Consider the following 44,816-nt stretch of genomic DNA (forward strand, 5'->3'; position numbering starts at 1 on the left):
TATTCATACTCCGTTTAACCGTTTGGTATGTGTTGAAAATACTACCAATAAAGGAGGAGGAGCTTGTTGGGATTTTGAAGAGTTACAAAAGATTCAAAGAGTAGCAAAAGCAAATGATTTGGCGTATCATTTGGATGGAGCACGTTTATTTAATGCTTTGATAGCAAAAAATGAAACTCCGAAACAATATGGGGAGTTATTTGATACAATTTCAATCTGTTTATCAAAAGGTTTAGGAGCTCCAGTAGGTTCTGTGTTAGTAGGAAGCAAAGCACATATTGAAAAAGCCTTACGTGTACGTAAATTGTTTGGTGGAGGAATGCGACAAGCAGGCTTTTTGGCAGCTGCTGGAATTTATGCGTTAGATAATCAAGTAGAACGTTTAGCTGAAGATCATCAAAAAGCAAAGGAAATAGGAAAAATCCTAGAAAGCTGTTCGTATGTAAAGAAGGTTGAACCTATTGAAACGAATATTGTTATTTTTTATGTTGAAGATTCAATAAAGCCAGATGATTTTATGAAGCAAATGGGAGATAAAGGAATATTACTAATCTCTATGGGAGAAGGGAAAATTCGTATTGTAACACATTTAGATTATACTGATGAGATGCATGAGAAATTATTAGAAGAGTTGAAGTTATTTTAAATAAAAAGAGAGGTTGTAAAACAACCTCTCTTTTTTTAGTTTAACTCTTCAAGTTTAGCTAACTCTTTGTAGTTTTTATTCAGCTTACGTAACAAAATACCATATAGTAATTGGTAAAAGCACCATAAAATTATAACCATAATGATTAATAACACGATAGTAACAATTATAGAAACTAAAATTTGTTTAGAATTAAATTCAGGATGAGTTTTAAGTGTAGCAATAGAAACAATAACTCCAAAAATAAAAACATATAACAAATTAAATAAAACATAGTACTTTACAGTTTTTCTTGTTTTAATAATCTTGTCCATTAAAGTTTTTGTTGAGTCGACTACAGATATACTTTTATAATTTAAATAAAACTTAATCAAAAAATAGAATAGTATTGGGTAAAGAACAAATTGTGAATAAAACATGAAGTTGTATAATCCAAGTTGTCTGTATTCGTTGTAGGCTTCTTCCATATCAACAACAAAATATAAAGAGTTCAATAAAACAAATTCTAAAATTCCAATAATAAAAATCCATTTTACTATTGATGATGACTTGGAATGTGCCATCTTATAAATATCAACTTTAGAAACTTTACGTGTTTCTTCTGGTTGATTTTCCCAAGCTTTTTTATATTTATCTAAATCCATTAACTTATGGGTTTAATACTTTTTTTAATTTATCCTTTGCTCTGTTCATTTTTACTCGAGCGTTTACTTCACTAATACCTAAAGTGTCAGAAATTTCTCTGTAAGATTTATCTTCCAAATACAAAAAGATTAGCGCTTTATCAATATCATTTAATTTACGTATTGCACTGTATAGTGCTTTTAATTGTAACTCTTCTGTGTCGTCATAATCCTCTGCTTTAATTTTAAAAGAATATTCTGTGATATCTTGTGTTTGTATAGTTCTAGTTGATTTACGATATAAAGAAATTGCAGTGTTAAGTGCTACACGATACATCCATGTACTAAATTTTGCATCTCCTCTAAATTTGCTGTAATTTTTCCATAGTTGAATAGTGATTTCTTGAAACAAATCATTGTGAGCATCTTGGTCAGTCGTGTAAATTCTACATACCTTATGTACAATGTTTTGATTGGCTTCGAAATCGTCTAAAAATTTATTTTCTAGTTCTTTTTCCACAAAGTTTGATAAAGTTGATATGTTATAAGTAGCCTAAAAATACAAATTGTTACAACTCATCCTAAAAAAAATACAATTCAGTTTGTTTTTGTTTTTAAAAGCTGATTTCTAGAAGAGATTTGTACAAGAATTAACCATAAAAACAACATTATGAAATTTTTCACACACATTTTAATCGTAATAGTAGTGTTTACTGTCGAAACAATTTCTGCTCAAAAACAGAACATCACAGCTACAGTTGTTAACGCAACATCAGATGTTGGAAACATCAAATATGCGTTATATACTAAAGAGAATTTTAGAAAAGAACCAGTACAAGCAAAAGAAGCGAATATTAAGGAAGGAAAAAGTACTGTAGTATTTGAAAATATACCTGCAGGTGAATATGCAATTATTTGTTTTCACGATGCAAATAATAATAACAGAATGGACTTTGAACCTAACGGAATGCCTTTAGAAGATTATGGAGCATCAAATAATAATTTATCTCGTTTTGGTCCTCCACGATATGAAGAGGCTAAGTTTTTAGTTAGAGATAAAGATGTATCTTTCGAAATAAAATTTTAAGAATCATATGAAACCCTCATCAAAAATAATGTTTAAGAGTTTTAAAAGTGATGTTTGGATTTGCTTAAAACTTACGATTGTTTTCGGTATAGTTTTTACGCTAATAAATCAAGCATTTACTTTAAAAGAAGCAGGGTTAGTGTTTTTATTTTCAGGAATGTATTCATTTATCCTTGGATTAGGTAATGGTATTATTAATGATTATTTAAGTGCTAAGTGGGATTGGGTTACACAAACCAATCAGCGAGTTTGGTGGGGAATTATAGCAACGGTAATTTATACGATAGTAGCAGTTTTAGGAATACATTACATTCAGTATTTTGTAATATTTTCAAATAAGATAGAAAACTTTTTTACAGGGCAATTTCTATGGATGCACTTATTTGCCATTATTCTTTCCTTAGGAATTGCAGCTTTTTTTCATGCAAAAGGTTTCATAGTAAACTGGAAAAAATCTATAAAACAAGAAACTACTCAGCATGAAATAGTAGCAAAAACTGAAACGGCAAAGTTTGAAACTTTAAAAAGTCAGATAGACCCACATTTTTTATTCAATAGTTTAAATGTGTTGACTTCTTTAATAAGTGAAAATCCGAAACAAGCAGAGAAGTTTACAACAAAACTATCAAAAGTATATCGCTATGTACTGGAGCAACGAAATAAAGAACTAGTACCAATTCAAGAAGAATTACAATTTGCCAAAACCTATATGGAATTATTGCAAATGCGTTTTGAGGAAGCAGTAAAGTTTACAATACCTGAAGAAGTAAGTAATTTTGAGTTAAAGATAGTTCCGTTATCACTTCAATTGTTATTAGAAAATGCGGTGAAGCACAATGTAGTTTCGGCTTCAAAACCTTTAGAGATACGCATTTTTGAAGAAGACGGATTTCTAAAAATTCAAAACAATATCAATCCGAAAGAAGCTATTGGAAAAAGCACAAAAGTAGGGTTGAGAAATATAGCAGATCGTTACGGTTTAATAACCGATAGAAACGTTCAAATAATTAATAATAACAAAACATTTACAGTGTGTTTACCGCTGTTAATTGATATAAAAAATAGTATTATGGGTACAAAAAGCTTAGAAAATAGTAATTATGTAAAAGCAGTAGAAAGGGTAGAAAAATTAAAAGAGTTTTATCAAAATTTAGTTTCGTACTGTATAGTTGTTCCTTTTTTAATATTTATTAATCTAAAAACGTATTCAAGATTCCAATGGTTTTGGTTTCCGATGATAGGTTGGGGTATAGGATTGGTTTTTCACTACTTAGAAGTAAATAATTATAATTTATTTTTAGGAAAAAACTGGGAAGAGCGTAAGATTAAAGAATTAATGGAAGAAGAAGAAAAATACAAATAAGATGGAAAGAGATTATACATTAGAATATAAATACGCGAAAGCAAAGAAAAAGGTAGAAAAAATAAAGGGGTTATACATTCATCTTATAGTAACTGTGTTAATTATACCAGTATTGATTTTTATAAACTTAAAGTTTGTGCCTAGTTACCATTGGTTTTATTTTCCAACTATAGGAATGTTTTTAGGGTTGTTTTTTCATTGGTTTGGTGTTTTTGGAATGGAAAAAATAGGTTTAGGTAAAGACTGGGAAGAAAAAAAGATAAACGAATATTTAAACAAACAAGAATAGTATGGAAAGAGATTATTCAGAAGAACAAAAATATCTATTAGCTAAAAAGAGAGTAGATAAAATAAAAGGTTTTTATACACATTTGTTAGTTTATGTAGCTGTAAATATCTTTATATCTATAGTAATTATTGTAGGTTTGATGAAAGATGATAATCATACGTTTGTTCAAGCAATCAGTAACTTTGGAGTATATGCCACTTGGCTGTTTTGGGGAATAGGAATGGTTTTCCATTGGTTAGGAGTATTCGGAACAAAATCTTTCTTTAGTAAAAATTGGGAGGAACAAAAAATTAAAGAATATTTAGAAGAATTAAAAAGGAAAGAAAATGGAAGTTTTAAATAAAGAGGAAAAATACATAAAGGCTAAAGAAAGAGTAGAGGAAATTAAAAAATTCTACAAGCATTTAGCGGTTTATATACTAATAAACTTATTTTTTATAGGAAGAAGAATATATAAAGATATTGTATACCGAGATGAATCAATTTTAGATGCTTTTTTAGATATAAATAATTATAATTTGTTCTTTTGGTGGGGAGTCGTAGTATTTATACACGGATTTAGTGTTTTAGGAAAAGACAAGTTGTTTTCAAAAAACTGGGAAGAGCGAAAAATTAAAGAATATATGAAGCAATAATTACTGAGAATAAAACGATGAATGTTATAATTATTGAAGACGAAAAGCCAGCAGCAAGAAGATTAAATAGAATGTTAGCAGAATTGAATATAGAGGTTCAGCAAATGCTACACTCGGTAGAAGAGTCTATAAATTGGTTTCAGAATAATGAACACCCAGATTTAATTTTCTTAGATATTCAACTTTCTGACGGATTATCATTTGAAATTTTTGAAGAAGTAACTGTAAAATCAGCCATCATTTTTACAACGGCTTATGATGAATATGCATTAAAGGCATTTAAATTAAATTCTATTGATTATCTCCTAAAACCAATAGATGAAGACGAGTTAAGAGTAGCGGTAGATAAGTTTAAAGAATATCAGCCTTTACAAAGTAACATACACGTTAATATAAATGACATTCGTAAGTTGTTAATAAACCCAGTAGATAGAAAGTACAAAAAACGATTTACGATAAAAGTTGGGCAACATTTAAAAATTATAAATATTGAAGATATAGAATGCTTTTATTCAGAAAACAAAGCAACTTATATTCATACCAATTCTAATAGAAATTATTTAATTGACAATTCACTAGAATACTGGCAAGAGCAGTTAGACCCTGAACAGTTTTTTAGAGTAAATAGAACTTTTGTAGTACAAATAAATGCGATTAAAGATATTGTATCTTATACAAACTCTCGCTTACAATTAAAGTTGGAGTCTTATAATAATTCTGAAATAATTGTAAGCAGAGAGCGAGTAAAAGATTTTAAACATTTTATTGAGTAAGTATAGTTCTAAAAGTATCAATTTTATCGGCAGCTTCAGGATGAATGTTTTCTCCATCTTCAGTAAACCAAGAGTGAGTACTTCCAAGGTAATTCATTCCCAGGTAATTAGCACTTTCAATAAAAGGCATTTCAAATCCGTTTTTCAGATCGTTTTGACCTGAGTTACTAATCATCGCCATGTTTTTACCTCGTAATAGCCTTCCTAAGTCTTTTTTGTATTTTAACAAGTCAGACAGACGATCAAAAAATATTTTTAAAGTAGCACTCATTGTATACCAGTAAACAGGGGTTGCAAAAACAATCGTATCATAGTTATTAATAACTTCTTCCATAACAGGAATAAAATCGTCATTAGCATTGCTAAAGTCATATTCAAAAACACCAATATTTTTTGTTTTTAAGTCGATAACATCAAAAGAGTTGTTGCTGTTGAGGTAGTTAATAACTCTGTTTGTATTTCCGTTACTTTTAGAGCTTGCTTGTATTATTACAGTTTTTTTCATTTTGTAGATTTATTTTGATGTTAAAACTCTAAAAATAATTAAGACTAAAGCGACGTTCTTAATTGTAAAAATTGATAATAACCAAGAGAAAATCAATGCTAGAAGTCTATATTTTTGTACTTTTATGCTAAAATTAAGAGGAAAAATGGATGTAAACGCATACAAGTTTGAAAAGGGAACTGATTTAAAAGACTATGCTACAAAAGAGATAGACGAAGATGCTAAAAAGAAATTAAAAAAAGCGCGAAAAAAAATTAGTGAACTACAAGATACGATGTATGCAGAAGGTAAGTATAGCGTCTTACTTTGTTTACAAGGTATGGATACTGCTGGAAAGGATAGTTTAATACGTGAAGTTTTTAAAGATGTTAATGCGCGTGGGGTAGTAGTACATAGTTTCAAAGTACCAACGGAATTAGAATTAAAGCATGACTTTTTGTGGCGTCATTATATAGCCTTACCGCCTAAAGGAAAAATAGGGGTTTTTAATCGTACACATTATGAAAATGTGTTAGTAACGAGAGTGCATCCTGAATATGTATTTGCAGAAAATATTCCGACCGTAAAAAGTTTAGAAGATTTAGATGATGCGTTTTATCATAGAAGAATGGAACACATTAATCAGTTTGAAAAGCATATTTCAGAAAACGGAACTATTATCTTAAAGTTCTTTCTAAATGTTTCAAAAGAAGAACAAAAAAATAGATTATTACGACGTTTAGATATTCAAGAGAAAAACTGGAAATTTTCCGCAGGAGATTTAGAAGAAAGAAAATTGTGGAATAATTACCAAGAGTGTTATGAAGATTTGTTGCAGCGCACGTCAACGAATTATGCTCCTTGGTACGTTATACCAGCAGATGATAAACCAACAGCACGTTATATTGTAGCAAAAACTTTAGAAAAAGAGTTAGAGAAATATGGTTTTAAAGAACCAACGTTACCAAAAAAAGTCTTAGATCAAATAGACGAATTTAAAAAGCAATTAAACAACGAATAATATATAGAAAAGGCAATAAAAGAGTATTTAAAGTAAATAGAGTCATTGCCTTTTAACCCTTAATTTAAAAATGAATTTAAACTTAACCAAACCCATTGTATTTTTCGATTTAGAAACTACAGGAATCAACATAGCTAAAGATAGAGTTGTAGAAATATCAATTTTAAAAGTATTTCCAAACGGAAATAAAGAAAGTAAAACATGGTTAGTAAATCCTGAAATAGAAATTCCAGCAGAGGCAACAGCAGTACATGGAATTACAAATGAAAAAGTGGTAACTGAACCAACCTTTAAAGAGCTAGCGGATAAGATTAACGATATGATATCTGATGCAGATTTAGCAGGATTCAATTCCAACCGATTTGATATTCCTCTATTAGCAGAAGAATTATTACGCGCAGGTATTGATTTTGACATGAACAATCGTAAAGCAGTTGATGTGCAAACAATTTTCCATAAAAAAGAACAACGTACGCTAAGTGCAGGATATCAGTTTTACTGCGGAAAAGATTTAGAAGGAGCACACTCTGCTGAAGCAGACACAAATGCTACGTATGAGATTTTATTAGCTCAAGTTGATAGATATGACGATTTAGAAAACACTGTTGAAGCATTAAGTGAGTTTTCTACTCATGGTAAAAGAGCAGATTTTGCAGGATTTGTATTGTTTAACGATGATGACCAAGAAATTTTTTCTTTTGGGAAGTATAAAGGAAGAACAGTAGAAGAAGTGTTAAAAGAAAATCCAGGATATAACGCATGGATTCAAAATGCGGATTTTCCATTATACACTAAAAAGGTATTACGAGAAATTAAAGAACGAATGTCTGTACCAAAGAAAGAAACTATGACGGATGAGGAAAAATTACAGGCTTTACAACAAAAGTTTAATTTAAGGTAACCTTTAACATTTATTTTTAGTAATTATCTAAGTTGTTTTTTTAATTTAGATACAGTGAAATTAATACATAAAAAATGTATACAGAATATAAAGAATTACCTAAAAATTCAAGAGTTTGGGTATATCAGTCAGATAGAGAGTTTACAGCCGAAGAAATAGAGTACATTACAGCAAAAGCGTTAGTTTTTATTGAAAATTGGACGCGTCATGAAGATGATTTAAAAGGATCATTCACCATAAAATACAATCAATTTTTGGTATTAGCTGTTGATGAAAATTTCAACAATGTATCAGGTTGTTCAATAGATGCTTCAGTGCGTTTTATACAAGAGTTAGAAAACGAGTTGAAGTTAGATTTAATGGATAAAATGAATGTTTCTTTTAAAGATGGAGACAATATCAATATTGTTAAACTTCCAGAGTTTCAAAACTTTGCCAAAGCACAAAAAATTACAGCAGAAACTGTAGTGTTTAATAACATGGTAAATACCAAAGAAGATTTTGAAGCCAAATGGGAAGTGCCAGCAAACCAAAGTTGGCACGCACGATTTTTGGTATAACTATTGACGTTATTTAAGAAAGAAATATTTTTTAAACCCCCGAAATTTTAAAAGAAGGAAGGTATATGAAGAGAAAGGCGCTTACATTATTAGCATTCATTTTTGCACAAATAATTCAAGCACAGCAAGTAGATCCGTTGTTGGCAAAAGATTCAGATGCGCAAGGTGTTTGGGTAGATAGTATCATGAAAAACATGTCTGTAGATGAAAAAATAGGGCAGTTGTTTATGATACAAGCCTATTCAAATAAAGATAAAAAGCACGAAGATTTTATTTCGAATATGGTTACAAAATACCATGTAGGGAATATTATTTTTATGCAAGGTACGCCAGATAAGCAGGTCGTATTGAATAATAAATACCAAGAAATAGCAAAAGTGCCATTAATGGTAGGTTTCGATGGTGAATGGGGCTTAGATATGCGCTTGAAAAACACCTACCGCTTTCCTTGGAATATGACTTTAGGTGCAATACAAGATACGTTATTGCTACAAGAGGTAGGAAAAAGAATTGGAGAGCATTGTAAGCGAGTGGGAATTCATATGAATTTTGCACCTGTGGTTGATGTAAACACGAATCCAGATAATCCTATTATCGGAAACCGTTCTTTTGGAGAAAGTAAAGAGAATGTAGCACAAAAATCCATCGCATTTACCAAAGGAATGCAAGGAGCTGGGGTTTTGGCAAATGCAAAACACTTTCCTGGACATGGAGACACTGAAGCAGATTCTCATCATACATTACCAACAATTAATTTCAGCGAACAACGATTAGACTCAATAGAGCTGTATCCTTTTAAGGAAGTATTTACTAATGGAGTTGCTAGTGTTATGACAGCACATTTAAGTATTCCTGCTATTGAAACAAATCCAAAATTGCCGTCATCATTATCAAAGAATGTTGTAACTGGTTTATTGCAAGATAAATTAGGTTTTCAAGGATTGATTATCACTGATGGATTAAATATGAAAGGAGCTGCAAATTATTCTACACCAGCAGAAATTGATTTAGCAGCAATTCTAGCAGGAAATGATATGTTGTTAATTCCACAAGATGTTCCAGGATCAATAAGTTTGATTAAAAAAGCGTTAACGGAAGGTAAATTGACTGAAGAACGTTTAAATCATTCCGTAAAAAAGATTTTAAAAGCAAAATATTTAGTTGGTTTAAATAATTACAAACCGATTATTACCGAGAACATTTCAAAAGATTTAAACTCTCCATACGATGAGGTATTGCATCGAAAATTGATCAAAAACTCAATAACGGTTTTAAAAAATCAAGAGAGTGTTTTACCTATTAAAAATCTTCAAGACAAAAAGATAGCTTATGTATCATTAGGAAATGATAATGGTTCTGATTTTTATGAAATGCTAACGAATTATACTAAGGTTGATAAAGTTTCAGATGCTAACTTAAATGTTTTATTGCAAAAATTACAGAAGTATAATTTGGTAATTGTAGGATTTCATAAATCAGATAAAAACCCATGGAAAAGCTATAAGTTTTCTACTAAAGATTTAGCTTGGTTACAAGAAATAGCAAGAAATCATAAAGTAATTTTAGATGTTTTTGCAAGTCCTTATAGTTTACTTCAAGTACCTTCTTTTACCAATATTGAAGGTCTTGTAATGTCATATCAAAATAGTAAGTTATCTCAAGAGCTTTCAGCACAAGCACTTTTCGGAGCTTTTGAATTGAAAGGAAAATTACCAGTATCTATAAAAAATGAGTTCAAGGTTGGTTATGGACTTTTAATAGATGATTTAGATGTATTACAGTACACTATTCCTGAAGAAGCTGGAGTTTCTTCTGAAAAATTATCAATTATAGATAAAAGAATAGACACTATTTTACAGGAAAAAATGTCTCCAGGAGGTCAGATTTTAGTGGCTAAAAACGGTAAAGTGATTTACAATAAAAGTTTTGGATATCATACGTTATCAAAAGAAAGAGCGGTTAAAAATTCTGATTTATATGATTTAGCATCACTTACTAAAATTTTAGCTTCATTGCCAATGATTATGAAGGCTGAAGAGGAAAGAAAAATTAGTTTGTTTTCAAGTTTGGGAGATGTTTTACCAAGTTACAGTAAATCGAATAAAGATACGCTATTGTTAAAAGAAGTGTTGTCTCATTACGGACGTTTACGTTCTTGGATTCCGTTTTATTTACATACAAAAGATAGTGTAACAGGAGAAAACTCAACCAAGTATTATAGAAAGAAGCGTACTTCAAAATTTAGCGTAAAAGTTGCTAAAAACTTATATATAGCGAAAGAGTACACTGATTCTATTTATAAGCAAATAGTAGATTCTGAACAACGTAAAAGGCCAGGATATAAATACAGTGATTTAGGCTATTATATTTTCAAAGAAATTTTGGAAAGTAAGTATAAAAAACCTTTGGATAAATTGGTAGACGAACAGTTTTATCAATCGTTAGGAGCAAATAGAATGACGTATTTACCATTAAATAAATTTGATAAAGATGAGATTGTCCCAACTGAGAGAGATAACTATTTTAGACATCAATTAGTGCATGGTTATGTTCATGATATGGGAGCAGCTATGTTAGGTGGAGTAGGAGGACATGCAGGATTGTTCGCCAATGCAAATGATGTAGCAAAAGTTATGCAAATGTTTTTACAAGATGGTTCTTATGGAGGGAAAAAATACTTAGAGCCAGAGACTGTACATAAATTTAATAAGCGTTATTATGAAAATAAAAAGGTGCGTAGAGGGTTAGGTTTTGACAAACCACAGTTAAATCCTAATGTTAAAGCAACCTGTGGATGTGTTTCAGATGTTAGTTTTGGACATAGTGGTTTTACAGGAACGTATACTTGGGCAGATCCTGCAACGGGTGTGGTGTATGTTTTCTTGTCTAATAGAATATATCCTACAATGAGGAATTATGGTTTAGTTAAGAGTAATATTCGAACTAAAATTCAGCAAGATATTCAAGATGCTATTTTGATGGCGGGGGAGTAGGTGTTAGTTTAGTATAAAATAGTACAAGAAACAATGAAGAGAAAAAGTATACTAAACCAAATTTCCACCCAAAAAAAGAGCCTATTGTCCAACTTTGGATACAATAAAAGAAAGGAAAAAGGATAGCATTTAAACCAAAACGAAAAGTATCAATAAATTCAATTTCATCTATTTTTTTACTTAAAAATTTCCAGATAGTAAAAGGGATAATACTATTTAAAATAATTAGATAAAATAAAGGAAAAGTGTAGTTGTTACTGCGCTTTTTTTTAGTTGTAGTAAGTCTGTTTTTTATAGTATCATTTACAGTATTTACATCCGTAAAATCCGTTTGATTTTTGTTAAGAGAAGTTAATGTTTCTTCGTAGTCTTTATCAAAAGGAATGTGTACACTTAATTCTTTTAATTGTTCAGAAACGAGTTCTTTAATTGTTTTAACTGATTGGTTAATGTCTTGTTGATTATAAAAACTATTGGCTAAAATAGGTGAGCCAAAGTGTATAGCTACTTTAGAAGGATAACTAGAAACGTTTTGATAAGTAATTCCTATAGGAATAATATGAATATCTGTATCAGGATACTCATCTAAAGTTCTAAAAAGAATTCTTGTAAACCCTTTACTTAAAGGTCTAACAGTTCTTGTTTTATTATGAGTTCCTTCGGGAAATATAAGTAACGCTTTATTGTCTTTTAAAAGATTTTGGCATTTGTTAAAGATTTCTTCGTTTTTAGATAGTTGTTGGATCCCATCTCTAATACGGTAAACAGGCATCATTCCAAGTAAATTAAAAAACTTAGCGATAAGAGGATTATTAAAAACAGCTGCACGTACTAAAAAATGTGTTTTTCTTTTCATATGTGTGGCTATGAAAAGTGGATCAACTAATCCGTTAGGGTGATTAGCAGTAAACAGAATAGCACCTTTTTTAGGGATGTTTTCAGTTCCTAATACTGTTATTTTTTTTGTGTAAAAGAATAAGCCAGATTTAACAAATGCTTTAAAAAAGTAGTATACTAAAGTTTTCATTTTTATTTTTTTCTTCCCCAATAAGTAGCTAACATCATTCCTGAAAAAATATCCCAAACACCCCAAAAAGCGGCTAATAAAGCCATACCGCCTAGACCATCAAAAAAACTAAAAATAAGCAGCAACCCTAATCCACTATTTTGAATACCAGTTTCCATTGAAATTGTTTTACAATCTTTATTATTCAGCTTAAAAGATTTTGCAGTAACATAACCTATTGCAAAAGCATAAATATTATGAAATATGACTAAAAACAACACTAAATGAATGTAGTTTTTAAAAATGTCAGCATTGTCATATAGTGCAATAACGATTAGTAAAATAAAGAAGAAAATAGAAAAAGGGCGTAATAGTTTATTAATTTTTTTAGCCATTTCATGATGGTATTGGTTTACAAACATACCTAGAATTATTGGGACACCTAAAATTAATAAGACAAGTTTAAAAAGCTCAAAAGGGTTTAAAGAAACACTTTTTAAAATAATATTTGTGGGTTCATACAAGCTCCCCCATAGCTGTAAGTTTAGAGGAGTCATTATTAAGCATATTAAAGTTGCAAAAGCGGTTAAGCTAACGGATAATGCGGTATTCCCTTTTGCCATTTTACTAAAAAAATTAGATACATTCCCGCCAGGACAAGCAGCTACCATCATCATTCCTAAAGCAAAGCTAGGGTAGGGTTTTATGATGTAGATTAGTATGAAGGTTAAAAAGGGAAGTAAAATAAATTGAGATAATAATCCTACAAATAATATTTTAGGATTATTTATAAGTCTTTTAAAATCCTCAATTTTTATATCTAAGGCTATACCAAACATAATTATAGCAAGTGCTATATTAAGCATCCATAAAGCTTCTGTGTCAAAATTAATCTTTATGTCGTCTATTTGTAAGGGGTTAATGTTTAAAAGCATATTCAATTATATTAGCTCCCATTTTAAGAGCTTTTTCTCTTATTTCTTTTGGGTCATTATGTACTTCTTGGTCTTCCCATCCATCGTTTAAATCACTCTCATAATCGTAAAATACAATAAGCCTTCCTTCATAAAAAAGACCAAAACCTTGTGGAGGTTTTCTGTCATGTTCATGAATTTTAGGTAATCCGTTTGGAAAAGAGAATGTCTGATTGTAAATAGGATGATTTTTAGGAATTTCTTGAAGTGTAAGTTCAGGGAATACTTTTTTTAATTCTCTTCTGATGTATGAATTCATTCCATAATTATCGGAAATGTGTAAGAATCCTCCAGAGATTAAATAGTCTCTTAATGTTGTAATTTCATCATTTGTAAAATAGATATTACCATGGCCAGTAATAAAAACTATAGGATAATTAAAAATCTGTTCATCAACCAATGTAACGGTTTCAATATCTTTTTCGATTGAAGTTTTAGTATTAAGGTTGGTAAAGTTGATTAAATTAGGTAATGCAGTTGGATTAGCATACCAATCACCACCACCATTGTATTTTAAAACAGCAATTTGTTGGGAGAAAATAGTAGTAAAGAAAAGAAGAAAAAAAAATGTTATAATGTTTCTCATAAATTAAGCATTGCTTAGCAGAAGCAATATAATAAAACAGTAATAAAAAACACCAACAACTTAGTTGTTGGTGTTTTTATTTCCCCTTAAACATAAATCATACTTTTTAATTTGAAAAGTCCCCACTTTTTCAAAAAGCAACTAATTTACGTTGCGAAAATATAAAAGATTAAAAATAACAAGTACAATAACATCTGATTGGATGTTTTAAAACTTACTTTTTATAAAAAGCATAGTGTGAAAATGATAAATATTAAGGTTGTTTTTAAATAACTTAAGAAGATAAAAATAAAAAACACCAATATTAATATTGGTGTTTTTAAAGTTATAGCTCTCCCTTTTTCGTATTGAGAATGAGTATTCTCAATAATTTTTTAGAAATCTTAATTATAAATTGAAAACCCCTTCAACTATTTTCAATTACTAATTTTTTTAATTTCACTATGTAAATATAAAATATAGATTAAAGAAGTGAGTTCGAAAACATCCAGTTTGAGTATTTTAGACTGGCTTTTTATAAAAAGAGACTAGAAATTAATTGTTAAGAGTAGCCAATGATAAGTTTTTAAACTCTACAGGAGTATTTCCTGTATGTTTTTTAAAGACAGTATAAAAAGTAGATTTAGAGTTAAAACCAGACTCTAAACCAATAGAGGTAATTGTGTAATCTGAATATTCTGGATCGAGTAATAATGTCTTAGCCAAATCAATTCTCATTTCGTTTAAATAATCAGTAAAAGATTTTTCAGCTACATTATTAATAATTAAAGAAAGAGTACTTGAGCTTAACTCTGTGTCCTTAGCTAAATCTTGAAGTGTATATTTAGTAGATAAATATTTCTTTTTTGATTTAATAAAATCATCGATTTCTTGAAACTGTTCTTTTTGTCGTTCAACTTGACTTTTAGAAGGGTTTTTTTCAGTGTCTACTTTTATGGTATCTACACTAAAACTTCCGTTTAAATCAATCAAAAGAGATTTTCTAATATTTTCTCTTTCCTTTAAAATTCTAATCTGTTTAAAACCTTGGTAACCTAACCAGTAGATTAAAACAGTAGTAAATACTCTTAAAGGATAATAAGAAAATAAGAAGTTGCTAAAGTTTAAACTTATTTTTACAACAAGAGCAAGAATCCAAAGCAGATATCCTACTGAAGAAAGAACAAAGAAGGAGTAAAGCCATTTTAGATTATCAAAAGATAGTATTTTAGGGAATAAATTTTCTTTTTTATATAAAATATACATTGAATATATGAAAAAGCTCAAAGAGGTAAGCATGCTAAAAAACTCTTCAAGAGAAGAATATCTTTCATAAATGTAATCTAATCTTTCCTGTGAAGCAGTGTCACTGTAGTACACAACAAAACTTATTTGGGCAATTACCATAAGGATAAATGCAGGAATAGCGAATTTTAAAACATTAAAAGATTTTTGAGGTAAATCTAGATAATGAACTAAAAACATGTATAAAAAAGGCATAGCTAAAAAGTGCCAAGAAAACTGCATATAATCTAAAGCAAATTTATTTTGAAGCAAGCCTCTTTCTAAAGCCCAAGATTGGATATTGTTTATAGAAATTACTAAGATTAATAAGTTTAAGTATACCATACTTTTTTCTCTTCCATTTTTTGAAGAGAATAATACGATACTGAATGCAAAGCCATGTAGGGCACTTACTAATAAAAAGAGATTAAATAGATACTCTATTGTCACAACCTATATTTTTAACAAAAAGTTAAATATACAAAAAATGAATTATTGATGTAGGTACGCTATACTTTGAACTACGTTTAGACCTGCTGTTTCTGTTCTTAATCTATTTTCACCTAAAGAAATAGGAGTAAATTTTTTAGTTAAGGATTGTTGAATTTCTTTTGATGAAAAATCTCCTTCAGGACCAATAAGAATAGTATAAGAAGTGTTAGGCGTAGCGATGTTTTTTAAAATTCTCTTTTCGGTATTTTCTTCACAATGTGCAATAAACGTTTCACTGATAAAGTCTTGATCGATAAAATCAGAGAACTTTATAGGTTCGTTTAGTTTTGGTAAAGTGAATTGTAAAGACTGTTTCATAGCGGCTTGTACAATTCTTAAAAATCGTTCTGTTTTTACAACTTTTCTTTCTGAGTTTTCACAGATAATTGGTGTGATTTCATCAATACCAATTTCGGTAGCTTTTTCTAAAAACCATTCAAAACGGTCGTTGTTTTTTGTTGGAGCTATGGCTACGTGTAAATAATAATCTCTAGTACGAGGTTTTTCTTCTGATTTTATAATTGAGGCAATGCATTTTTTATCATTCCCCAATATAATTTCAGCAGAAAATAAAAAACCTTTTCCGTTAGTGATGTGTAATATGTCTCCTTCCTTTTTACGTAAAACCCTAATGATATGACGACTTTCGTCTTTATCAAAAATAATTTCTTTTGAAGTAGGTCCTAAATCAGGATTGTAAAATAGTTGCATTATAAATCGAGTTTATAGGTTCTTCTACGTTTATGAATTTTAGGATCAAAAGCTTTCCAAATTTGATGAATAGCATGGTTGTCTTCTAATTCAGGAGTTCTAATACAGTTTTCAATTCCTTTGGCTAAAAATGCAGAGTGAAACTGCTCAAAAATAACAGCAGTTACTCCTTTGTTTTGGTATTCTGGATCTACACCAATTAAATAAAATGTAACATCTTTTGAATTTTTTCTAGCATTTAATAAATGAAAAAGACCAAAAGGAAATAGTTTACCATTCGCTTTTTGTAAAGCTCTAGAAAAAGAAGGCATTACAATAGCAAAAGCAACAAGTTTGTGGTTTTCATCAACGACAAACTTTATGTATTCAGGGTTGATGAAACTGATGTATTTCTTTTTAAAATAATCTATTTGAGCTTCTGAGATAGGTACATAAGTTGATAGTTTTGAATATGTTTTACTAAACAATTCAAACATTTCATCAACATAAGGCATTATTTTATCGGTAGAAGTAAAGTTTAAAGGAGTTAAATTATACCTCTTTTTAATAATAGTACTAGCTTTTCCGTATTTATTGATGTCTACATTTTTAAAAGAAAAGTTACTTTCGATGTATTCTTTTTCTTTTTTAAATCCTAGTTGTTCTAGATGTTTAGAATAGTAAGGGTGATTGTACCAAGTAATCATAGTACCTATATGATCAAAACCTTCAACAAGAACACCAGTTTTGTCTAGGTTGTTAAAACCAACAGGTCCTTCGATGTATTCTAATCCATTTTCTTTACCTATTTCAGCAACTTTATCTAATAGAGCTTTAGTTACTTCTATATCATCAATTACATCAAACCAACCAAAACGCATTTTTTTTATGTTTTGCTGTGTAGTTTCATAAGTATTGATAATGGCTACAACTCTACCAACAATTTTATCGTTTTTGTAAGCTAAGAAAAAACGAGCGTCCGCATGCTCAAAAACTGGGTTTTTATCCTTATCAAAACTTTCAACTTCATCATTAATGATAGGCGGAACCCAATACTTATTGTCTTTATAAAGAGAAAAAGGAAACTTAACAAATTGTTTCATTTCCTTTTTGGTTGTTATTTCTTTAATTTGAATCATAAGTCAAATGTAAGATTTTTAATTGTCATCTTTCTCTTGATCTTCTTTCTCTTTTTGTTCTTCTTTTTTGATTTCTTCTTCTAGCTTTTTAATTTCTTTTTCAAGTTTCAAACGTTCTTTCTCTTTTTGTTTCGCTTCTTTTTCTTCCTCTTTTTTAATCTGCTTTTCAAGCTTTAAACGCTCTTTTTCTTTTCGTTTTACTTCTTTTTCAGCCTTTTTTTGTGCTTTTTTAGCGGCTTTCTTTTCTTCTTTAGCAGTTTTCTTCTTTAGTTTTTTATCTTCTTTAGCAATAACATCTACTAAAGATCCTTGACGCTCTCTTCTAGGTTTTTGATTTAAGGCATCACCATCAGTGTTTTTAGAAATATCTAAATCTACTTTTTGCTCTCGTTTCTTTGAAAATAATTTTCCTGTCTTACTGAATAGTCTACCAAAGAAGCTTCTGTCTTCATCGTACTTAACTTGTTTACCTTCTTCTATTTTATTTCCAAATTCATCTATTTCAACAAATTTATCTTGGTGTCTATTAAGTCTATAAGAAACACCTACTGAAGTGTAAAGACCAATTTCGTCTTGCTGCATATTAGCTCTTAGCGAAGCGTTAAATTGTAAGTTTTCGCTAAATAAATAGGCTGCACCAGCACCTATATTGGTTCTCTTTTCATATTCTTCAAATATTCCTTGTATTTCTGCGAAACCAGACCAATAATCATTAAAATTATATGTTCCTGTAACGATGTAAGAAAGTTGTGAAAAATCAGTTCCGATAAAATCGTAGTGAAGATTGGTGATTACGTTTAACTTGTCTGAAAACTCATTTTGTAATAAAAGTCCTACTTTCGGACTAAAACCATCTCTTTTGTGGTAGTCAGTTAAAAAGTTACCAATATTTAATCCCGCTGAAATACCAATATGAGGTATCCAACGTTTCCAGTCAAAAGAATGACGAGCTTTCCAGCTTCTTATTTCTTTACTTTTATCATCATACTTCGGAGCATAAATAAGGTATTTTGCGCCTAAACTAAACTGACTTAGACCTGTTTTGTTATATGATGATTCAAAGATGTTTTTAAAAGCTATTTTGTCTCTTTGTAAAGAAGTATTTAAATTCACTTCTAATTTTTCAGAAATAAAACTGGTTCTAAAAAATAAGTTCAATCCTAAGGCTTCTGGATTACTAAAGGTAGGAGTAGCATTAATTTTTCTATAAAAAATACTCGATTCAAACTGATACACACCTGAACCAACGCTGTAAGGACTCTCAGAAAAACCTGGTCTATTTGAATTTATAACAGGGGTGTATTGCGCGTTTGCAGTTAATACTGAGAAAAATACAAAAAACAAAAGGAGTTTCTTAATCATATAATAAGTCCAGATTTTCAGGTTTTACAAACATACGTAAAAATACAATTACCTATATAATATAAGTTTTGTAAAGTCTTAACGCTTCCTTTTGCTTCAAATTGTTATTTTTGATTGATTTTTTTATTTTTTAGAAAAAGATGACTTATATAAATGAAGCTGGACCTGTGAATTTTTTAAAGACCATATTAATTATTCTGTTAGTTTATTATGCTATAAAGTTTTTGGCGAGATTATTTGCACCTTACCTTATAAAAAAAGCGGTAGATAAAGTACAAAAGAAAGCAGAACAACAGTTTAGAAATCAACAACAAGCATCGGATGTTGAAGTAGGAAAAACTGTTATTGACAAAAAACCAAATACTACAAAACAAAGTAATAATTCTGTTGGCGAATACGTTGACTATGAAGAAATAGACTAACATGAACTTAAAGAAAATTTTACCGTTTGCAATTGCTATTATTGTCTTTGCAATAGCATCGGTGTTGTATTTTAATCCGGTTTTAAGCGGAAAACAAATCAAACAAAGTGACATTACTCAGTTTATAGGAATGTCGAAAAGTGTTAATGAATACAGAGCAGAAAAAGGAGAAGAACCATACTGGTTAGATAATGCTTTTAGTGGAATGCCAGCGTATCAGGTTAGTGCTTATTATCCGAATGATTTTGTGCGATATATTGATAAAGCTTTTCGTTTTTTACCGCGACCTGCCGATTACCTTTTTTTATATTTTTTAAGTTTTTTCATACTATTAACTGCTTTAAAAGTTGATTGGAAGCTTGCCGTTTTAGGAAGCTTGTCCTTTGGTTTTTCTACCTATTTGATTATTATTTTTGGAGCAGGACATAATGCAAAAGCACATGCCATAGGATATATGCCAATGGTTATTGCAGGGGTTATTTATGTTTTTAGAAAGCGATATTTACTCGGGTTTATACTCACAGCTTTAGCCATGGCTTTAGAAATATATTCTAATCACCCCCAAATGACGTATTATTTAGGATTTTGTTTACTAATATTAGCTATTGTTGAATTTATTGAAGCTTTTAAGTCGAGAACATTATCAGTGTTTTTCAAACAATCAGCAATTTTAGTAGCCGCTATGTTAATTGGTATCGGAGCGAATTCAACTAGGTTGCTGGCGATGAAAGAATATGCTGATTACAGTACGAGAGGAAAGTCAGAATTAACTATCAATCCTGACGGAAGTCCAAAAGAAAAGTCTTCAGGATTAGATAAAGAGTACATTACTGAATACAGCTACGGAATAGCTGAAACGTTTAACTTACTAATTCCTCGATTTACAGGAGGAGGAACAGTTGAAGAGCTGGGAGAAGATTCTAATTTTTATCAAGTTTTAGAACAAAATGCAGGAAAAAGTGTAGCGAAAGATTATTCGAGTCAAGCATTAACTTACTGGGGAAAACAACCAATTGTCGAGGCTCCTGCGTATATAGGCACAATTGTCTTTTTCTTATTTTTCTTAGGGGTTTTCTTAGTAAAAGGACGTTTAAAATATTGGTTGGTAGCAGCCACCGTATTTTCAATAGTATTGAGCTGGGGAAAGAATTTTCCAGCAGTTACAAACTTTTTTATTGACTATGTTCCGTTATACAACAAGTTTAGAGCGGTATCATCTATTCAAGTAATTGCAGAACTGTGCGTTCCGTTGTTAGGGGTTTTAGCATTGAAAGAATTTTTCTCGTCTGAGAATTCTTCCGAAGAAAAAGAAAACGCAGTAAAAAAAACTTTTTATATATTAGGGGGAATCTCGTTAGTATTCCTATTGTTCGGATCAAGTTTATTTGCTTTTGAAGGATTACGTGATGCGAATTACCAACAACTCCCAGAATTGATTGATGCTATAATAGCTGATAGAAAATCAATGTTGTTCAATGATAGTTTACGTTCGTTACTACTTGTTTTAGTAAGTGGAGGAGTGTTATGGTTTTATTTAAAAGGAAAGTTACAGCAGATCCCAGTATTGTTTGTTTTAGGAGGATTGATTTTATTCGATTTGGTGTCGATAGATATTAATTATGTAAATAAAGAAGATTTTATATCGGCAAGAAGAGTAGAAAAACCATTTATTGAGACTAAAGCAGATATTGAAATATTAAAAGACAAAAGTGATTATCGTGTAGCAAATTTTGCTGGGAGTCCGTTACAAGATGGAAGAACTTCATATTTCCATAATTCAATAGGAGGATATCATGCAGCAAAAATGAAACGTTACCAAGAATTGTTCGATTATCAGATTGCAAAAAACAATATGGAGGTGTTGAATATGTTGAATACCAAGTATTTTATTGTGAGTGAGGAGCAGTTTCAAGAAAATCCAGAAGTAAATGGAAGTGCTTGGTTTGTAAACTCATTAGAAAAGGTAACTTCAGCCAACGAGGAAATCATTGCCTTAGATAGTCTAAAAACAAAAACGGAAGCCGTAATCAATACTAAGGAGTTTGATTTTAGCGGCGTAGATACATATCAAAAAGATACCACAGCGACTATCAATTTATTGAAGAAAGATCTTAGAGAACTAGTATACGAAACAAATACAAGTTCAGAACAGTTTGCAGTGTTCTCTGAAATATATTACAAAGATGGATGGAATGCTTATATTGATGGTGGAAGTGTACCGTATTACAGAGTAAACTACGTGTTAAGAGGTATGGAGATTCCTGTAGGAAAACACACTATAATGTTTAAATACGAGCCAACTGTTATTAAAAAAGGAAGTTTACTTTCGTTATTCTGTTATGGATTACTAATCCTTGTGCCTATTGGTTGGTTTGTAATATCAGGTAAAAGAAAAGAGCTTTAACTAATCGTCAAGAGTTTTTAAAAATGCAGATGGAGTTACGCCAACATGCTTTTTAAAAGCTCTTGTAAAAGCTGAAGCATTGGTGTAGCCTATTTCATCAGCAATAGCTTGAATAGAGTATTTTCTAAAAGTTTTGTTGCTCTTTAGTTTTTCAACCACATAATTAATCTTAAGTTTAATACAGTATTGTTTAAACGATTCGTCATGATGTTTGTTGAAGATAAAAGAAACATACGTATTGTTGGTTTCTAATTTGTCAGCAATATAGTTAATAGAAAAATCAGGTCTCAAAAAGTCTAGATTTATTGTAGCATTTTTAAACTCATTTAAAATCTTGTTTTCTAATTCTTCATCAATATTATATTCCTTTTTTTCAGCTTCAACAGGTTTGTCATTGTTAATCATTAAAATAAGTTCTTTCTTTTTTTCTTTTTCTTTTTTTAATAAATAAAAAGTAATAATGAAGAAAGTTATTAATAAAGTAACAAATGAAATAGTGAGCTTTTTTTGTTTGCTAGCTTCTTTTTCTTTGATTTCCTGATTAAGTAGTTGAGCTTTGTTGAAGTTGTTGTTGTAGAATAAGTTAAAAGTCTTGTCTTTATTGTTTCTAGCTAAATTAAACTGCTCTAGTGTTAATGCAGAGTATTTAAAGGCACTATCTAATTTGTTTAGGTTGTTGTATTCCTTTGAAAGGATATCATAAATAGTGATTAATTTACTTGTTTCACATTTTTTATGGTTTTTTAAAAGTTTATTTGAGTAATAAACAGCCGAGTCAGAATTGTTTAAGTTGTGGAAACAAATAGCTTTCTGAAAATATTCTCTATGAAGGTAATTATAACCGTTATTAATGTTTTTATAGTTATTGATAAGGTCAATAGCTTTTTGATATTTATTTTGCTTCAATAACACTTCAGTTTTTCTGAAATTGTAAATAATTTCTGAATCTTTATGAGGTGGATTAAACATTTTAGCTACTTCATATGCTCTGTCGTAATAGTAATTTGCAGAATCTAGAAAAGCTTTGTTTGGGCGCTGGTTATTTAGAGAAACATAGGTGTTACCTAAGCAATTGTATGAATTTGCTTTCCACTGAAGAAAAAACTCATCTTGTTGTACATTTTTTAAAATAGGATTTTTAGCCTCTGATAATGATTGAAGCAAAATATCTTTAGCTTTATCCTGCATGTCAAGCTTATTTTTTATGACAGCTTTACTTAGAGTTAATCCAAGTATATTCCTAAAGTTAATATTGTCTTTAATAGGATGATTTAATATGATACTTTCCTGTTGCACGAGAATAGCAAAAGCTTCTTGATATTTTTCTTGATTTTTTTTAATCCAAAAAAGTCTATTAAAAGCGGCTATTTTTCTATCTAAAAGGCACGTAAGGAATTTATCAGCTAGTAAAGAATCTACTTGTTGAATAACCTTAAGACATATACTTTCAGCTTTATCAAAATTTTCTTCTCTATAAAAACCATAAGCCTTACCAGTCGCTCCTTCTAGTCTTTTACAGATGTTTTCAGATTGTTCTAGTTTTTCACAGTAATAAAATAAACTATCATTATTAATGTCTTTAAAATAATTAACCTTATCGAGATAAAATGAATCTAAATTTTTAGTTTGAGAAGTAATCTTCGCTGAAAAAGAGAAGGTAATAAGTAGAGTAATTAAAAATCTGGTCATTTTATACAAATCAATAAAACACATACTTTCTATAAAAAGCACAGGTTAGAAAACCAAATATAACATTTTTTAGTCGTGCTTTTTATAAAATAGGGTATACAGTGTTTTTTTTATATCTAAAACAACAATATGTTTGCGGTAAGTAAAAAGTACATGTAATGAATGTACGGATTGCTATGGAAAATTAAAAAGTTAGAAGCGAAGGAATTACCCTTCGCTTTTATGTTTTTAGTACCTATCAAAACGTATTTTTACTTCTATTGCTTAGAATGGTAAAATAATAATACATTTGTTTTAAAATAAATTTCATGTATTCTACATTACCAAAAAAGAGATACAAACATACACTTGAGTTTTTACAAAAACATCTTCCTGCTCCGGCAACAATATTAGATTTGGGAGTTCGTAATCCTTTTTCAGAAATAATGGAAGAAAATGGATATACAGTATACAATACCAATGGAGAAGATTTAGATGTGTTGCCACAAGTGGTAAAGGAATATAAAGTAGATGCTGTAACGGCTTTTGAAATTTTTGAACATTTGTTAGCTCCTTTTAATGTGTTAAGAGAAATTGAAGCAACAAAGATTATTACCACTGTTCCTTTAAAGTTATGGTTTACGAGTGCTTATAGAAGTAAAACAGATATGTGGGATAGGCATTACCATGAGTTTGAAGATTGGCAATACGATTGGTTGTTAGAAAAATCTGGTTGGAATATTGTAGATACACAAAAATGGACAAGTCCTATTAATAAATTGGGAGTGAGACCTATCTTACGAAAATATACTCCTAGATATTACGCTGTTTTTGCTGAAAAAAAGAGTTTGAAATGAGAATAGGAATGATTTTAGACAAAACATTCCCTCCTGATCCAAGAATGCATAATGAAGCTATCGAATTAATCAAATCAGGGCATGAGGTTTTTTTATTTTGTCTAACGTACTTGAATCAGCCTTTAGAAGAAGTAATAGATGGAATTCAAGTTAAAAGGTATAAGTCAAATAATTTAGAATATAAATTATCAGCTTTGGCGTATACTATTCCGTTATATTCTATTTTCATGAAGAAAAAGATTACTCATTTTCTTGAGAAATTTTCTATTGAAGCAGTTCATATACACGATATGGTTGTTGCAGAAGCGGTTTTGAATGCATGTAAAAAAAAGAAACTTCCTGTGATGTTAGATTTGCATGAGAACAGACCTCAAATAATGAAGTTTTATCCTCATTTAAAAAAGTTTCCGCAGAATGTATTAATATCTCCAAAAAAGTGGCAAAAAAAAGAAGAGGAGTTTGTAAAAAAAGTTGATAACGTAATTGTTGTTACTGAAGAAGCAAAAGAAGAAGTATGCAAGAGGACTAAAATAAACCCTGATAAAGTTGTTGTTGTTCCTAATACAGTCAGAAAATCATTTTTTGAAGAACAAGACAATTTTGAAGAAAACTCTGAAAGAGATATTTTTAATCTACTGTACATAGGAGATACAGGAAAGAGAAGAGGTTTGGCTACAGCAATTAAAAGTTTACCCGCGTTAAAAAAGGAAATAGAAAATATTCAATTAGTAATTGTAGGAAGTGTTAATGCAGAATTAAAAAAGTTATCTGAAGAATTAAAAGTTGAAGAACAAGTGAGTTTTGAAGGATGGCAGGAAGAAACTACATTTCCTAAATACATAAAACAAAGTGACGTTTGTTTATCACCTTTACACAGAAATTTACATCACGATACAACACATGCTAATAAATTATTTCAATATATGAGTTTGAGAAAACCTTTATTGGTAAGTGATGCAACAGCTCAAAAAAACATAGTAGAAAAAGTAAATGCAGGATTGGTTCATGAAGCAAAAAATGCACAAGATTTTACAGATAAAGTATTGAGATTATACAAAGATGAGCTACTGAGAAAAGAATTAGGAGAAAAAGGAGAAGCTTTTATTCAAAATAAATTCACATGGGATAAAACTTCGAAAGGATTGGTGAATTTATACAAAAGCTTATAACTTGAAAGTATTAGTCATAACATATTATTGGGTACCAGCAGGCGGATCGGGAGTACAACGTTGGTTGAAATTTGTGAAATACTTACGAGATTTTAATATCGAACCTGTAATTTTCACAGTAGATGGGGCAAACTATCCAATTGTAGATGCTTCTTTAGAGGAAGACATTCCAGGAGGAATTGAAGTAATAAAGAATCCAATATGGGAGCCTAACAATCTATTTTCAGTTTTTAAGAAAAAAGGGGCAAAAACAAGTGCAGGTTTTTTAGACCCAAATCCGAGTTTTTTTGGAAAAGTAATGCAGTATGTTCGAGCTAATTATTTTATTCCTGATGCTCGTAAGTTTTGGATAAAACCTTCCGTTAAAAAACTAAAAAAGTACCTAGAAGAAAATAAAATAGATGCAATTATAACGACAGGTCCTCCGCATAGTTTGCATTTGATAGGATTACAATTGAAAAGAGAATTGGGGGTAAAATGGATTGCAGATTTTCGAGACCCTTGGACAGATATAGATTACTTTTATCAATTACCATTAACACGAAAGGCAAGAGCTAAACATCATCAATTAGAGCAAGAGGTGCTTATAAATGCTGATGTAACTTTAGTAGTGGGAGAAACCATGAAAAAGAATTACGAGAAATTTTCAAGCAATATTCACGTTATCACTAATGGCTATGATTCCGAAGAACAAAATGAAGTGGAAGTGAAGCTTGATGAGCAATTTTCAATTACACATATAGGTTTGATGAATGCTGATAGAAATCCGAAAATAGTTTGGGAGGCATTGTCAGAATTATCTAAAGAAAATGCTGAGTTCTCAGAAGATTTAGAAATAAAATTGATAGGTAACATAGCGAATGAGGTAGAAGAGGAGCTAGCTAAATATCAGTTTAAAAACATTACTAAAATAGCTTACGTACCGCATAGTGAAGTGCAAAACCATCAAAAATCATCGCAAATTTTGTTATTGGCGGTAAATAAAGTTCCGAGTGCAAAAGGAATTATAACAGGTAAAATTTTTGAATATTTACAAGCAAAACGTCCTATCTTAGCAGTTGGTCCTGAAGATGGTGATTTAGCCGAAATTTTAACTAAAACCAATGCAGGAACCATCGTTGATTTTGACGGTAAAGCTAAAATGAAGAAAGAAATCATGCAGTTGTATGCAGATTATAAAAAAGGTAATTTGCAAGTAGCTTCTAAAGATATAACACAATACCATCGAAAAAAATTGACGGAACAATTGTCTATCATACTCAAACAAGTCGTTAATTCTTGAAAAAAATAGTAACCATATTAGGTGCTCGTCCGCAGTTTGTTAAAGGAGCTGTGTTAAGTAGAGTGATTCAAAAGCATAAGGAAGTTGAAGAAATAATAGTGCACACGGGGCAGCATTTTGATGCCAATATGAGCGCTGTTTTTTTTGATGAAATGCAAATTCCGAAACCGAAATACAATCTAAACATCAACGGATTGAGTCACGGGGCGATGACTGGGCAAATGTTAGAGAAAATTGAAGATATTTTACTTGCTGAAAAACCAGATGCCGTAATTGTATATGGTGATACAAACTCTACATTAGCGGGAGCTTTGGCAGCTAAAAAACTACAGGTTAAAGTGGTGCATATTGAAGCCGGTTTACGTTCTTTTAATATTCAAATGCCAGAAGAGGTAAACCGAATTTTAACAGATAGAATAGCAAACCTGTTAAGTTGCCCGACAGATATAGCTGTATCAAATTTAAAAAATGAGGGTTTTAACGGATTTGACATCCTGGTAGAAAAGCATGGTGATATTATGAAAGATGCTGTGGAGTTTTACAGCAAAGTTTCCGAAGAAAAATCTACCATTATAAGTGATTTAAATTTAGTCAAAAACGAATTCGTATTGGCGACAATTCATCGTCAAGAGAATACTGATGATCAAGAAAAACTAACGAATGTTTTTTCAGCTTTAGAAGAAATTAACAAAACAAAACAAGTGATACTTCCTTTGCATCCTAGAACAAAAAAAATGTTAGAGAAGTATTGTTTGCAGCCAAATATTACATTTATTGATCCTGTAGGCTATTTTTCAATGTTAGAATTATTGAAAAATTGTAGCATGGTAATTACAGATAGTGGAGGATTACAAAAAGAGGCTTTCTTCAATAAAAAGTTTTGTGTAATTGCTCGTGAAGAAACCGAATGGAAAGAGCTTGAAAAAAATGGATATGCCACTATCTCAGGTACAAATACTGAAACATTGGTAAACGATTTTAATCAGTTTTTAACTTTAAACAAGAGTTTTGAAGAGGAATTGTACGGAAATAATGTGGGAGAGAAAATATATCAATCAATAAAAAAACTAATTCAATAATACTTTGGGAATCGTATTTAAACAATCGTTCAAGAACACGTTAATAATCTATTTAGGGTTTTTAATTGGAGGTATTAATACCGTGGTTTTATACACGCGTTTTTTAGGTGATGAATACTATGGATTGGCAACCTACGTGTTTTCGGCGTCTAACTTAATCATGCCGATTACTGCCTTTGGTGTTCATTTTACGATTATCAAGTTTTTTTCAGGGTATACTTCAAAATCAGAGCAAGATAAATTTTTAAGTTCTGTAATCTTTCTGCCGCTTTTAATAGCTATTCCCATAGGATATTTTTGGGATTACTTTCATAATTGGATTATGCATTATGTAGCTAAAAGCAATTCAAAAGAAAACCTAGTTATTGAAAACTATACAATTTATATATACATAATAGCAGTTTGTACTGCTTATTTTGAAGTTTTTTACTCATGGGCTAGAGTACAAATGCAATCAGTTTTTGGTAACGTTTTAAAAGAATTATATAACAGGGTTGCTGTAATGGTAATGTTATTTGCAGTGTTTTTTCAATTCATAACCAAAGAAGAGTTTCTTATTTATATGTCTATAGCATATGTTTTAAGAACTTTTTTAATGATGATTTACGCATTTCGTTTGTATACACCAACATTTTCTTTTTCGTTACCGGATAACATTAAAGAAGTATTACGTTACACTTTTTATATCATTTTAGCAGGAAGTGCAGGAGCAATTATTTTAGATATTGACAAAGTAATGATTCCTGGTAAAGAAGGTTTTGAAAAAGCCGCTTATTATACCGTTGCCGTTTTTATAGGTTCTTTTATTGAAGCTCCAAGTAGAGCAATGGGACAAATATTACAGCCTTTAACTTCTAAGGCGCTTAATGAAAACAATCCTGTTGAGACAGAAAACTTATACAAGAAAAGTTCGATCAATCTTTTGTTAATTGGTGGTTTGTTTTATGTGTTAGTAAATTGTAATGTAGAAGAATTGTTTAAACTGATGCCTAATAAAAATTATGCAGAAGGTGGTGCTTTGGTAGTATTATTAATATCATCAGCTAAGTTGTTTTTAATGTCTTTAGGAAGTAACGGAGCCATTATTAGTAATTCTAAATTTTATCGTATTACGTTACCAGTAGGAGTAGGAATGGCATTATCAGTATATTTATTGAACGATTATTTTTATAATGGTTTAGGAATGGGAACTGAAGGATTAGCTTTAGCTACTTTAATTACAGTTGTAGTATTTAACACGTTTAAACTATGGTTTGTTAAAGAGAAGTTTAACATGATGCCATTTACAAATAAAACATTTTTAATGATTATAGTCATTTTAATCATGTTTTTAGGATTTAACTTTTGGAACTTCTCAGTGCCTGAGTTTTCTGTTTTAGACTTCCCTATTCACCCGATAGTAAACATATTGCTAAAGAGTATCATTATTATAGCTGTCTACGGATTTGTAGTGGTGAAAATGTCTATTTCAGACCAAATTAATAATCTTGTAAAAAGGTACGTGAAATAATTTACGATTTAATAATTTCAATTTTTAGATTGTTATAGATAACAAACTTGTGTTTAAAGAATTAAAAATTGTTTTAATTCTTTAAAATGCCTTTTAAATAAAATTATCTATAAAAGAAAAAAAGACTTACACACACAAGAGGTAAGCCTTTTATTAAGGGGGAATGAAACAAATAATAAGGGGGAATTTGTCTCTGGGTCAAATATAGGAAAAATTAACAATACGATTGTTAACATATGTTAAGAAAGTTTATCAACAATAAGTTTTTTCTTAATTCTACTAAGTTGAACAGGGGAAATATTTAAATACGATGCAATATATTTTTGTGTAATTAAGTCATCTATATTCGGAATTCTTTTTTTTAAGACTAAATATCTTTCTGTAGCAGTAAGACTAGAAATTTTTAAAAGTATGTCTTCTGCTTTTACGTAGGCACTTTCTAATGTTTTAATATAAAACAAACTAAATTCATGATGTTTTAAAGTAAGTTTTATCAATTCACGAAAATTACCTTTATATCCAGTTACTTTAGTTAAGGCTTGATAGTTTACTTCAGACGGTATTTCTTGCATCATAGCTGAATTGGCACCAGTAATATCGCCAGAAGTAAAAAAAGCACGTGTTGTTTCTGTGCCACTATTATTTAACAAATAGGAACGCATAATCCCTGTTTTTACTATAAAGAAATTAGAAGGATGTTCACCTACTTTTGTGAAAACCTCATTAGGTTCAAGTTCGGTGTATGTAACTAATTTTTCAAAAGTAGAGATTAGACGATTAGGTAGTTTTATATAGTGATTAAGAAAGTTTTTAATATCATCATTCATAATTAACAAGTTGTATGCTGATAACAGAAAAACTAAGATACTAAAAAAATAAAGTAAGTACGTGAAAAACAGACCTAACTTTAAGGGGAATTAGGTCTGGATATTTTAGGGGTTGTAACTTGTTAATTACGTTACAAATTTATAGCGGATTTAAATTAAAACCATTAACATATGTTAATAAATGAAATTTTTTCTAATTCTACTCAACTGCACTGGAGTAATGTTTAAGTAAGAAGCAATATGGTATTGATTGATTAAATTGTCAATACCAGGGTAGTTTTCTTGTAGTTTCTTATATCTCTGGGTAGCGTCTAACATTTGCAATTCTAATATTTTAGCTTCTTCTCTAATGTAAACACTTTGTAAAATTTTGTAATGAAAAATTGATATTTCATGGTGTTGTAACGATAAATTGTAAAAGTCTTTATAGTTGCACTCTAAGACTTCACAATCGGTTAAACACTCGTAAACCAAAGTTGAAGGTTCATTTTTTATAAGCGCTCCTAAATTACCAGAAGTACTAATAGGAGTGTATATAGTTTTGGTATGTTCTTTGTTTTTTTCAACACTATAAGAACGTATAACACCAGTTTTTAAAATGTATGCATTTACAGGTGTCTGATTTAATGACACCAACTCGTAGCCCTTAGGGAATTTTTTAATTGTTAAAAGGTTGAAAATTCTTTCTATACCATCTTCTGATAAAGGATGGAAACTAAGTGCAAATTCTTTAAAAAAGTCCATACGAAGATGTAAATATTGAGATTATCTCAAATCTACATCAATTTTTTCTAAAAAGCTAATCGTGTTTGGTCCTTCCATAAAAAGTAAATCTAAAATAGATAAATCAGGAATAAACCCGTGTTTGTCATCAAACATTTGAATGTAGGTATCCATCTCTATTTCTATACCCTTTTTTGCAATGGCTAAATCTCTATAATCTGTGCTGTTCGGAGTTAACTCATAACTCGTTGTTTTAGCAAAGTTTTGCTCCATTTGTAAAGCATCGGTTACAAATAGGTGAGTGTCGATGTTTAAATCTTGTAAAAATGTATATTTTTTATTGAAAATATTCAGCAAATCTTCTTCAAAAAATTCAAAAAAAGGAGAAGAACGATATGCAGATTGTAACGATTTATAATGTTGCTGTTGCCACGGAAAATCATTTTCTACTAAAGTATCTTTAGTCTTTTTTCTCCCTTCAGTAGTGTTGTGTTTTACAGGAATGTTTAAAGCCAATTTACCATTAGCTCCATATATATAACATCGATTACGATAGGTTTGCTTTTGATAATTGTCTTCTAATTCAAAAGTAACCGATTCTGCTTGGTATATCGCTGCATACTGAGAAATAGGAGCGAAGTAAGTAGGAATAAAAAGTGACATTACGCTTTCTTCTTTTTACTTTTTCTAAAACTATATACAGTGTAACCTCCAATTAATAGTAGCACTAACCATAAATAAGATACAGGTTTGCCACTACCTCCAACAGTTGTAAACATTCTATCCCAACGAATAGAATTTAGTTTTGCAACAAAATTAGGTGCATTAGCATCCCAACTTAACCAAATCATTACAGGTTTTCCTACTACATGATCAAAAGGTACATAACCCCAGTTTCTCGCATCTAAAGAACGTTGACGGTTGTCACCCATCATCCAGTAATAATCTTGTTTAAAAGTGTAGCTATTAGCTTTTTTTCCGTTGATATATACATCGTCACCTATAAAAGTAAGGTTGTTGTTTTCGTATCTTCGGATGATTTGTTCGTAAAACGGAATTGTTTTAGCATTTAATTCTACAGTAACTCCCTTTTTAGGAATATAGATTGGACCAAAATTATCAGAAGACCAAGCATATCTTGGATCATGAGGAAAAACAGATTCATCATAAAATCCTTTAGGAGTTAAGTATTTTTCAACGCTTTTAACAATAGGGTTTTTGGCAACCAAAGCTGCTTCGTCATCTGTTAAATTTAGATAATATTTGCCATCGTTGGTTGTACCTCCTTCTCTAATATTGTATCTTGAAAGAGCACCTTGACTAAATTTTTCCCCGTTGGTGTCAACTATAAAGTGCCACTGTGGTTTAGCTCTGTCAGGTAATACAGTTCTTTCTCCATTGATAAAAACATATCCATCACGTACTTCTAGGCTATCACCAGGAATTCCTACGGCACGTTTTACATAGTTTGTACGTTTGTCAATTGGTTTATAAGTGAATTTTCCAGAATTGTCTCCCCACATCGTAGCTAGTGAGTCTGAAGGCCAGCTGAAAACAACAATGTCGTTACGCTTAATTTTTTGGAAACCAGGTAAGCGCATGTAAGGTAATGATAGTTTGTTTAATAAACCATCTTTATTTTTATCGTCAGATAAAAATGATTTTGTTCCTAATACAGGAATAGTATCGTGTGCCATTGGTGCAGCAACAGTAGTCATTGGTACGCGAGCACCGTAATGAAACTTGCTAACAAATAAATAATCACCTACTAACAATGTTTTTTCTAACGAAGAAGTAGGAATGGTGTATGGCTGCATAAAATAAGTATGCACTAAAGTAGCGGCTATAATAGCAAAAGCAATAGAGCTTACCCATTCACCTAAAGGAGACCTTGGTTTTAAACTTCTATTTTCAATGTATTTTGCATCTGTAAAATAATTGATGTAATAAATATATAAGCCTAAAGTAAGAACAGCTAAAATAGTGTCTGGTTTTTTGTTAAAGCCAAAGCTTCTGCAAGTTTCAATCCATACTATTGGAAACATAAGTAGGTTTACAATAGGAACGAATAATAAAACCACCCACCATTTAGGGCGATTAATAATTTGCATTAGTACTATGGCGTTGTATACAGGTACGGCAGCCTCCCAAGCTTTTTTACCAGCTCGTGTGTATAGCTTCCAAGTACCTAAAAAATGAACAACTTGTATGAATAAGAAGAATAAAAACCATTCAGTAAATGTCATAATCTATATATTTTGTTTTCCTTTTCAGGGATGTAATTCTAAGCTTATTAGTGCTTTTTAGCTGCTTATTGTTACGGTATTAACCTAAGTTTAACACATCTCTCATGGTGTAAACACCTGTTTTGTTATGTAACCATTCAGCGGCAATAACGGCTCCTAAAGCAAAACCTTGTCGGTTGTGTGCTGTATGTTTTATATCAATTGTATCTACTTCAGAGCTATAGGTTACAGTGTGAGTACCTGGTACATCTGGAGTTCTAACAGCTGTAATAGGAATATTTTCTTCGGAAGTTTTTTCGTCTAATTCCCAAGCTTTTTTATTAGTGTTTTCAATAATTCCTTCAGCTAAAGTAATAGCAGTGCCACTTGGAGCGTCTAATTTTTGCGTATGATGAATTTCTTCGATAGCAATATTGTATTGCTCAAGCGTGCTCATCATCTTAGCCAATTGCTTATTTAACTCAAAAAAAACATTCACTCCTAAACTAAAGTTAGAAGCATAAATAAAAGCACCGCCTTTTTCGTTGCATAAATCAACAATTTCATTGTATTTATCTAACCAACCGGTGGTTCCAGAAACTACAGGAATGTTATTGTTAATACAGTTGCTGATATTACTATAAGCGGAAGCAGGTACGCTAAAATCAATAGCTACATCAGCTTCGTTAATATCATAAGTATTTTCTCCTGTAGATTTAATAACGATCTCGTGTCCTCTCTGTAAAGCAATCTTTTCGATTTCTTTACCCATTCTACCATAACCAAGTAAGGCTATTTTCATTTTAAAAAGAATATTTTAGTGTTAAACCAACTTTTGGCGCTTCAATAAATAAGGGGTCTGGAGTTATTACAGGGTTTACAGATAAGCTATCATCTGTATCAAATTGTAATAAGTGTGCGTTTACACTGGCTTCTACAATTTGCAAAACGTATAAAAGTACTCCAGTTAATAACGATAAGTCTCTGTTTTTACGTAAGGTTTTTTGAGCAGATTCTAATCCAGCTGTTGAAATAAATGAATTTCCGTCCTTACCATTGAATTCATCAGATAATCCTTGACTTCTTAGCTTAAAAGCTGTTCTGTAACGATCGTACTGATCGCTATTGTCTAAATAAAAATAGACACTTGTACCCATCGCAGCCCAAACTATTGGAGCTTTCCAATATTTTTTATTGTATATCTGTCCACCTCCCGGAAAAATAGCAGAATAAAATGCTGCTTTAGACGGAGAAAGTGGATTGTATTTGTCGCTTGATAACTGAAGTTGTTTAGCTCTTACAGCAATAGAATCTTTTTGAGCAAAAGTATTTTGAAACAAAAAAAGACTAAAAAAAGCGAATATGATTACACGTATGTTCAATTACTTTAATAAGTTTTTAATACGGTTAAAGTCTTCTTCTGAGTGAAAAGGAATAGATATTTTTCCCTTACCACGATTGTTAACAGTTACATCAATTTTATGCCCGAAATAATCGCTGATATCTTTTACGCTTTCAGAGATATAAGTAGGTAAAACTTTCTTTTTAGCGGCTTTAGCAACAGTACCCGCTTTTAAGTTTTTAACCAATTCTTCAGTTTGACGAACAGATAGTTTGTCACGAACAATTTTTTCGTAAATATTTAACTGATCTGTAGTGCTATCAACATTAATCAATGCACGACCGTGACCCATTGAGATAAATCCGTCACGCATACCTGTTTGAATAATCGGATCTAATTTTAATAAACGTAAGTAGTTGGTAACTGTTGAACGTTTTTTACCTACACGTGTACTCAATTCTTCTTGTGTTAATTGAATTTCATCAATTAAACGTTGATATGAAAGGGCAACTTCAATAGGGTCTAAGTTTTTACGTTGGATATTTTCTACCAACGCCATTTCTAACATTTCCTGATCATTGGCTAAACGAATGTATGCAGGAACTGTTTTGTTTCCAATAAGTTTAGAGGCTCTAAAACGACGCTCTCCTGAAACTAACTGGAACTTATCGCTCGATAATTTACGAACTGTAATAGGTTGAATTACCCCTAATTCTTTGATAGAACTGGCTAATTCACGCAAAGCTTCTTCATCAAAATAAGTTCTAGGTTGGTATGGGTTTACTTCAATCGAGTTAATGTCGATTTCAATAATATTTCCAACTAATTTATCTGCGTTTTTATCTTCTGCTGAATTTACTTCTGCAGTTTCTTTTAATAAAGCGGATAAACCTCTACCTAAAGCTTGTTTTTTTGTTGCTTTTGCCATGTATCTTTATTATGCGTTTTTAGTTAAAATTTCGTTCGCCAAATTTAAGTAATTTACGGCACCTTTAGAGGTTGCATCGTATGAAATTATACTTTCTCCGTAACTAGGTGCTTCACTTAAACGGGTATTTCGATGTACAATTGTTTCAAAAACCATAGAACTGAAGTGTTTACGAACTTCATCAACGACTTGATTAGATAAACGTAAACGAGAATCGAACATAGTTAATAACAAACCTTCAATTTCTAAATCAGGATTGTGAATTTTTTGAACGCTTTTAATTGTGTTTAATAATTTACCTAAACCTTCTAAAGCAAAATATTCACATTGGATAGGAATTACAACAGAATCTGCAGCTACAAGTGAGTTTAAGGTGATTAAACCTAAAGAAGGAGCACAATCTATTAAAATATAATCGTAATCATCTTTAATATCTTCCAAGGCTTTTTTAAGCATGTATTCACGCTCTTGCTTGTCAACTAATTCAATTTCAATAGCTACTAAATCAATATGAGCAGGAATTAAATCGACGTTAGGAGATTCTGTTTTTACTATTGTATCTTTTGCCGGAATTGTGTGTTCTAAAACCTGATACGTTCCAACTTCTACACTTTCAACATCTAAACCTAAACCAGAAGTAGCATTTGCTTGGGGATCAGCATCAATTAATAATACTTTTTTTTCTAAAACACCTAAAGCCGCAGCTAAGTTTACAGATGTAGTAGTTTTACCTACTCCACCTTTTTGATTTGCAATTGCAATAATTCTACCCATTATTATTTATAAAGTTTGAAAGAGGTAAATTTACAATTATTTATCGTTTTTGAAAGTGAAAGGTGTTATAAAAAACAAAAAAGCCACAGGTGTTGATACTGTGGCTTTTATAATGTTATGAGTTGTTCTTTTTTATCCGTTTAACATTACAGGCATTACTAACATGGTAACTTGTTCACCTTCTTCAGCACCATCAATTGGAGTTAAAATTCCAGCTCTATTTGGTAAACTCATTTCAATTAAAACATCGTTAGAGTTCAGGTTATTTAACATTTCGCTTAAAAAACGAGAGTTAAACCCAATTTGCATGTCATCTCCTTGGTAATCACAGTTTAAACGCTCGTCAGCTTTGTTTGAGTAATCTAAATCTTCTGCAGAAATATTTAACTCAGTTCCAGCCATTTTTAAACGAATTTGATGTGTTGTTTTACTAGAGAAAATAGAAACACGACGAACAGAGTTTAAGAAAGAGGCTCTATCTACTGTTAATTTATTAGGGTTCTCTTTTGGAATTACCGCTTCGTAATTAGGATATTTTCCGTCAATTAAACGACAAATCAATACTACGTTGTCAAAAGTGAACTTAGCATTGGTGTCATTATATTCAATAGTAACATTATTTTCAGAACCTCCTAAAATCCCTTTTAATAAATTTAAAGGCTTTTTAGGCATAATGAATTCTGCCGATTTTTCAGCGGTAATATCTGTACGTGTATATTTTACTAATTTATGAGCATCTGTAGCTACAAATGTTAATTCCTTAGAGTTGAACTGGAAAAACACACCGCTCATTACAGGACGTAAATCATCATTTCCTGCAGCAAAAATAGTTTTAGAAATAGCGGTAGCTAAAATGTCAGAAGGAATTTCAGTACTGCTTGGTGAAGGTAATTCTACAGCTTTTGGGAATTCATCTCCACTAAAATAAGCCATGTCATACTTACCTTGCTCAGAAATAATTTCAATAGTACTATCGCTTTCTACTTTAAAAGTAAGCGGTTGTTCAGGAAATGTTTTTAAAGTATCCAACAATAAACGAGCGTTAATAGCAATGGCTCCAGTATCTGTACTTTCAACATCAATAACTGACGACATGGTCGTTTCAAGATCAGATGCAGATACTTTTAATTCGTTTTCAGATAGTTCAAATAAAAAATTATCTAAAATTGGTAATGTGTTATTGCTGTTTATAACTCCTCCTAAAACCTGTAGCTGTTTTAATAACTGTGAGCTAGATACGATAAATTTCATTGAATAGTTTTTCTATTTATTAGACTTACAAATATATTTTAATTATATGATTATAAAAATTATTTTTTTAGCCAGATTTTAACTCTAGTTAAATTGGTAATTTAATTGAATAGTTCCGTAAACATTACTTCTTGGAACTCGAGCACTTTTCAGTTTTTTTGTGTGATAATTTATAGCATAACCAAAGTTAAAACGATTACTAGTAAAACGTATCCCAAATTCAGTAGTGAACACAAAAGGTTGAATGTCAAAAGTAACAGGGCTTCCGTCAGCTAAAAAACTTCCTTCTATGGTTGCGTCATACGCTGCATAACGAATCATTGGATTGATGTATAAAAAAACTTCCGTATTGTTATGAAATTGGGTATTTTGGTTGTTTAAATTTCCATTAAAAGCAATAGAATTTAAAATACTTTCTAAAGGTTTGAAGCCAATACGACTGTACAAACCGCTAGATAAATGGGTGTAAACGGTACCAATTCTAGCGGTATTTCTCCAGTTAAGATCAAAAATGTTGTCTTTAGCTAGTTTTTTGATGTATTCTGCTTTTAAGTTAAGGGCAAAAGCGTCTTTTATTTGGTATCTCCAGCCAGTAGCTTTTTTAAACCCGTAAATATCATGAATGAAATCTTGCAGTTCTTCACTCAATGCAGAAGAGCCAATACTACCAACTTGTACAGATGTTTTTAAGATAGATTCCTTTTTGAAAAAATAATTGATACCAAAGCTTCCGTAGAGATACCCAGCAAAAGGACGATCGTGTTCTTCTACTGTTTCAACAATCGCTTTAAAAGGTGTGTACATATGGTGACCTAGCTGAATTTCGTAGCTTTTTTTTTCAATATTTTGAAATTGTTTTTCACTAAGATAACGATAAGTTAAAAATACACCGTTTGTATAGTATCTATCATAGTAACTCGAAGTGTATAAGTCGTTGTCATTTAGGAAACTGAACTCTTTAGCGTATTTTCGTTGAGAGAAGGTAGAAAGCGAAAATAAGATGAATAAAAGTGCTATGATTTTTTTCATAGCTGTAAATATCGTATTATTTTAGCACAACCTAGGTTAAATTATTAAGAAGAATAATTAGTGGCTTTATGAGTAAAGAATCTGTATTAACTATAGAAGATTTTGAAAGCGTTTCTACCAACGAAGAGCTTTTGTCTAAGATTAGAAAAAAAGGAATTTCTATAGCAAAAGTTCAAGTGAAGTTAGATTATGAAGAAGAGTTAAAGAAACTTCAAATAGAGTTAGTGAAACTTCAGCAATGGATTGCGAAGAAGAATAAAAGAGTGGCTGTAATTTTTGAAGGAAGAGATGCGGCAGGAAAAGGAGGGAGTATCCGTAGATTTATGGAGCATTTAAATCCTCGTTCTACACGTTTAGTGGCCTTAAACAAACCAACTGATGTTGAAAAAGGTCAGTGGTATTTTCAAAGGTATATAAAAGAATTACCAAATCCTGGAGAGATTGTTTTTTTTGATAGAAGCTGGTATAACCGAGCTGTAGTTGAGCCTGTAATGGGATTTTGTACTGATGATCAATATAAAAATTTTTTGGTACAAGTACCTGAGTTTGAACATATGTTGTATGAAGATGGTGTAGTGATAATTAAGTTTTGGTTATCTATTTCAAAAGATGAACAGTTACGTCGATTTGACTCAAGAAATGATAATCCTTTAAAACGCTGGAAGTTTAGTCCAGTAGATAAAAGAGGGCAAGAATTGTGGGATGACTATACTTTTTACAAAGATGAAATGTTTAGTAGAACTCATACAACATATAGTCCGTGGATTGTGGTAAAAACAAATAGTAAAAAAGAAGCAAGGGTAGAGTGTATGCGTCATGTATTAACTCAGTTTAATTATGATGGAAAGGATGAAGCACAAACTATTTTAACGCCAGATCCTAACATAGTAATGCGTTATTATCGTTCAGTAAAACAGTTAGATTAAGAATGAGAAAATTAACTCAAAGAGACGTAAATAAATTAAATAGTACAAGAGGTTTAAAAGCATTATTGTCAAAACCTTTCAATATAGAGAAGTCAATTCGTTATGTTGATTATGAACGAAAGTTGAAAAAATTACAAGTAGAGTTGATTCGTTTACAAGCTTGGGCAATTAGAGAAAATGAACGAATTATAGTGATTTTTGAAGGACGTGATGCGGCAGGAAAAGGAGGGGCAATTCGTAGAATTACCGAACGTATTAACCCACGTCATATGAGAATTGTAGCATTGCCGAAGCCCAACGAAGATCAAAAAACACAATGGTATTTTCAACGTTATGTAGAGCAATTTCCAAAAGCGGGAGAAATACTGTTTTTTGACCGTAGTTGGTATAATAGAGCTGTGGTAGAACCTGTAAATGGATTTTGTACTCAAGAAGAGTATCAAATTTTTATGAATCAAGTAAATGATTTTGAAAGGATGATTTTAGAATCAGGTATTCGCTTGGTGAAAATTTACATGTCTATTACCAAAAAAGAGCAAGCTAAACGATTTAATGATATTAAAAACGATCCGCTTAAGCAATGGAAGATGACTCCTGTAGATGAAAGAGCGCAAGAGTTATGGGATGATTATACAGAGTATAAAAAAGCGATGTTTTCAAAAACTAACACAGAAATATCTCCTTGGAAAGTTATTCGAGCAAACAGAAAAACAGCAGCACGTATTAATGTGATAAATCACATTTTAAAAAGTATTCCTTATGACAAGGAGTTAGAAGTATAATTCAGGTAATCTATTTTTAATTTCTTCAAAAATAAAATAAAGTTCCCCTGCTATTTGTTTACTTGTTTGTAAGTAGGTTTCCTCAGTTAAATCTGTATTATCTGAAGCTTTTGGGTCCTTGTAAGGTAGGTGAAATCGTTCAGTCGTTTCAGGAATAAAAGGGCAGTCTTTATCAGCACTATTACAAGTTGTGATAGCAATAAAAGGATAGCTGTTTTGAGGGTGGTCGTAAATTTTTGAAAAACCCAAAATAGATTTTTTTGTGCCTTCAAAAGAAATTAAATATCTGGGGTTTTGGTGAGAAAAATCAACCACGTTAAAATTGAATCCTGTTTTTTGTAAACATTTTACGGTGTTTCTATGAAAAGAAGTTGTTTCTGTTCCTCCAGAATAGGTAAATATGTTTTTTAAACTAAAATACTCAATAGCAAAAAAACTCCATACTTGAGCTAATTGACTTCTGCGTGAGTTGTGAGTGCAAATAAAGTTTAAGTTTATTTTGTCTTTGTCAAGGTATTCATCAAAAATACTGTCAGCTATAGAAAGTAAAAGTTTTTTACGATCATCAGTAATTATCATCTCTTTCCTTGCTTCTTCAAAGAAAACTTTTGTATTGATATTTTTAGTGTTTATCATTTATTTGCAGTTCTTTTGCAACGTATAATTATTTTGCAAAAATACAAGCTAAAGCTCTTTTAGTTAATTAAATAAAGGTTAAGGATGTGTTTAGAAATCGGTAATAAAGTAGCTGTGATTGATGCTGATATTAGAGGATTCGTAACAAAAATCAATAATGAAGAAGTTTTTGTTAAAGATGAAGAGGGTATGGAGTACCGTTTTTTTAAAAGAGAATTGGTGAAAATTGAAGTTGATCAAAGTGAGTTAAGTAAGTTTTCTGACATTAATAATCCGATGCTTAAAGCTAAAATTCAGCCGCAAAAAAGAGCCAAAAAATCGTCGTTCATAAAAGATAGAAATGAGATTGTAATGGAGGTTGATTTGCATGCTGAAAAACTAGTGAAGTCAACTAGAGGAATGGATAATTTTGATATTTTATCTTTGCAATTAGATACTGCAAAACAAAAATTGGAGTACTGTATCTCCAAAAAAATATCAAAATTAGTCTTGATACATGGTGTAGGGGATGGGGTGTTGAAAACAGAACTACATTATTTATTAAATAACTACCCTGTAAAATATTACGAAGCTTCTTATCAAAAGTACGGACAAGGAGCGACTGAAGTATATGTGTATCAAAATTATTAAAAGTACTATCTAAAACTTTACTTTTGTATTATGAATTCAGTATACTTAGATAATGCAGCCACAACACCTATGCTGCCCGAGGTGGTAAATGTAATGCAAGAATCAATGCTTGCTAATTTTGGAAATCCTTCCTCAACTCATCAATATGGTAGAAAGGCTAAAGCAGCTGTTGAAACAGCTAGAAAAAATATAGCAAAACATTTTAATGTGCCTGCAAGTGAAATTATTTTTACAGCAGGCGGAACTGAAGCAGATAATTTAATTTTACAAAATGCAGTCTCGCATTTAGGAGTAAAAAGAATCATCACTTCTAAGTTAGAGCACCATGCTGTTTTGAATACAGTACAGTTTTTAGAGAAAAAGCATAAAATACTTATAGATTATGTTAGGGTAGATGAAAATGGAGCTGTTGTATTGGATAGTTTGGGGGAAGCTTTAAAAAAGTCAAACGAGAAAACCTTAGTGAGTTTAATGTATGTGAATAATGAAATTGGTAATATTTTGCCAATTGAAGAGGTGGTAAACATGTGTAAAAAGCATAATGCTTACTTTCATTCAGATACAGTGCAGGCTATTGGGCATTATCCAATAGATTTACAAAAAACTCAAATAGATTTTATAGCTGCTAGTGCGCATAAATTTCACGGTCCTAAAGGAGTTGGTTTTACATACGTAAGAAAAGGTATAGCAGTTCAGCCCATGTTTTTTGGAGGAGAACAAGAAAAAGGAGCTAGATCTAGTACCGAAAATGTTCACGCTATAATAGGTATGGATAAGGCATTAAGCCTAGCTTTTGAAAATATGAAAGAAGATTCAATCTATATAAAAGGATTGAAAAGTTACTTTGTGCAAAAAGTAAAAGAACTAATTCCTGATGTTGAAATAAATGGAGAGTCGTTTGATGAAACAAGTTATACTATTGTAAATTTAAGATTTCCTGTTCAGGATAAAATGTTACTATTTAATTTAGACTTATTAGGAGTAGCAGTGTCAGGAGGAAGCGCTTGTCAAAGTGGTAGTAATAAAGGTTCACATGTGTTAAGAGCTTTTTTAAATGCAGAAGAAGTTCAAAAAGCTTCTGTAAGATTTTCGTTTAGTAAGATAAATACAATAACTGAGATTGATTATGTGTTAAATCAGTTAAAAAAGATTTTAAAAATTTAGTTAGGTCTTTTTTATTTGTTTTAAAGGGGGTTTGCTTGTACTGTATGGTTTCAGTTTAGATGTAGAAAAAAATCCTTTAAAAGTGTGTTTTAAGAGATGTTTTCTATAAATTTTAAAAATGGTTTTCGTTTTAAGTATTTTTTTTATCTATATAGTGACTTAATTTGTTAAAGTTGCATCTAACCTTTTAGTGGAAGTAAAAAAAGTTTACTTTTGCGCATTCAAAAAAAATAGAAGTCCCCCACAATAAAAAAGTTGTAAAAGAGCAACTTAAGTCTTTTTGTGGGATTTTTTATACCCACCAGATTTGTTTATTAAAAATAAATAGCCTTAAAAGAATAGGCTAAACATTGTATATAAAATAAAATGTACTAATATGAGGGAAAATTACATTTCAATTAACTCGGTAAAATATAAGTTGTTTCTGTTTTTACTGATTTCATTCTTTTGTTCAGGGGTGTCTTATTCACAGTGTACTAATGGTTCAGAGTTAATAGATTGGAATCAAATGTATAATGGGGGAAGTAACTTAAACGGTAATTATACAACAACATCTTGCGATGTAGAAACTATTCTATCTTCTACATTCACAGATCAATCACCTTTAAATTTAACAGATACAGGTGTTGAGTCGTCAAGTAGATATAGGGTGACTATGGGTAATGTTACTATAGGAGACCAAGTTGTATGGGAGTTAACATTTTCAAGCCCTTTAATATTAAGTAATTTTAGAGTAGAGGATATTGATGAAAGTACAAGTCATTTAGATATTGTAAAATTTACAGCGGACAATGATGGAGTCGATGTTCCATTATCTTTAACAAATGCGGGAGGTACCCCAACATACAGTGTGTCAGGACAGACAGCCACTGGTACATCTAATAATGATATAGGAACAAGTAATGATGGAGCTGTTTTGGTAAATTCTTCCCAGTCTATTAAGAGATTAATAATTACTTATGAAGCAGGTACTTCAAGAAATATAGCAGTTGCACAATCTATTTGGTTTTCAAATTACTCAGTTTGTTGTCCAGAAGAGCCAACGCTTAACATAACTAAAACATCTAGTCCTTCAGGAAATGTTAATGTAGGTGATGAAATTACGTATACCATACAAATAGAAAATACAGGTAATGTAACTGCTGATAACGTTGACTTAACTGATATACTTCCTTCGGATGTAACTTATGTAAATAATAGTATTACAAGACAGTATTATGTTGATATAGTTAACTCTATAAATGATACTTTTTCTTATGATTTTGGAGTCCCTTATTCTTTTATTTCTAGTGGTGCTCAATCGTATACTGTCACGGCTTCTGATATCCCACATGCTGACGCAACATTTACTTCTTTTTCTTTTGAGGTTGAAGGTAGAACTCCACAAAGGAATGGTAATCATGATGATGATTGGGTTTCTCAGATATGGTTAGAGTTTTATTTTCCTGGATATGTTTATCCAATAGACAATACTTTTGGAAGTGGCTTCAATTCTTTAGAACCATTTTTACTTACAGAGAGTAATCGTCTTGATACTGATGATGATGAGTTTGGTGGTGATTATTCAGGTAATTGGGATGTAGTATCTAGAAATACTAATTCTGTTTCAGGGACAGTCTTTGGAGAGTACAGTATTAATTGGTATGATGATGTGACTGAGGGAGGCTCTTTAGCTAATGTAGTTACAAAAGCAGAGTTTATTATTGGTTATCAATATAAAACATATACACGAACTCAAATTAATGACACCAATGGTACAGTAGCTAATTTAATTACGAGTTCAGAGGGTATAGATATTCAACCAGGAGAAACAGTAACTGTAACATTTAGAGCGACGGTAAATTCAAATACTGAGTGTAATACACTTACCAACACAGCAACGATAAATGCTACTAATTTAGCAACAGCTCTTTCAGATACAGCTGTAAATACTGTGAATCCGCCATTAGCAGGAACAGTGAGTTCAGACCAAACAATTTGCGAGGGCGATAGTCCATTGGCATTGACTATAAGTGGTCACACAGGCGATGTACAATGGCAAAGTTCGACTGACAACAGTACCTTTAGTAATATAAGTGGAGCTACAGGAACCAGTTATAGCCCAGGAATATTAAGTTCAACAACGTATTATAGGGCAGAGATAACAAGTGGAAGCTGTAGTAGCTCAGTTCAGAGTAATGTGGTAACGATCACGATAACGCCAGCACCAAATGCAGGATCGAATGGAACATTGACGGTATGTCAAGGAACAACACCTACCGATGCAGAGTTATTTGCTGCACTAGGAGGTACGCCTGATGC

At 30.9% G+C, this 44,816-nt stretch carries 45 protein-coding genes (1 of these 45 only partly in view); 23 read left to right on the forward strand and 22 right to left on the reverse strand.

Annotated elements, in window-relative coordinates; translation table 11 throughout:
- Positions 1-646 carry the 3' portion of a threonine aldolase family protein gene (locus ACKTSU_RS05060; protein ID WP_408035267.1) on the forward strand. Its footprint begins 374 nt before the window's first position, so the window shows 646 of its 1,020 coding nt (coding positions 375-1,020); its start codon lies off the left edge, out of view; it ends in the stop codon at positions 644-646.
- A 35-nt stretch (positions 647-681) separates the two neighbouring features.
- Here the strand turns inward: ACKTSU_RS05060 and ACKTSU_RS05065 are convergent, their stop codons facing one another.
- Both ACKTSU_RS05065 and ACKTSU_RS05070 read right to left on the reverse strand, forming a co-directional pair.
- Positions 682-1,290 (reverse strand): hypothetical protein, encoded by a 609-nt coding sequence (locus tag ACKTSU_RS05065; protein WP_408035268.1) that lies wholly within the window; start codon positions 1,288-1,290, stop codon positions 682-684.
- Positions 1,291-1,294: 4 nt separating this feature from the next.
- Entirely contained in the window at positions 1,295-1,789 is a 495-nt protein-coding gene (locus ACKTSU_RS05070) for an RNA polymerase sigma factor (RefSeq protein ID WP_408035269.1), read from the reverse strand.
- Positions 1,790-1,939: 150 nt separating this feature from the next.
- Between ACKTSU_RS05070 and ACKTSU_RS05075 the strand changes: the two genes are divergently transcribed.
- The 6 genes from ACKTSU_RS05075 to ACKTSU_RS05100 are packed head-to-tail and all read left to right on the forward strand — an operon-like array spanning position 1,940 to position 5,416.
- The gene (locus ACKTSU_RS05075; RefSeq protein ID WP_408035270.1) at positions 1,940-2,356 is read left to right on the forward strand and encodes a DUF2141 domain-containing protein; all 417 of its coding nucleotides are present in this window, start codon (positions 1,940-1,942) and stop codon (positions 2,354-2,356) included.
- A 28-nt stretch (positions 2,357-2,384) separates the two neighbouring features.
- Positions 2,385-3,719 (forward strand): 2TM domain-containing protein, encoded by a 1,335-nt coding sequence (locus tag ACKTSU_RS05080; RefSeq protein ID WP_408035271.1) that lies wholly within the window; start codon positions 2,385-2,387, stop codon positions 3,717-3,719.
- Between the two features lies 1 nt (position 3,720).
- Positions 3,721-4,008, forward strand: coding sequence for a 2TM domain-containing protein (locus ACKTSU_RS05085; protein ID WP_408035272.1), 288 nt, complete (start codon positions 3,721-3,723; stop codon positions 4,006-4,008).
- 1 nt (position 4,009) lies between these two features.
- Entirely contained in the window at positions 4,010-4,351 is a 342-nt protein-coding gene (locus tag ACKTSU_RS05090) for a 2TM domain-containing protein (RefSeq protein WP_408035273.1), read from the forward strand.
- The gene (locus ACKTSU_RS05095) at positions 4,335-4,643 is read left to right on the forward strand and encodes a 2TM domain-containing protein (RefSeq protein WP_408035274.1); all 309 of its coding nucleotides are present in this window, start codon (positions 4,335-4,337) and stop codon (positions 4,641-4,643) included. The genes ACKTSU_RS05090 and ACKTSU_RS05095 overlap by 17 nt, the downstream gene beginning before the upstream one ends.
- Positions 4,644-4,660: 17 nt before the next feature.
- Complete coding sequence (locus ACKTSU_RS05100; RefSeq protein ID WP_299001227.1) at positions 4,661-5,416, forward strand: LytR/AlgR family response regulator transcription factor; 756 nt, start codon at positions 4,661-4,663, stop codon at positions 5,414-5,416.
- On the opposite strand, the gene ACKTSU_RS05105 is transcribed toward ACKTSU_RS05100, so the two are convergent.
- Positions 5,406-5,921 carry a flavodoxin family protein gene (locus ACKTSU_RS05105; protein WP_408035275.1) on the reverse strand — a complete coding sequence of 172 codons (516 nt, stop codon included), beginning with the start codon at positions 5,919-5,921 and terminating at the stop codon, positions 5,406-5,408. The genes ACKTSU_RS05100 and ACKTSU_RS05105 overlap by 11 nt on opposite strands.
- 124 nt (positions 5,922-6,045) lie before the next feature.
- Here ACKTSU_RS05105 and ACKTSU_RS05110 point away from each other — a divergent pair, with 124 nt between their 5' ends.
- The 4 genes from ACKTSU_RS05110 to ACKTSU_RS05125 all read left to right on the forward strand — a co-directional run bounded on the left by ACKTSU_RS05110 (position 6,046) and on the right by ACKTSU_RS05125 (position 11,375).
- Positions 6,046-6,921, forward strand: coding sequence for a PPK2 family polyphosphate kinase (locus ACKTSU_RS05110; protein WP_408035276.1), 876 nt, complete (start codon positions 6,046-6,048; stop codon positions 6,919-6,921).
- Positions 6,922-6,991: 70 nt separating this feature from the next.
- A complete protein-coding gene (locus ACKTSU_RS05115) occupies positions 6,992-7,822 on the forward strand; it encodes an exonuclease domain-containing protein (protein WP_408035277.1) in 831 nt (276 codons plus the stop codon).
- A 74-nt stretch (positions 7,823-7,896) separates the two neighbouring features.
- On the forward strand, positions 7,897-8,382 hold the full coding sequence (locus ACKTSU_RS05120) for an ABC transporter ATPase (protein ID WP_408035278.1): 486 nt from the start codon (positions 7,897-7,899) through the stop codon (positions 8,380-8,382).
- A gap of 65 nt (positions 8,383-8,447) precedes the next feature.
- Complete coding sequence (locus ACKTSU_RS05125) at positions 8,448-11,375, forward strand: glycoside hydrolase family 3 N-terminal domain-containing protein (protein WP_408035279.1); 2,928 nt, start codon at positions 8,448-8,450, stop codon at positions 11,373-11,375.
- Here the strand turns inward: ACKTSU_RS05125 and ACKTSU_RS05130 are convergent.
- From ACKTSU_RS05130 to ACKTSU_RS05160, 7 genes are all read right to left on the reverse strand, one after another.
- Positions 11,353-12,402, reverse strand: coding sequence for a lysophospholipid acyltransferase family protein (locus tag ACKTSU_RS05130; protein ID WP_408035280.1), 1,050 nt, complete (start codon positions 12,400-12,402; stop codon positions 11,353-11,355). The two genes, ACKTSU_RS05125 and ACKTSU_RS05130, sit on opposite strands and share 23 nt — an antisense overlap.
- Before the next feature lie 2 nt (positions 12,403-12,404).
- A complete protein-coding gene (locus ACKTSU_RS05135; RefSeq protein WP_408035281.1) occupies positions 12,405-13,316 on the reverse strand; it encodes a bile acid:sodium symporter family protein in 912 nt (303 codons plus the stop codon).
- Positions 13,300-13,941 (reverse strand): DUF4159 domain-containing protein, encoded by a 642-nt coding sequence (locus ACKTSU_RS05140; RefSeq protein WP_408035282.1) that lies wholly within the window; start codon positions 13,939-13,941, stop codon positions 13,300-13,302. Before ACKTSU_RS05140 ends, ACKTSU_RS05135 begins: the two co-directional genes overlap by 17 nt.
- 534 nt (positions 13,942-14,475) lie before the next feature.
- Positions 14,476-15,654 (reverse strand): helix-turn-helix domain-containing protein, encoded by a 1,179-nt coding sequence (locus ACKTSU_RS05145; RefSeq protein WP_408035283.1) that lies wholly within the window; start codon positions 15,652-15,654, stop codon positions 14,476-14,478.
- A 42-nt stretch (positions 15,655-15,696) separates the two neighbouring features.
- The gene (locus ACKTSU_RS05150; protein ID WP_408035284.1) at positions 15,697-16,407 is read right to left on the reverse strand and encodes a 16S rRNA (uracil(1498)-N(3))-methyltransferase; all 711 of its coding nucleotides are present in this window, start codon (positions 16,405-16,407) and stop codon (positions 15,697-15,699) included.
- Positions 16,407-17,525, reverse strand: a complete 1,119-nt coding sequence (locus ACKTSU_RS05155; RefSeq protein ID WP_408035285.1) for a GTP cyclohydrolase — start codon at positions 17,523-17,525, stop codon at positions 16,407-16,409. The genes ACKTSU_RS05150 and ACKTSU_RS05155 overlap by 1 nt, the downstream gene beginning before the upstream one ends.
- Before the next feature lie 18 nt (positions 17,526-17,543).
- Positions 17,544-18,887 carry a transporter gene (locus tag ACKTSU_RS05160; RefSeq protein WP_408035286.1) on the reverse strand — a complete coding sequence of 448 codons (1,344 nt, stop codon included), beginning with the start codon at positions 18,885-18,887 and terminating at the stop codon, positions 17,544-17,546.
- Positions 18,888-19,027: 140 nt separating this feature from the next.
- On the opposite strand from ACKTSU_RS05160, the gene ACKTSU_RS05165 reads away from it, so the two are divergent.
- A complete protein-coding gene (locus ACKTSU_RS05165; RefSeq protein ID WP_274634405.1) occupies positions 19,028-19,309 on the forward strand; it encodes a DUF4834 family protein in 282 nt (93 codons plus the stop codon).
- A gap of 1 nt (position 19,310) precedes the next feature.
- On the forward strand, positions 19,311-21,713 hold the full coding sequence (locus ACKTSU_RS05170) for a YfhO family protein (RefSeq protein WP_408035287.1): 2,403 nt from the start codon (positions 19,311-19,313) through the stop codon (positions 21,711-21,713).
- Here the strand turns inward: ACKTSU_RS05170 and ACKTSU_RS05175 are convergent, their stop codons facing one another.
- Positions 21,714-23,402: a helix-turn-helix domain-containing protein gene (locus ACKTSU_RS05175; RefSeq protein WP_408035288.1), complete on the reverse strand. Its 1,689-nt coding sequence runs from the start codon at positions 23,400-23,402 to the stop codon at positions 21,714-21,716.
- Positions 23,403-23,710: 308 nt separating this feature from the next.
- Between ACKTSU_RS05175 and ACKTSU_RS05180 the strand changes: the two genes are divergently transcribed.
- The 5 genes from ACKTSU_RS05180 to ACKTSU_RS05200 are packed head-to-tail and all read left to right on the forward strand — an operon-like array spanning position 23,711 to position 29,278.
- Complete coding sequence (locus ACKTSU_RS05180) at positions 23,711-24,238, forward strand: methyltransferase domain-containing protein (protein WP_408035289.1); 528 nt, start codon at positions 23,711-23,713, stop codon at positions 24,236-24,238.
- Positions 24,235-25,407, forward strand: coding sequence for a glycosyltransferase family 4 protein (locus ACKTSU_RS05185; RefSeq protein ID WP_408035291.1), 1,173 nt, complete (start codon positions 24,235-24,237; stop codon positions 25,405-25,407). Before ACKTSU_RS05180 ends, ACKTSU_RS05185 begins: the two co-directional genes overlap by 4 nt.
- A gap of 1 nt (position 25,408) precedes the next feature.
- Complete coding sequence (locus ACKTSU_RS05190; protein ID WP_408035292.1) at positions 25,409-26,689, forward strand: glycosyltransferase family 4 protein; 1,281 nt, start codon at positions 25,409-25,411, stop codon at positions 26,687-26,689.
- On the forward strand, positions 26,686-27,768 hold the full coding sequence (wecB, locus tag ACKTSU_RS05195; RefSeq protein WP_408035293.1) for a non-hydrolyzing UDP-N-acetylglucosamine 2-epimerase: 1,083 nt from the start codon (positions 26,686-26,688) through the stop codon (positions 27,766-27,768). The genes ACKTSU_RS05190 and wecB overlap by 4 nt, the downstream gene beginning before the upstream one ends.
- A 4-nt stretch (positions 27,769-27,772) precedes the next feature.
- Positions 27,773-29,278: a lipopolysaccharide biosynthesis protein gene (locus tag ACKTSU_RS05200; RefSeq protein WP_408035294.1), complete on the forward strand. Its 1,506-nt coding sequence runs from the start codon at positions 27,773-27,775 to the stop codon at positions 29,276-29,278.
- 239 nt (positions 29,279-29,517) lie between these two features.
- Here ACKTSU_RS05200 and ACKTSU_RS05205 read toward each other — a convergent pair whose 3' ends face one another.
- The 10 genes from ACKTSU_RS05205 to ACKTSU_RS05250 all read right to left on the reverse strand — a co-directional run bounded on the left by ACKTSU_RS05205 (position 29,518) and on the right by ACKTSU_RS05250 (position 38,377).
- Positions 29,518-30,105, reverse strand: coding sequence for a Crp/Fnr family transcriptional regulator (locus tag ACKTSU_RS05205; protein WP_408035295.1), 588 nt, complete (start codon positions 30,103-30,105; stop codon positions 29,518-29,520).
- A gap of 174 nt (positions 30,106-30,279) precedes the next feature.
- A complete protein-coding gene (locus tag ACKTSU_RS05210; protein WP_408035296.1) occupies positions 30,280-30,849 on the reverse strand; it encodes a Crp/Fnr family transcriptional regulator in 570 nt (189 codons plus the stop codon).
- 21 nt (positions 30,850-30,870) lie between these two features.
- Positions 30,871-31,491, reverse strand: coding sequence for a WbqC family protein (locus ACKTSU_RS05215; protein WP_408035297.1), 621 nt, complete (start codon positions 31,489-31,491; stop codon positions 30,871-30,873).
- Entirely contained in the window at positions 31,491-33,074 is a 1,584-nt protein-coding gene (gene lepB / locus ACKTSU_RS05220) for a signal peptidase I (protein ID WP_408035298.1), read from the reverse strand. The genes ACKTSU_RS05215 and lepB overlap by 1 nt, the downstream gene beginning before the upstream one ends.
- Positions 33,075-33,153: 79 nt before the next feature.
- A complete protein-coding gene (dapB, locus tag ACKTSU_RS05225; protein ID WP_408035300.1) occupies positions 33,154-33,855 on the reverse strand; it encodes a 4-hydroxy-tetrahydrodipicolinate reductase in 702 nt (233 codons plus the stop codon).
- Between the two features lies 1 nt (position 33,856).
- Positions 33,857-34,435, reverse strand: a complete 579-nt coding sequence (locus ACKTSU_RS05230) for a DUF5683 domain-containing protein (RefSeq protein ID WP_408035301.1) — start codon at positions 34,433-34,435, stop codon at positions 33,857-33,859.
- Positions 34,436-35,323: a ParB/RepB/Spo0J family partition protein gene (locus tag ACKTSU_RS05235; RefSeq protein ID WP_408035302.1), complete on the reverse strand. Its 888-nt coding sequence runs from the start codon at positions 35,321-35,323 to the stop codon at positions 34,436-34,438.
- A gap of 9 nt (positions 35,324-35,332) precedes the next feature.
- A complete protein-coding gene (locus ACKTSU_RS05240; protein ID WP_408035303.1) occupies positions 35,333-36,097 on the reverse strand; it encodes a ParA family protein in 765 nt (254 codons plus the stop codon).
- A 132-nt stretch (positions 36,098-36,229) separates the two neighbouring features.
- Entirely contained in the window at positions 36,230-37,348 is a 1,119-nt protein-coding gene (gene dnaN, locus ACKTSU_RS05245; RefSeq protein ID WP_408035304.1) for a DNA polymerase III subunit beta, read from the reverse strand.
- Positions 37,349-37,432: 84 nt separating this feature from the next.
- Entirely contained in the window at positions 37,433-38,377 is a 945-nt protein-coding gene (locus ACKTSU_RS05250) for a lipid A deacylase LpxR family protein (RefSeq protein WP_408035305.1), read from the reverse strand.
- Between the two features lie 68 nt (positions 38,378-38,445).
- On the opposite strand from ACKTSU_RS05250, the gene ppk2 (ACKTSU_RS05255) reads away from it, so the two are divergent.
- Complete coding sequence (gene ppk2 / locus ACKTSU_RS05255; protein ID WP_408035306.1) at positions 38,446-39,303, forward strand: polyphosphate kinase 2; 858 nt, start codon at positions 38,446-38,448, stop codon at positions 39,301-39,303.
- Positions 39,304-39,305: 2 nt separating this feature from the next.
- A complete protein-coding gene (gene ppk2 / locus ACKTSU_RS05260) occupies positions 39,306-40,085 on the forward strand; it encodes a polyphosphate kinase 2 (protein WP_408035307.1) in 780 nt (259 codons plus the stop codon).
- On the opposite strand, the gene ACKTSU_RS05265 is transcribed toward ppk2 (ACKTSU_RS05260), so the two are convergent.
- Positions 40,074-40,721 (reverse strand): low molecular weight phosphatase family protein, encoded by a 648-nt coding sequence (locus tag ACKTSU_RS05265; protein WP_408035308.1) that lies wholly within the window; start codon positions 40,719-40,721, stop codon positions 40,074-40,076. The genes ppk2 (ACKTSU_RS05260) and ACKTSU_RS05265 overlap by 12 nt on opposite strands.
- 84 nt (positions 40,722-40,805) lie before the next feature.
- Between ACKTSU_RS05265 and ACKTSU_RS05270 the strand changes: the two genes are divergently transcribed.
- From ACKTSU_RS05270 to ACKTSU_RS05280, 3 genes are all read left to right on the forward strand, one after another.
- Positions 40,806-41,351: a Smr/MutS family protein gene (locus ACKTSU_RS05270; RefSeq protein ID WP_408035309.1), complete on the forward strand. Its 546-nt coding sequence runs from the start codon at positions 40,806-40,808 to the stop codon at positions 41,349-41,351.
- Positions 41,352-41,381: 30 nt separating this feature from the next.
- A complete protein-coding gene (locus ACKTSU_RS05275; protein ID WP_408035310.1) occupies positions 41,382-42,515 on the forward strand; it encodes a cysteine desulfurase family protein in 1,134 nt (377 codons plus the stop codon).
- Between the two features lie 376 nt (positions 42,516-42,891).
- The coding region (locus tag ACKTSU_RS05280; protein ID WP_408035311.1) for a DUF11 domain-containing protein at positions 42,892-44,816 on the forward strand (1,925 nt) is incomplete at its 3' end.

Source organism: Tenacibaculum aestuarii, from assembly GCF_964510395.1.
In the GTDB taxonomy this organism is placed as follows: Bacteria; Bacteroidota; Bacteroidia; order Flavobacteriales; family Flavobacteriaceae; genus Polaribacter; species Polaribacter aestuarii.

Coding starts and splice junctions, on each gene's coding strand:
- ACKTSU_RS05130 (WP_408035280.1), bottom strand. CDS start 12,402: ATGAAAACTTTAGTATACTACTTTTTTAAAGCATTTGTTAAATCTGGC.
- ACKTSU_RS05065 (WP_408035268.1), bottom strand. CDS start 1,290: ATGGATTTAGATAAATATAAAAAAGCTTGGGAAAATCAACCAGAAGAA.
- ACKTSU_RS05175 (WP_408035288.1), bottom strand. CDS start 23,402: ATGACCAGATTTTTAATTACTCTACTTATTACCTTCTCTTTTTCAGCG.
- ACKTSU_RS05105 (WP_408035275.1), bottom strand. CDS start 5,921: ATGAAAAAAACTGTAATAATACAAGCAAGCTCTAAAAGTAACGGAAAT.
- lepB (WP_408035298.1), bottom strand. CDS start 33,074: ATGACATTTACTGAATGGTTTTTATTCTTCTTATTCATACAAGTTGTT.
- ACKTSU_RS05205 (WP_408035295.1), bottom strand. CDS start 30,105: ATGAATGATGATATTAAAAACTTTCTTAATCACTATATAAAACTACCT.
- ACKTSU_RS05240 (WP_408035303.1), bottom strand. CDS start 36,097: ATGGGTAGAATTATTGCAATTGCAAATCAAAAAGGTGGAGTAGGTAAA.
- ppk2 (WP_408035306.1), top strand. CDS start 38,446: ATGAGTAAAGAATCTGTATTAACTATAGAAGATTTTGAAAGCGTTTCT.
- ACKTSU_RS05235 (WP_408035302.1), bottom strand. CDS start 35,323: ATGGCAAAAGCAACAAAAAAACAAGCTTTAGGTAGAGGTTTATCCGCT.
- ppk2 (WP_408035307.1), top strand. CDS start 39,306: ATGAGAAAATTAACTCAAAGAGACGTAAATAAATTAAATAGTACAAGA.
- ACKTSU_RS05075 (WP_408035270.1), top strand. CDS start 1,940: ATGAAATTTTTCACACACATTTTAATCGTAATAGTAGTGTTTACTGTC.
- ACKTSU_RS05275 (WP_408035310.1), top strand. CDS start 41,382: ATGAATTCAGTATACTTAGATAATGCAGCCACAACACCTATGCTGCCC.
- ACKTSU_RS05110 (WP_408035276.1), top strand. CDS start 6,046: ATGCTAAAATTAAGAGGAAAAATGGATGTAAACGCATACAAGTTTGAA.
- ACKTSU_RS05265 (WP_408035308.1), bottom strand. CDS start 40,721: ATGATAAACACTAAAAATATCAATACAAAAGTTTTCTTTGAAGAAGCA.
- ACKTSU_RS05185 (WP_408035291.1), top strand. CDS start 24,235: ATGAGAATAGGAATGATTTTAGACAAAACATTCCCTCCTGATCCAAGA.
- ACKTSU_RS05180 (WP_408035289.1), top strand. CDS start 23,711: ATGTATTCTACATTACCAAAAAAGAGATACAAACATACACTTGAGTTT.
- dapB (WP_408035300.1), bottom strand. CDS start 33,855: ATGAAAATAGCCTTACTTGGTTATGGTAGAATGGGTAAAGAAATCGAA.
- ACKTSU_RS05100 (WP_299001227.1), top strand. CDS start 4,661: ATGAATGTTATAATTATTGAAGACGAAAAGCCAGCAGCAAGAAGATTA.
- ACKTSU_RS05135 (WP_408035281.1), bottom strand. CDS start 13,316: ATGCTTTTAAACATTAACCCCTTACAAATAGACGACATAAAGATTAAT.
- ACKTSU_RS05125 (WP_408035279.1), top strand. CDS start 8,448: ATGAAGAGAAAGGCGCTTACATTATTAGCATTCATTTTTGCACAAATA.
- ACKTSU_RS05115 (WP_408035277.1), top strand. CDS start 6,992: ATGAATTTAAACTTAACCAAACCCATTGTATTTTTCGATTTAGAAACT.
- ACKTSU_RS05080 (WP_408035271.1), top strand. CDS start 2,385: ATGTTTAAGAGTTTTAAAAGTGATGTTTGGATTTGCTTAAAACTTACG.
- ACKTSU_RS05215 (WP_408035297.1), bottom strand. CDS start 31,491: ATGTCACTTTTTATTCCTACTTACTTCGCTCCTATTTCTCAGTATGCA.
- ACKTSU_RS05090 (WP_408035273.1), top strand. CDS start 4,010: ATGGAAAGAGATTATTCAGAAGAACAAAAATATCTATTAGCTAAAAAG.
- ACKTSU_RS05160 (WP_408035286.1), bottom strand. CDS start 18,887: ATGATTAAGAAACTCCTTTTGTTTTTTGTATTTTTCTCAGTATTAACT.
- ACKTSU_RS05270 (WP_408035309.1), top strand. CDS start 40,806: ATGTGTTTAGAAATCGGTAATAAAGTAGCTGTGATTGATGCTGATATT.
- ACKTSU_RS05165 (WP_274634405.1), top strand. CDS start 19,028: ATGACTTATATAAATGAAGCTGGACCTGTGAATTTTTTAAAGACCATA.
- ACKTSU_RS05150 (WP_408035284.1), bottom strand. CDS start 16,407: ATGCAACTATTTTACAATCCTGATTTAGGACCTACTTCAAAAGAAATT.
- ACKTSU_RS05095 (WP_408035274.1), top strand. CDS start 4,335: ATGGAAGTTTTAAATAAAGAGGAAAAATACATAAAGGCTAAAGAAAGA.
- ACKTSU_RS05085 (WP_408035272.1), top strand. CDS start 3,721: ATGGAAAGAGATTATACATTAGAATATAAATACGCGAAAGCAAAGAAA.
- ACKTSU_RS05120 (WP_408035278.1), top strand. CDS start 7,897: ATGTATACAGAATATAAAGAATTACCTAAAAATTCAAGAGTTTGGGTA.
- ACKTSU_RS05210 (WP_408035296.1), bottom strand. CDS start 30,849: ATGGACTTTTTTAAAGAATTTGCACTTAGTTTCCATCCTTTATCAGAA.
- dnaN (WP_408035304.1), bottom strand. CDS start 37,348: ATGAAATTTATCGTATCTAGCTCACAGTTATTAAAACAGCTACAGGTT.
- ACKTSU_RS05170 (WP_408035287.1), top strand. CDS start 19,311: ATGAACTTAAAGAAAATTTTACCGTTTGCAATTGCTATTATTGTCTTT.
- ACKTSU_RS05250 (WP_408035305.1), bottom strand. CDS start 38,377: ATGAAAAAAATCATAGCACTTTTATTCATCTTATTTTCGCTTTCTACC.
- ACKTSU_RS05155 (WP_408035285.1), bottom strand. CDS start 17,525: ATGATTCAAATTAAAGAAATAACAACCAAAAAGGAAATGAAACAATTT.
- ACKTSU_RS05140 (WP_408035282.1), bottom strand. CDS start 13,941: ATGAGAAACATTATAACATTTTTTTTTCTTCTTTTCTTTACTACTATT.